At 73.1% G+C, this 57,398-nt stretch carries 48 protein-coding genes; 16 read left to right on the forward strand and 32 right to left on the reverse strand.

Going from position 1 to position 57,398, the window contains the following annotated elements:
• Positions 1 to 269: 269 nt before the first annotated feature.
• A complete protein-coding gene (locus IH00_RS0100540; protein WP_031068295.1) occupies positions 270 to 1,277 on the reverse strand; it encodes a stage II sporulation protein M in 1,008 nt (335 codons plus the stop codon).
• A 118-nt stretch (positions 1,278 to 1,395) separates the two neighbouring features.
• On the opposite strand from IH00_RS0100540, the gene IH00_RS0100545 reads away from it, so the two are divergent.
• The gene (locus IH00_RS0100545) at positions 1,396 to 2,469 is read left to right on the forward strand and encodes an RDD family protein (RefSeq protein WP_107064374.1); all 1,074 of its coding nucleotides are present in this window, start codon (positions 1,396 to 1,398) and stop codon (positions 2,467 to 2,469) included.
• Between the two features lie 84 nt (positions 2,470 to 2,553).
• Here the strand turns inward: IH00_RS0100545 and IH00_RS0100550 are convergent, their stop codons facing one another.
• From IH00_RS0100550 to IH00_RS0100585, 8 genes are all read right to left on the reverse strand, one after another.
• Entirely contained in the window at positions 2,554 to 3,168 is a 615-nt protein-coding gene (locus IH00_RS0100550) for a hypothetical protein (protein WP_031068299.1), read from the reverse strand.
• Positions 3,169 to 3,369: 201 nt separating this feature from the next.
• On the reverse strand, positions 3,370 to 4,827 hold the full coding sequence (ahcY, locus tag IH00_RS0100555; RefSeq protein ID WP_031068303.1) for an adenosylhomocysteinase: 1,458 nt from the start codon (positions 4,825 to 4,827) through the stop codon (positions 3,370 to 3,372).
• A gap of 577 nt (positions 4,828 to 5,404) precedes the next feature.
• The gene (locus IH00_RS0100560; RefSeq protein WP_031068305.1) at positions 5,405 to 6,376 is read right to left on the reverse strand and encodes a cation diffusion facilitator family transporter; all 972 of its coding nucleotides are present in this window, start codon (positions 6,374 to 6,376) and stop codon (positions 5,405 to 5,407) included.
• Between the two features lie 86 nt (positions 6,377 to 6,462).
• Entirely contained in the window at positions 6,463 to 7,632 is a 1,170-nt protein-coding gene (gene manA, locus IH00_RS0100565) for a mannose-6-phosphate isomerase, class I (RefSeq protein WP_031068308.1), read from the reverse strand.
• A gap of 109 nt (positions 7,633 to 7,741) precedes the next feature.
• On the reverse strand, positions 7,742 to 8,875 hold the full coding sequence (locus IH00_RS0100570) for an SIS domain-containing protein (protein WP_031068311.1): 1,134 nt from the start codon (positions 8,873 to 8,875) through the stop codon (positions 7,742 to 7,744).
• A 113-nt stretch (positions 8,876 to 8,988) separates the two neighbouring features.
• The gene (locus IH00_RS0100575; RefSeq protein ID WP_031068313.1) at positions 8,989 to 9,171 is read right to left on the reverse strand and encodes a Trm112 family protein; all 183 of its coding nucleotides are present in this window, start codon (positions 9,169 to 9,171) and stop codon (positions 8,989 to 8,991) included.
• 1,395 nt (positions 9,172 to 10,566) lie between these two features.
• Complete coding sequence (locus tag IH00_RS0100580) at positions 10,567 to 11,940, reverse strand: phosphomannomutase/phosphoglucomutase (protein WP_234334717.1); 1,374 nt, start codon at positions 11,938 to 11,940, stop codon at positions 10,567 to 10,569.
• 186 nt (positions 11,941 to 12,126) lie between these two features.
• On the reverse strand, positions 12,127 to 12,561 hold the full coding sequence (locus IH00_RS0100585) for a DUF3499 domain-containing protein (protein ID WP_078887484.1): 435 nt from the start codon (positions 12,559 to 12,561) through the stop codon (positions 12,127 to 12,129).
• 243 nt (positions 12,562 to 12,804) lie between these two features.
• Between IH00_RS0100585 and IH00_RS0100590 the strand changes: the two genes are divergently transcribed.
• Entirely contained in the window at positions 12,805 to 13,212 is a 408-nt protein-coding gene (locus IH00_RS0100590; protein WP_031068319.1) for a metallopeptidase family protein, read from the forward strand.
• A gap of 5 nt (positions 13,213 to 13,217) precedes the next feature.
• On the opposite strand, the gene IH00_RS0100595 is transcribed toward IH00_RS0100590, so the two are convergent.
• The 3 genes from IH00_RS0100595 to IH00_RS0100605 form a co-directional block, all read right to left on the reverse strand.
• Entirely contained in the window at positions 13,218 to 14,771 is a 1,554-nt protein-coding gene (locus IH00_RS0100595) for a DUF5719 family protein (protein WP_031068320.1), read from the reverse strand.
• On the reverse strand, positions 14,768 to 18,502 hold the full coding sequence (locus IH00_RS0100600; protein ID WP_031068322.1) for a glycosyltransferase family 2 protein: 3,735 nt from the start codon (positions 18,500 to 18,502) through the stop codon (positions 14,768 to 14,770). The genes IH00_RS0100595 and IH00_RS0100600 overlap by 4 nt, the downstream gene beginning before the upstream one ends.
• A gap of 311 nt (positions 18,503 to 18,813) precedes the next feature.
• Positions 18,814 to 19,077 (reverse strand): WhiB family transcriptional regulator, encoded by a 264-nt coding sequence (locus IH00_RS0100605; RefSeq protein WP_023588371.1) that lies wholly within the window; start codon positions 19,075 to 19,077, stop codon positions 18,814 to 18,816.
• Positions 19,078 to 19,802: 725 nt separating this feature from the next.
• Here IH00_RS0100605 and IH00_RS0100610 point away from each other — a divergent pair.
• The 3 genes from IH00_RS0100610 (at position 19,803) to IH00_RS0100620 (ending at position 22,665) form a co-directional block, all read left to right on the forward strand.
• Positions 19,803 to 20,330, forward strand: coding sequence for a cysteine dioxygenase (locus IH00_RS0100610; protein WP_031068325.1), 528 nt, complete (start codon positions 19,803 to 19,805; stop codon positions 20,328 to 20,330).
• A gap of 65 nt (positions 20,331 to 20,395) precedes the next feature.
• Positions 20,396 to 21,352: a 2-phospho-L-lactate transferase gene (gene cofD / locus IH00_RS0100615; protein WP_031068327.1), complete on the forward strand. Its 957-nt coding sequence runs from the start codon at positions 20,396 to 20,398 to the stop codon at positions 21,350 to 21,352.
• Positions 21,349 to 22,665 carry a coenzyme F420-0:L-glutamate ligase gene (locus IH00_RS0100620; RefSeq protein WP_031068328.1) on the forward strand — a complete coding sequence of 439 codons (1,317 nt, stop codon included), beginning with the start codon at positions 21,349 to 21,351 and terminating at the stop codon, positions 22,663 to 22,665. Before cofD ends, IH00_RS0100620 begins: the two co-directional genes overlap by 4 nt.
• A gap of 161 nt (positions 22,666 to 22,826) precedes the next feature.
• Here IH00_RS0100620 and IH00_RS0100625 read toward each other — a convergent pair whose 3' ends face one another.
• The 3 genes from IH00_RS0100625 to IH00_RS0100635 form a co-directional block, all read right to left on the reverse strand.
• A complete protein-coding gene (locus IH00_RS0100625) occupies positions 22,827 to 23,822 on the reverse strand; it encodes a DNA-3-methyladenine glycosylase family protein (protein ID WP_031068330.1) in 996 nt (331 codons plus the stop codon).
• A gap of 73 nt (positions 23,823 to 23,895) precedes the next feature.
• Entirely contained in the window at positions 23,896 to 24,978 is a 1,083-nt protein-coding gene (locus IH00_RS0100630; protein WP_031068332.1) for a mannose-1-phosphate guanylyltransferase, read from the reverse strand.
• Between the two features lie 110 nt (positions 24,979 to 25,088).
• Complete coding sequence (locus tag IH00_RS0100635) at positions 25,089 to 26,423, reverse strand: peptidoglycan recognition protein family protein (RefSeq protein WP_031068334.1); 1,335 nt, start codon at positions 26,421 to 26,423, stop codon at positions 25,089 to 25,091.
• 137 nt (positions 26,424 to 26,560) lie between these two features.
• Between IH00_RS0100635 and IH00_RS0100640 the strand changes: the two genes are divergently transcribed.
• From IH00_RS0100640 to IH00_RS0100655, 4 genes are all read left to right on the forward strand, one after another.
• Complete coding sequence (locus IH00_RS0100640; RefSeq protein WP_031068336.1) at positions 26,561 to 27,313, forward strand: TIGR03089 family protein; 753 nt, start codon at positions 26,561 to 26,563, stop codon at positions 27,311 to 27,313.
• 153 nt (positions 27,314 to 27,466) lie between these two features.
• Positions 27,467 to 29,032: an LCP family protein gene (locus tag IH00_RS0100645; RefSeq protein ID WP_052411099.1), complete on the forward strand. Its 1,566-nt coding sequence runs from the start codon at positions 27,467 to 27,469 to the stop codon at positions 29,030 to 29,032.
• Positions 29,033 to 29,228: 196 nt separating this feature from the next.
• The gene (locus tag IH00_RS0100650; RefSeq protein WP_031068340.1) at positions 29,229 to 30,935 is read left to right on the forward strand and encodes an LCP family protein; all 1,707 of its coding nucleotides are present in this window, start codon (positions 29,229 to 29,231) and stop codon (positions 30,933 to 30,935) included.
• 30 nt (positions 30,936 to 30,965) lie between these two features.
• Entirely contained in the window at positions 30,966 to 32,756 is a 1,791-nt protein-coding gene (locus tag IH00_RS0100655) for an LCP family protein (protein ID WP_078887478.1), read from the forward strand.
• Between the two features lie 60 nt (positions 32,757 to 32,816).
• Here IH00_RS0100655 and IH00_RS0100660 read toward each other — a convergent pair whose 3' ends face one another.
• Positions 32,817 to 33,830 (reverse strand): glycosyltransferase family 2 protein, encoded by a 1,014-nt coding sequence (locus IH00_RS0100660; RefSeq protein ID WP_031068344.1) that lies wholly within the window; start codon positions 33,828 to 33,830, stop codon positions 32,817 to 32,819.
• Positions 33,831 to 34,176: 346 nt separating this feature from the next.
• On the opposite strand from IH00_RS0100660, the gene IH00_RS0100665 reads away from it, so the two are divergent.
• A complete protein-coding gene (locus tag IH00_RS0100665; RefSeq protein WP_031068346.1) occupies positions 34,177 to 35,541 on the forward strand; it encodes an LCP family protein in 1,365 nt (454 codons plus the stop codon).
• An 8-nt stretch (positions 35,542 to 35,549) separates the two neighbouring features.
• Here IH00_RS0100665 and IH00_RS44945 read toward each other — a convergent pair whose 3' ends face one another.
• Together IH00_RS44945 and IH00_RS0100675 are read right to left on the reverse strand one after the other, a co-directional pair.
• Positions 35,550 to 35,672, reverse strand: coding sequence for a hypothetical protein (locus tag IH00_RS44945; protein WP_267882531.1), 123 nt, complete (start codon positions 35,670 to 35,672; stop codon positions 35,550 to 35,552).
• A gap of 28 nt (positions 35,673 to 35,700) precedes the next feature.
• Positions 35,701 to 36,258, reverse strand: coding sequence for an acyl-CoA thioesterase (locus tag IH00_RS0100675; protein WP_031068347.1), 558 nt, complete (start codon positions 36,256 to 36,258; stop codon positions 35,701 to 35,703).
• Positions 36,259 to 36,376: 118 nt separating this feature from the next.
• Here IH00_RS0100675 and IH00_RS0100680 point away from each other — a divergent pair, with 118 nt between their 5' ends.
• Entirely contained in the window at positions 36,377 to 37,606 is a 1,230-nt protein-coding gene (locus tag IH00_RS0100680) for an LCP family protein (RefSeq protein WP_199819667.1), read from the forward strand.
• Between the two features lie 19 nt (positions 37,607 to 37,625).
• Here the strand turns inward: IH00_RS0100680 and IH00_RS0100685 are convergent, their stop codons facing one another.
• Entirely contained in the window at positions 37,626 to 38,648 is a 1,023-nt protein-coding gene (locus IH00_RS0100685; protein WP_063835282.1) for an SMP-30/gluconolactonase/LRE family protein, read from the reverse strand.
• A gap of 441 nt (positions 38,649 to 39,089) precedes the next feature.
• Entirely contained in the window at positions 39,090 to 40,247 is a 1,158-nt protein-coding gene (locus tag IH00_RS0100690; RefSeq protein WP_031068350.1) for an acyl-CoA dehydrogenase, read from the reverse strand.
• A 169-nt stretch (positions 40,248 to 40,416) separates the two neighbouring features.
• Between IH00_RS0100690 and IH00_RS0100695 the strand changes: the two genes are divergently transcribed.
• Positions 40,417 to 41,760, forward strand: a complete 1,344-nt coding sequence (locus IH00_RS0100695) for a UDP-glucose dehydrogenase family protein (protein WP_031068351.1) — start codon at positions 40,417 to 40,419, stop codon at positions 41,758 to 41,760.
• Between the two features lie 301 nt (positions 41,761 to 42,061).
• On the opposite strand, the gene IH00_RS0100700 is transcribed toward IH00_RS0100695, so the two are convergent.
• A complete protein-coding gene (locus IH00_RS0100700) occupies positions 42,062 to 42,580 on the reverse strand; it encodes a CGNR zinc finger domain-containing protein (protein ID WP_031068352.1) in 519 nt (172 codons plus the stop codon).
• A gap of 92 nt (positions 42,581 to 42,672) precedes the next feature.
• Between IH00_RS0100700 and IH00_RS0100705 the strand changes: the two genes are divergently transcribed.
• Together IH00_RS0100705 and IH00_RS0100710 are read left to right on the forward strand one after the other, a co-directional pair.
• Positions 42,673 to 43,032 carry a VOC family protein gene (locus IH00_RS0100705; RefSeq protein ID WP_031068353.1) on the forward strand — a complete coding sequence of 120 codons (360 nt, stop codon included), beginning with the start codon at positions 42,673 to 42,675 and terminating at the stop codon, positions 43,030 to 43,032.
• A 24-nt stretch (positions 43,033 to 43,056) separates the two neighbouring features.
• The gene (locus IH00_RS0100710) at positions 43,057 to 43,431 is read left to right on the forward strand and encodes a VOC family protein (RefSeq protein WP_031068354.1); all 375 of its coding nucleotides are present in this window, start codon (positions 43,057 to 43,059) and stop codon (positions 43,429 to 43,431) included.
• Position 43,432: 1 nt separating this feature from the next.
• Here the strand turns inward: IH00_RS0100710 and IH00_RS0100715 are convergent, their stop codons facing one another.
• The 4 genes from IH00_RS0100715 to IH00_RS0100730 form a co-directional block, all read right to left on the reverse strand.
• Positions 43,433 to 44,521, reverse strand: a complete 1,089-nt coding sequence (locus IH00_RS0100715) for a dipeptidase (protein WP_031068356.1) — start codon at positions 44,519 to 44,521, stop codon at positions 43,433 to 43,435.
• Positions 44,522 to 44,840: 319 nt separating this feature from the next.
• Positions 44,841 to 46,031 carry a dipeptidase gene (locus tag IH00_RS0100720; RefSeq protein WP_031068359.1) on the reverse strand — a complete coding sequence of 397 codons (1,191 nt, stop codon included), beginning with the start codon at positions 46,029 to 46,031 and terminating at the stop codon, positions 44,841 to 44,843.
• Positions 46,028 to 46,501, reverse strand: a complete 474-nt coding sequence (gene purE, locus IH00_RS0100725) for a 5-(carboxyamino)imidazole ribonucleotide mutase (protein ID WP_031068362.1) — start codon at positions 46,499 to 46,501, stop codon at positions 46,028 to 46,030. The genes IH00_RS0100720 and purE overlap by 4 nt, the downstream gene beginning before the upstream one ends.
• A gap of 28 nt (positions 46,502 to 46,529) precedes the next feature.
• On the reverse strand, positions 46,530 to 47,669 hold the full coding sequence (locus tag IH00_RS0100730) for a 5-(carboxyamino)imidazole ribonucleotide synthase (protein ID WP_078887479.1): 1,140 nt from the start codon (positions 47,667 to 47,669) through the stop codon (positions 46,530 to 46,532).
• Between the two features lie 160 nt (positions 47,670 to 47,829).
• Between IH00_RS0100730 and IH00_RS0100735 the strand changes: the two genes are divergently transcribed.
• Positions 47,830 to 48,375 (forward strand): GtrA family protein, encoded by a 546-nt coding sequence (locus tag IH00_RS0100735; protein ID WP_031068365.1) that lies wholly within the window; start codon positions 47,830 to 47,832, stop codon positions 48,373 to 48,375.
• 9 nt (positions 48,376 to 48,384) lie between these two features.
• Here IH00_RS0100735 and IH00_RS0100740 read toward each other — a convergent pair whose 3' ends face one another.
• On the reverse strand, positions 48,385 to 49,662 hold the full coding sequence (locus IH00_RS0100740) for an ATP-binding protein (RefSeq protein ID WP_031068367.1): 1,278 nt from the start codon (positions 49,660 to 49,662) through the stop codon (positions 48,385 to 48,387).
• Between the two features lie 9 nt (positions 49,663 to 49,671).
• A complete protein-coding gene (locus IH00_RS0100745; RefSeq protein WP_031068368.1) occupies positions 49,672 to 50,349 on the reverse strand; it encodes a response regulator transcription factor in 678 nt (225 codons plus the stop codon).
• A 499-nt stretch (positions 50,350 to 50,848) separates the two neighbouring features.
• On the opposite strand from IH00_RS0100745, the gene IH00_RS0100750 reads away from it, so the two are divergent.
• Positions 50,849 to 52,348: a peptide MFS transporter gene (locus IH00_RS0100750; RefSeq protein ID WP_031068370.1), complete on the forward strand. Its 1,500-nt coding sequence runs from the start codon at positions 50,849 to 50,851 to the stop codon at positions 52,346 to 52,348.
• Positions 52,349 to 52,444: 96 nt separating this feature from the next.
• On the opposite strand, the gene IH00_RS0100755 is transcribed toward IH00_RS0100750, so the two are convergent.
• The 5 genes from IH00_RS0100755 to IH00_RS45360 all read right to left on the reverse strand — a co-directional run bounded on the left by IH00_RS0100755 (position 52,445) and on the right by IH00_RS45360 (position 57,240).
• Complete coding sequence (locus tag IH00_RS0100755; protein WP_031068371.1) at positions 52,445 to 53,818, reverse strand: hypothetical protein; 1,374 nt, start codon at positions 53,816 to 53,818, stop codon at positions 52,445 to 52,447.
• Between the two features lie 14 nt (positions 53,819 to 53,832).
• Positions 53,833 to 54,846, reverse strand: a complete 1,014-nt coding sequence (locus IH00_RS0100760) for a hypothetical protein (protein WP_052411104.1) — start codon at positions 54,844 to 54,846, stop codon at positions 53,833 to 53,835.
• Between the two features lie 92 nt (positions 54,847 to 54,938).
• Complete coding sequence (locus IH00_RS0100765) at positions 54,939 to 55,727, reverse strand: COG1470 family protein (RefSeq protein WP_052411100.1); 789 nt, start codon at positions 55,725 to 55,727, stop codon at positions 54,939 to 54,941.
• Positions 55,728 to 55,731: 4 nt separating this feature from the next.
• Positions 55,732 to 56,442: a hypothetical protein gene (locus tag IH00_RS0100770; protein ID WP_031068376.1), complete on the reverse strand. Its 711-nt coding sequence runs from the start codon at positions 56,440 to 56,442 to the stop codon at positions 55,732 to 55,734.
• A gap of 174 nt (positions 56,443 to 56,616) precedes the next feature.
• Positions 56,617 to 57,240: an ATP-binding protein gene (locus IH00_RS45360; protein ID WP_420710845.1), complete on the reverse strand. Its 624-nt coding sequence runs from the start codon at positions 57,238 to 57,240 to the stop codon at positions 56,617 to 56,619.
• Positions 57,241 to 57,398: the final 158 nt, after the last annotated feature.

Consider the following 57,398-nt stretch of genomic DNA (forward strand, 5'->3'; position numbering starts at 1 on the left):
TTCCGGTGGCCGTTGGAGGGCCTTTGCCTTTCGGCTGGTCCGACTTTATCAGAATCATTCGGCCGACCTAATCGGCGTAGTGATTCGGATTTGAATCGGAGTGGCTCCGCGGAAATCATCTTTCCGGCCGGAGCGAGAGAGACTCTATCGGCTGCGCTGGATCTTGTCCATCTCCAGGCAACCGTTTAAATCTACCTCCACCTGGGCCCCGTGTCAACGGGTCCTCCGGGCGAAGAGGACACTAGCAGGTGAGCGGGGTCGTGCGCACATCAGGCGGCCGTGGGGAGCTCGGCGCTGCGTTCGGATGCGTCGACGTCTCCTGTGTCGCCGGCCCGGGCGGCACGTCCGCCGAGGACGTACACGTACGCGAGGAAGGCGAGCTCGGCGGCGACGCCGATGGTGATGCGGGCCCACGTCGGGAGGCCGGACGGGGTCACGAAGCCCTCGATCACACCGGACACCAAGAGAACCAGTGCCAGGCCGATCGCCATACCGATCGCGGCGCGGCCCTGTTGGGCCATGGCCGTGCGGCGGGTCTGCGGGCCCGGGTCGATCAGGGTCCAGCCCAGGCGCAGGCCCGTGCCGGCGGCGACGAAGACCGCGGTGAGTTCCAGCAGGCCGTGCGGGAGGACGAGCCCGAGGAAGGTGTCCAGGCGGCCCGCGGAGGACATCAGGCCGAGCCCCATGCCGAGGTTGAGCATGTTGAGCAGCAGGATCCAGATGACGGGAACGCAGAGGAAGGCTCCCAGGACCAGGCACATGGCGGCGGCCTGGGCATTGTTCGTCCAGACCTGGGCGGCGAAGGAAGCAGCGGGGTGGCTCGAGTAGTACGTCTCGTACTGGCCGCCGGGTCGGGTCAGCTCGCGCAGTTCGTCGGGGGCGGCGAGGGCGGACTGGACCTCGGGGTGGGTGCCGATCCACCAACCGATGATCGCGGCGAGGAGTGTGGAGAGCACGGCCGTCGGGATCCACCAGTGACGCGAGCGGTAGACCGCCGCGGGGAAGCCGGCTGTCAGGAAGTGGACGGCGTCGCGCCAGGAGGCGCGGCGGGTGCCGGTGACGGTGGCGCGGGCGCGGGCCACGAGCTGGGTGAGCCGGGCGGTGAGCAGCGGGTCGGGCGCACTGGACTGGATCAGGGACAGATGCGTGGCGGTGCGCTGGTACAGGGCGACGAGTTCGTCGGCCTCGGCGCCGGTGAGGTGCCTGCCGCGCCGCAAGAGGTTCTCCAGGCGGTCCCACTCGGCTCGGTGGGCGGTGACGAAGACGTCGAGGTCCATGATCGACTGCTGCTCCAGGCACTGGGTGCGTACGGGTCGTACTACTGCGGCGCGCTGATGGTCAGCTTGGCAGACTGAGGTTCGAAGGGGTCGGGGAAGGCCGGAGAAGGGTGGCGCTGTGAGTGGAGTCGTGACAGGGGACGCCGTCGTGCTCGGGCTGCATCCTGCCCGGCTGCCGAGCCGGGCGCTCGCCCTGCTCGTCGATCTGGCGGTGGTGTGGGCGGCGTATCTCCTCATATCCGTCGGCCTGGCCATCGCGACGGCGTCGCTGGACGAGGCCGCCGGGATGGCGGTGTCGATCGCGACCTTCCTGCTGGTGCTGGTGGGTGCGCCGATCGCCGTGGAGACGCTGACCCACGGGCGCTCGCTGGGGAAGCTGGCTTGTGGGCTGAGGGTCGTCCGGGACGACGGGGGACCGATCCGCTTCCGGCATGCGCTGGTACGTGGGGCGATGGGGGTGGTGGAGATCCTGATGTGTTTCGGGGTCATCGCGTGCATCGCCTCACTGGTGTCGGCGCGGGGCCGGCGGATCGGCGACGTCTTCGCGGGGACGCTGGTCGTACGGGAAAGGGTCCCGGCGGCCCGGACGACGCCCGTGCCTCCGCCGCCGCCGTGGCTGGTGGGGCGGTTCGCCGGGCTCGACCTGTCCGCGGTGCCGGACGAGCTGTGGCTGGCGGTACGGCAGTACTTGACGCGGATGCGGCAGCTCGACCCGCAGGTGGGGCGCGAGCTTGCGGAGCGGCTCGCGGATGAGCTGGTCGCAAGGACCGGGACGCCTCCCCCGCCCGGGGTACCGGCGGCGGAGTACCTGGCCGGGGTGGTGCACGAGCGGCAGGCACGGGAAGCGCGGCGGGCGTTCGCCGCGGGGGCGGTGGGTGGAGCCGGATCCGTGACGGGCGGGGCGGGTGTCATCGCCCCGGTGGGCCCGGCGGGTCCGGCGGGCCCGGCGGACCTGGTGGGTGCAGCCGGTGTCGGCGGGGCCGGTGGTGCTGCTGGGGCTGCGGCGACTGCCGGGGCTGCTGGGGGTGGGGCTGCTGGATTCAGCGAGGCCAGCAGTGCTGGTGATGGTGATACGGGCGACGGAGCTGGTGCAGCGGGGCCGGGCGCGGCAGGCGGCGGTTCGGGGGCGGCCGAGCTTGGCGGCGGGACGGCTGAGGCGCCACGGGCGACGGGGTTCGCGCCGCCTGCGTGAATGCGGTCCCTCGTGGCCGCGGGTGCCCGGGCCTCGGGCCCCCTGGCGATCGCTGAGCAGGGCAGGTCTCGTGGCCTCGGCGGTTCAGGGGAAGACCGACGGCGGCGTGTCGAGGTCTTCGAGCTCGATGCCGGGGGCCGCGAGGACCACGTCCCCCGCGATGTGGACCGTGTGCCGTTCCCCTGTGTCGAGTGCGCTGACCTGGTATTCGTCCACGGTCAGGGGGCCGTTGTCAGTGGCGTGCGCTTCACTTCTCAGCAAGGCCCACGACTGGTCGACGGTGAGGGGTGCGAGGACCGGGTCCGTGAAGGCGACGAGGCGGACGCGGGTCGCGGGGGACGAGGGGGTGAGGCGCAGGAGCCGGGAGATCGCGATGAGGAACGCCGGGGAGGTGCCGGTGAAGGCATGGGCGCGGACATTGCCTTCAGTGGCATGCGTGCCGGTGGGGTCGGTGCGGACCCAGGTGACGCCGTCGAGGGCGGCGCCCCGGACCTGCCAGCTCGCGGCGTGCAGTTCGAGGCGGATGGGGCGGCCGAGGTCGTCGATGGCGAGGTCGACGGAGCCGGCGTGATCGCCGGAGGGGGTGGTGAGCTGCGAGACGTAGCGCCAGCCGGAGGGGCCCGGTGCGCAGTGGAAGTGTTCGTCGCCGAGGGGGGTGCGATCGTGCGGATCATGAAGCGAATAACGGCCGCGGGGCATGGGTCCTCGGGTCCTCGTCGTCGGCGGTGAAGAAGCCGCGCACGGGGCAGGCCCCCGCCACGGGGGTGCGGGGGCCTGCCTCGAGCGTGCTGCCGGGCGTTCCTGCCGGCTGCCGCCCGTCACCGCGGATCGGTGCCGCGGACCGCGTCAGTGCACGGTCGCGGTCCGCGGGAGCGGTGGGCAGCAACCGGTGGCGGCGGCTCAGTAGCGGTAGTGGTCCGGCTTGAACGGGCCGTCGACCTCGACGCCGATGTAGGCGGCCTGCTCGGGGCGGAGCTTGGTGAGCTTCACGCCGAGCGCGTCCAGGTGAAGCCGGGCGACCTTCTCGTCGAGGTGCTTGGGCAGCACGTAGACGTCGGTCGGGTACTCCTCGGGCTTCGTGTACAGCTCGATCTGGGCCAGGGTCTGGTCCGCGAAGCTGTTGGACATCACGAAGGACGGGTGGCCGGTGGCGTTGCCCAGGTTCAGCAGGCGCCCCTCGGACAGCACGATGATCTTCTTGCCGTCCGGGAAGGTCCAGGTGTGGACCTGCGGCTTGACCTCGTCCTTGACGATGCCCGGGACCTTCGCGAGGCCGGCCATGTCGATCTCGTTGTCGAAGTGGCCGATGTTGCCGACGATCGCCTGGTGCTTCATCTTGGCCATGTCCGAGGCCATGATGATGTCCTTGTTGCCGGTCGTGGTGATGAAGATGTCGGCCTGGTCGATCACGTCGTCGAGCGTCGTGACCTGGTAGCCGTCCATCGCCGCCTGCAGCGCGCAGATCGGGTCGATCTCGGTGACGATCACGCGGGCGCCCTGGCCGCGCAGAGACTCCGCGCAGCCCTTGCCCACGTCGCCGTAGCCGCAGACGACCGCGACCTTGCCGCCGATGAGGACGTCGGTGGCGCGGTTGATGCCGTCGACCAGCGAGTGGCGGCAGCCGTACTTGTTGTCGAACTTCGACTTGGTCACCGCGTCGTTGACGTTGATGGCCGGGAACAGCAGCGTGCCGTCGCGGTGCATCTCGTAGAGGCGGTGGACACCGGTCGTGGTCTCTTCGGTCACGCCGCGGATCTCGGAGGCGAGACGGGTCCACTTCTGCGGGGCCTCGGCGAGGGTGCGGTTCAGGAGACGCAGGATGCAGGCGTACTCCTCGCTGTCCGCCGTGGACGGGTCCGGGGCCTCGCCGGCCTTCTCGAACTCGACGCCCTTGTGGACGAGCAGGGTGGCGTCACCGCCGTCGTCCAGGATCATGTTCGGGCCGCCGGTCGGCGCGTCCGGCCAGGTCAGCGCCTGCTCCGTGCACCACCAGTACTCCTCCAGCGTCTCGCCCTTCCAGGCGAAGACCGGGACACCCTGCGGGTTGTCCGGGGTGCCGTCGGGGCCGACCGCGATCGCGGCGGCGGCGTGGTCCTGGGTGGAGAAGATGTTGCAGGACGCCCAGCGCACCTGCGCACCGAGGGCGACCAGGGTCTCGATCAGCACGGCCGTCTGGACGGTCATGTGCAGCGAGCCGGTGATGCGGGCGCCCGCCAGCGGCTGGGCCTCGGCGTACTCCTTGCGGATCGCCATCAGGCCCGGCATCTCGTGCTCGGCGAGGGTGATCTCCTTGCGGCCGAACTCGGCCAGGGAGAGATCGGCGACCTTGAAGTCCTGTCGGTTGGCGACAGTCGTCATTTCGAGCTGCTCCTCGTGTTGGGTCGAGGGTGGGTACGGCTTGCTCCACGGGTGTCGGGCACAAGAATGCCCGGGCACTCGCAGTGCAGTCGTCGGAGGCCCTCTCTCCCTCGGCCGGTCCTTCGTGGACCGCCCGACCGCCATCAGCAGCGACGTCTGGCTGTGTCACGAATCTACACCGATCGGTCCGGCGTCCTACAGTCCGGCCGGGTGTGGGATTCGGCCGAATCCGGCGGGCGCGGGGCCGGAACGCGGATCTGCGCAGGCCGGGGCGGGGTCCACCCCGGCTGGGCGTTCCGCGGTTCCGGCAGGTTCCGGGGGTTCGACGGCCCGGGGGTTCGACGGCCCGGGGGTTCGGCGGTCCGGTCGTCCGGCGGTCCGGTCGTCCGGCGGTCCGGTATGCCCCGTCGTCCGGGCGGGCGGTAGCCGGATGGGCCGCGGTCCGGTCGTCCGGCAGCCAGGTGGCCCGGTCGGGCAGATGGCCCGGTCGTACGGTGGGCGGCCGGGAGCCGGGCCGGGCATGGCGAAGGCCCCCGACCGCGGGATGCGGACCAGGGGCCTTCGGCCGTGGCGTTCGTCAGTGGACGTCGCCCGGGCCGCCCGGGGTCTTGCCCGTGGCGCTGCCCGCGGATGCGGCGGCCTCGTTGTAGATGTCAGGCTCCAGGTAGATCACGCGCGCGATCGGGACGGCGGCGCGGATCCGCTCCTCGGCGGCGTCGATGGCCGCGGCGACCTCGGCGGCCGTTTCGTCGTGCCGGACGGCGATCTTCGCGGCGACCAGCAGCTCCTCGGGGCCGAGGTGGAGCGTGCGCATGTGGATGATGCGGGTGACCGTGGTGCCGTCGACGAGCGACGCCTCGATCTTCTTCACCTCGTCGACGCCGGCCGCCTCACCGAGGAGCAGCGACTTCGTCTCGGCGGCCAGGACGATCGCGATCACGATGAGCAGGATGCCGATGCAGAGGGTGCCGATGCCGTCCCACACGCCGTTGCCGGTGACGAGCGCCAGGCTGACGCCGACGAGGGCGAGGATGAGGCCGATCAGCGCGCCGAGGTCCTCCAGGAGGACGACCGGCAGCTCGGGGGCCTTGGCCCGGCGGACGAACTCCTTCCAGGAGAGACCGCCGCGTACCTCGTTGGACTCCTTGATGGCGGTGCGGAAGGAGAACGTCTCGGCGATGATCGCGAAGACGAGGACGCCGACCGGCCAGTACCAGGCCTCGATCTCGTGCGGGTCCTTGATCTTCTCGTAGCCCTCGTAGATGGCGAACATGCCACCGACCGAGAAGAGGACGATCGAGACGAGGAAGGCGTAGATGTAGCGCTCGCGGCCGTAGCCGAAGGGGTGCTGGGGGGTGGCCTCCCGCTGGGCCTTCTTGCCGCCGAGCAGCAGCAGGCCCTGGTTGCCGGAGTCGGCGAGCGAGTGCACGCTCTCCGCCAGCATCGACGACGAACCACTGAAGAGGAACGCCACGAATTTGCTCGCCGCGATCGCGAGGTTGGCGGCGAGGGCCGCCACGATCGCCTTGGTTCCGCCTGACGCGCTCATGCGTGCGGGTGTCCCTTCGCTGGTACCTAGGGGGGTGGTGGTTCGTACGGCCGCACATTGTTGCAGCAGGCGGGATGCGTGGTGCGTCAGGCCATCGCTGTGGCACGGAAGAGGGTGCCCGTACCGGACAGTTCGACCTTTTCGCCTGCTGGGACGAAGACGGACTGCCCGGGGGTGAGGGTGAGCTCCCCGGCTCGCGGGGCACCGGCGGTGGCGAGCAGGATCTGGGGGGCTCGGGTGGTGAGGTCGGCGGGCGCGGCGCCTTCGGCCCGTACGTAACGGGAGAGGCGGAACTCGTCGACCGGTGTCTCGTAGACCTCTTCGCCGTACGGGGCCGATGCCTCGGGGCGCAGCACGGTGGGGTCCTCGGCCTCGAAGCGGACGATGCGCAGTAGTTCGGGGACGTCGACGTGCTTGGGGGTCAGGCCGCACCGCAGGACGTTGTCGGAGCTGGCCATGATCTCGACGCCGAAGCCGCTGAGGTAGGCGTGCGGGACGCCGGCGCCGAGGTAGATGCCTTCGCCCGGCTGGAGCGTGACGTGGTTGAGGAGCATGGCGGCCAGGACGCCCGGGTCGCCCGGGTAGTGGTGGGCGAGGACGGCGTACGGGGCGTGGGCGCCGCCGAGGCGCTCGCAGGCGGCGGCGGCTTCGGCGACGGTGGCCGCGATGTCGGCGCGGTCGGCGGACAGCACGGCCGAGAGGACCTCGCGCAGCGCGGCGTCCTCGGGGTGGGCGCGCAGGAGGTCGACGTACGGCTTGAGGGAGTCGACGTCGAGGGCGGCGAGGAGGTCCGCGGTGCGGTCGGGGGCGCGGAAGCCGCACAGGCCCTCGAAGGGGGTGAGCGCGCAGAGGAGTTCGGGCTTGTGGTTGGCGTCCTTGTAGTTGCGGTGGGGCGCGTCCAGGGGGATGCCCGCCCGCTCCTCGGCGGCGTACCCCTCCTGCGCCTGGGCGAGGTCCGGGTGGACCTGGAGGGAGAGCGGGGCCGCGGCGGCGAGCAGCTTGAGGAGGAAGGGGAAGCGGGGACCGAACCGGGCGACGGCCGCGGGGCCGAGTTCCCCCTCGGGGTCAGCGTCGATGAGGGCGGAGAGGGGTTGGCCGGTGGTTCCGCCGCGGGTGACGCGGGAGGGGGCGCCTGGGTGGGCGCCCATCCACATCTCGGCCTGGGGCTCGCCCGTGGGGGCGGTGCCGAGCAGTTCCGGGATGGCCGTCGTGGAGCCCCAGGCGTAGGGGCGGACGGTGTTGGAGAGGCGGTCCATGGTCGTCACATTTCTCGTCCGTCGCGGATCTTATGGCGGGCGTCCGGCGGACGTCTGCGGGCGTCCGGCAGGCAGCCGGCGGACGTCTGCGGGCGTCCGGCGGGGTCGGTCAGGTGTGGGCGCCCGACGCCAGCGCCAGGTAGCCGGTCGCGAAGTCCGTCACGGCGAGCAGTTCGGCGAGGGTTTCCAGCTCGGTGCCCTCCTCCGGTTCGAGCTCGCTGATGGCGGTGCCGTGGCTGAGCGCGAGTTCGCGGGCCGCCGGGGCGGCGGTGAGGCCGCCCGCGGGCCGGTCGCGCAGGAGCACCACCCGCGCGCGCAGGGCCTGGGCCTCGTCGACACGGTCACGGAAGAAGTCGTCCGGGTCGGCGCCGGCGGCGAAGTCGCCCGCGAGCAGCACCGTGTGGGTGGGGAGGGCCTCGGGGAGCTCCGCCACGATGGCGGGGCGCCCGGCGAGCTCCGCCAGGACGGCGGCGAACCGGCGGCCGACCGGGGCGGCGGTCGTGCCCTCCGTCCAGATCAGGGGCATGGTGTCGGCGAGCTCGGCGGCGAGGGTCTTGGCCGGGTTGCTGTACGTGGCGACAGCCGGGCCGCAGCGTTCGGCGATGCGGTCGAGGCGGTCGGCGACCTTCTGGACCACCTCGGCGGGAGCGGTGATCAGGCCGACGCGGTCGAGGAGGGCGAGGAGGGGTGTGAACAGTGCCCACAGAGCCGGGCTCGCCGCCTGCGTCTCCTCCTGGTCCAGTTCGTGGGGCGCGGTGGCCATCGGGACGACCAGGCCGTGACGTCCGTCGACGGCTTCGGAGAGCGGCGAGGGCCGGGGGGCGACGGCGACGACGGTCACGCCGCGACGGTACGCCTGCTCGGCGAGGAGGGCCAGGCCGGGCTCCGTGCCGTCGGTGGTGAGGATGAGCAGCAGGTCCACGGAGCCGACCCAGCCCGGGAGCGCCCAGCGCAGGGCGCCGGCGGCCGGGGCAACGCCGCTGGAGTGCAGATGGGCGACGGGCGCGGAGGCACCCGCGAGGGCGGAGACCAGGTCGGCGACGCCGATGGCCGCGGTGCCGGGGCCCGCGACGAGGACGGCGCGGGGGCGGCCCTCCGCCTGGAGCTCGGTCACCCCTGCCTCGACGGCGTGACGTGCGGCGGTGCGTACGCGCGCACCGGCTTCTGCGGCCCCGCGGAGGAGGCCGCGGCTGTCGGCTCGGGCCAGGGCGTCCGGGTCGTCGAGCAGCGACTCGTCGAGCATGGGGTGGGGCCTCCGATCGCCGTACGAGGGTGGGGCGGGACGGTGCGGTGCTGGTGCTGCTGGGTGCCGGGCCGCAGGTGCACGGTGGCGCGACGGCGCCGGCGGGCCGGGCGTCAGGCCGGGCGGCGCGCCTCGTCGACCAGCAGCACCGGGATGCCGTCCCGTACCGGGTACGCCAGGCCGCAGTCGGTCCCGGTGCAGACCAGCTCGGGTGTCTCGGCTGCCGTGCGGTCGCTGAGCGGCGCGTGGCAGGCGGGGCAGGCGAGGATCTCGAGGAGGCCGGCTTCGAGCGGCATGGGGCGGGGTCCCTTCGCACGGGGTGGGTAGCGGGTGATTTGCACTTGTGCGGATAACGCCACGTCAGCCTACCGCTGGGCACCGGGGGGCGCGGCTCGGTGCGGGGTCTCGATGAAGGGTGCGTCTCCCCCGGCCTGCCCTGCCCGAAACCGGGAGCAGGCCCCGCTGTCCCATCCGACGGGTGCAGGAGGGCGACTTCGCGCCGGGAGGGCGGCTGGGCGGGCGCGGGCGGCCGAGGTGCGCGTGCGGCTGGCGCGGAGCATCGAACGCCGGGCCGGCGCGGGTACGTGACGGGCGCGGGGCGGGTGACCGGCGCAGCGTGGCCGGGGCTGGTGCGCGGCGTGTGACCGGCGATCCGTGGCCGGGGCGGGTGCACCGTGGCCGGGGCTGGCGCGGGCGCGTGGGGCCCTGCCGCGCGGCAGGGTTTGGCCCCGTGCGTCGGGCCGGCGCGGGCGCCTGACCGGACCACGGTGGCCTGGGCACCGGGCGCAGGCCCCGTGGGGCCCTGCCGCGCGGCAGGGTTTGGCCCCGTGCGTCGGGCCGGCGCGGGCGCGTGACCGGACCACGGTGGCCTGGGCACCGGGCGCGGGGCCCAGTTGGGCATGGCCCCAGGCCAGGGCATGGCCCCAGGCCAGGGCCTGGCGCCGTGGCGTCGGGCGGACGTCGACCCCGTCGGGCGCGGGCTCCGGGCCACTGCCAAGAGCCCATGGGCGGCGGCCCGCCGCGGGCACGCGACCGGCGAACCGGGCCTCGCCGTGCATGGCCCGTCGGGGATGGCCCTCTCGGGCATGGCCCGGGGCCAGGGCGGCCTGGTCCCGGGGCGGCGGCCGGCGGCACTACGCCCCTCCCCGGCACCGGGCTTGCGTACGACACGAGCGGCGGCTGCCGGACAGAGGCGGCGGTTCGGCCCTCGCGGCCGGCGCCGGCCGGGGCCCGCTCCCGGGGTCCGGGGTCGGCGTACGGCACGAGCGGCGGTCTTCCGCCAAAAGCAGCGACCTCACGCCTCGGGCGCAGCCGCCGGGAAAGGCGGCTCCCCGCTGACGGCGGTTCGGCCCGCGCCGCCGACCTCGGGCCGGGGCCCCGCCGCCGAGCCAGCCCTAGGCCGCCCCCACTCCGGGACCCGGCACCCCGACCGGCGGACAGCACACGCAGCGGCCCCCACCAGGCGCAGCCGCCGGAGGCCGCGGCTCACCACCTACAGCAGCGGTCCCGCCCGCGCCACCGGCCCGGACAAGGGCCCTCGCTCCGGAACCCCGCCCCCGGGCCGGCGTACAGCACGAGCGGCGAGCTCACGCCGCCGACGCAGTCGCCGGAAGCCGCGGCTCGCCGCCCACAGCAGCCGGGCCCGCGCCGCCCGCGTCACGCGCGCCGCTTCCCGTCGGCCACCAGCCGCCTCAGGAGGACCGGATGAGTGCCAGGACCTCGTCGCGGAGCTTCGTCATCATCGGCTCGTCCCTCGCCTCGACGTTCAGGCGGAGCAGCGGCTCCGTGTTGGAGGGACGGAGGTTGAACCACCAGTCGGAGGACGTCACCGTCAGGCCGTCGAGCTCGTCGAGGGTGACGCCGGGCCGGGCGGCGAAGGCCTCGCGCACCGCGGCGGTGCGGCCGGCCTGGTCCGGGACGGTGGAGTTGATCTCGCCGGAGCCGGTGTAGCGGTCGTACGAGGCGACCAGCGCCGACAGCGGGGCGTCCTGCCCGCCCAGGGCCGCGAGGACGTGGAGGGCGGCCAGCATGCCGGTGTCGGCGTTCCAGAAGTCCCGGAAGTAGTAGTGGGCCGAGTGCTCGCCGCCGAAGATCGCGCCGGTCCGGGCCATCTCCGCCTTGATGAAGGAGTGGCCGACCCGCGTGCGCACCGGGGTGCCGCCGTTCTCCCGGACGACCTCGGGGACGGACCAGGAGGTGATCAGGTTGTGGATGACCGTGCCGCCCGGGTGCTTGGCGAGCTCCCGCGCGGCGACGAGAGCGGTGATCGCCGACGGGGGCACGGGCTCGCCCCGCTCGTCCACCACGAAGCAGCGGTCGGCGTCGCCGTCGAAGGCGAGACCGAGGTCGGCCCCCTCCGAGACGACGCGGGCCTGCAGGTCCACGAGGTTGGCCGGGTCCAGCGGGTTGGCCTCGTGGTTGGGGAAGGTGCCGTCCAGCTCGAAGTACATCGGGACGAGCGTGAGGGGCAGTCCCTCGAAGACCGTGGGGACGGTGTGGCCGCCCATGCCGTTGCCCGCGTCGACGACGACCTTCAGCGGGCGGATCGCGGTCAGGTCGACCAGGGACTTCAGGTGTGCGGCATAGTCGGTGAGCGTCTCGCGCTCCTTGACCTCGCCGGGGATCGCCGCCGGGGCCGGGGCGCCCGCCGCGCGCCATGACTCGGCCAGCGAGCGGATCTCCGCCAGGCCCGTGTCCTGCCCGACGGGCGCCGCGCCTGCCCGGCACAGCTTGATGCCGTTGTACTGGGCCGGGTTGTGCGACGCCGTGAACATCGCTCCCGGCAGGTCGAGCAGACCCGAGGCGAAGTACAGCTGGTCCGTCGAGCACAGCCCGATCAGCGTGACGTCCGCGCCCTGGGCCGCCGCTCCGCGTGCGAAGGCGGCCGTCAGGGCCGGGGAGGAGGGCCGCATGTCGTGGCCCACCACGATCGCGTCAGCGCCGGTCACCCGGACGAACGCCGCACCGAACAGCTCGGACAGCTTCTCGTCCCACTGATCCGGCACCACCCCGCGGATGTCGTACGCCTTCACGATCTGTGACAGATCAGACAGATCAGCAGTCACTGGCCGAACCCTCCTGCATGCCTTTGTGGAGTAGACAAAGTACCTGGAGGGCCCGGGGCAGGGACCACGAGTCGGGCCTCGGTGCGCGGCTCCGGCCCGGAGGCCGGCGTCGCATGGAGAACCTCGGAGATCAAGACCTCCGGAGATCAGGAACTCAGGAGATCAAGAGCTCAGGAACTCGGGAGATCAGGCGTCGGGGGAGCGCAGCACCCGCAGGTGGCCGCGGCGGCCGACCTCGACGGGGTCGCCGGCCCGGCCACCGCCCTTGCCGCCGGCCTGCGCCGCCCGCTCCCGCTCCTGCGGGCGGGCCGCTTCCCGTACGGCGTTGGCGAGCGCCTCCAGGTCGTCACCGCTCGGGCGGGCGGGGCCGGAGCCGTCGGACAGCCGGACGACCTCCCAGCCGCGCGGCGCCGTCAGGCGCTCGCTGTGCTCGGCGCACAGGTCGTAGCAGTGGGGCTCGGCGTAGGTGGCGAGCGGGCCGAGGACCGCAGTCGAGTCGGCATAGACGTACGTCAGTGTCGCGACGGCAGGGCGGCCGCACGCGGTGCGCGAACAGCGACGTACAGGGCTCACGATGTTGGACGGTACCGCACTCTTGAGCGGGCCGCGACGACTCTCCACCACGTCACTCGCCCGTGTCGCGGTGTGACGTCCGGCACAGCGCCCTTCGGGGCAACTCGCCTGACCTGCGCGGGAGGAGAGCCGCGGCAGCCGGTCGCGGCGGGCGGACCCGACACCAGCCGGAATGAATGTGGTCATTCCAGACGAGAGAAGCGATCGACCAGCTGTGCCGAATCGAGCGCAAGCTTGGCCGGAATGTTCAATAAGCGACATGGGCGAGGGGAGAGCTACCCTGCGTGAGTGATGGACAGTTCCGTACCTCCCCGCCGCCGCGATCGGCACGGCCGCGGCATGCGCGGGCCCGTCGCCCCGCCCCAGGTACCGCTCTCCGCCACCCGCGCGGACACCTTCCGGGATCTGGTGCAGGACTCCGTCGAACGGCTGGAGCGCCGATGGCCCCAGCTCGCCGAGGTCGACTTCCACGTCCTGGAGGTGCCGGTGTCCCCCGACGAGTCCGTGCCTCTGGGCACGTCGGTGCCGGCCGGGCGTGACCGGCCGGCCCGGATCGTGGTCTACCGGCGTCCGGTGGAGCTGCGCGCCAAGAGCCGCGACGAACGGGCCCTGCTCGTGCACGAGGTCGTCGTGGAGCAGGTGGCCGACCTGCTGGGGCTCGCGCCGGAGTCCGTGGACCCCCGGTACGGGCAGGACTGAGCGGCTCAGTCGTCCAGGACCGACAGGTCCTGCCTGGCCGCCGGCACCTCCACCGTGCCGCGGTCGTCCGCCACGGTCTGCACCGTGAACATCGGGACGCCGTCGTCCGGGACCGCCAGCGTGCGCGCCGCGTGCACCGGGCCGCCCGAGACCGTCTCGACCGTCAGCGCGTACGCGCCCTTCAGGCCCGCCGGCACCGGCGGCGTGACCGCCAGGGTCGTACCGGCCTTGACCGTGTACGTCTTGCTGCTCGGCGTGCCCGCCCGGGTGCCCGCGGAGGCCGTGACCCTGACCTCCGCGGTCGCGGTGGGCGCGGTCAGCGACAGTGTCGTGCCCTTGTCACGGTTGTCCGCGACGGTCCCCCGCGCGCCGACCGGGCCGGTCGCCGGGATGAAGGCGACCTCCTGCCGGTCGCCCTTGCCGCGGACGACACGCAGCGCCGCGACCACCGGCGTGGCCCGCCGGGCCTGGGCGGGCGACAGGACCAGCGAGCCGGCCTCGCCGCGCGTGACGTCCTTGAGGTCGACGGACGCGGTCATGCCGGACTTGACGTGCAGTTCGCGCGCGGCGGCCGGGACGAAGGTGCCCGTCGGGCCGGCGAGCTGGATCCTGAGGTCGGCGTCGTCCTCGCCCGGCGCGAACGCCACCAGCCGTACGGACGTGGCGTCCGCCGGGATGCCGGGCAGCACCAGCGTGCCGGAGGGGTCGGCGGAGGCGGGCAGCCAGTCGCTGCCGAGCGTGTCGTCCGCGGAGCGCACCACCGCGCCGACCCTGCCGCTGCGGGTGGTGACGTGGACGGTGACGTCGTCGGCGGCCGGGTCCGTCGTCAGGGTGGACAGCAGGACCGGCACGCTGGACCGGGCGGGGACGGTGATGCCTTCGGTGAGCTGGGTCTTGAGGGCGCCCTTCGGCCCGTGCAGCTCGATGTCGGCGACGACGGCCGTGTCGTCGGGGTTCGTCAGGTGGACGTAGTCCTGGCGCTGCTTGGCGGTGGAGGCGCCGGGGAACCAGAAGTCGGTGTCCGGGGCGGTGCAGCTGACGCCGAGCAGGCCGCGCGCGCCGCCCGCCGGGACCGTGGTGGTCTGCTGGGTGGTCCAGCCGGGGGCGAGGCGGCCGGAGGCGGTCCCCACGAGGGCCGGGGCGTCGCCGCCGTCGGCCTCGGCGGAGACCGGCTTGCCGGGCTGGGCCAGGGTGACCACCGGCTTGTCGGCCGCGGCCGGCTTCTTCGCCTTCGCCGTGTCCGCCTTCCTGGCGTCCTTCCCGGTGTCCGCCGTCGTCTCATCGGCCGCCTTCGCGGCGGACGGCTTCAGCTCGGCCGCGCCCTTGTCGCCGCCGGACCCGGTCGCGGCGGGGGTGAAGGACGTGTACAGCGTCTCCGCCACCTCGGAGGTGCTGGGCGCGGGGCACAGCAGGCTGGAACGCTCCACCGGCAGCCGGACCGGGGCCTTCGCCGCGGTCGCCGGGCCGCCGGCCCCCTCCGGCTGGGTCAGCGCGGCGATGCCGGTGACGGCGGCGAGGGCGGTGACGGCCGCGAGGAGGGAGAGGGTCGTCCGGTTCACTGGTTGCTGCTCCCGTCGGGACGCTGCTCGGTCTCGTAGCCGTAGGGGTCGTACGGGCCCTGCCCGTACTGCCCCTGGCCCTGCTCGTACTGCCCCTGGCCGGTGGCCTGGGCCTGGGCCGTGCCCTGCTCGTACTGCGGCTGCCCCTGCGGGTACTGCTGCTGGTACTGCTCGTACGCGTCGTACTGCTGGTGCTGCTGCTGGTACGGGTACTGCTCGTACTGCTGCGGGTACTGCGGCTGATAGGGGTCGTACTGCTGCTGGTACGGGTCGTACTGCTGCTGCCCGTAGGACTGTTCGTAGGTCTGTTGCGCCTGCTGCTGTGCCTGCGCCGCGTACGGATCGGCATCCGGTACGGGAGCGGGGGCGGCAGCGGAGCCGGTGCCGGAGCCCGGGCCGTCGGCCTCCGGCCGGCCGGACCGGGCGGCTTCCGCGTCGGCCGCCTCCGCGGCTTCCGCGGCCTCCGCGGCCGCCCGCAACCGGCGGGCACGTCGTCCGTCCCCCGTGATGTCCTGCGCCGGGATCGCGACGGCCTCCTCCGGGAGGTCGTCGTCGACGTCGCGGCGCCGCCCCGGCAGGGCCAGGACGAGGAGCACCACGGCGAGGAAGCACTGGGTCCAGACCCACGCCGTGTGGGTGAGGGGGGCCTCGTAGGTCAGGTCGAGGCGCCCGCCCTCGGCGGGCAGTTCGAAGCCCTGCGCCCAGCCGTCGACGGTGGTCTTCTTCAGCGCCCGCCCGTCGAGGGAGGCCTGCCAGCCGTCGTCCGCGCGGTCCGCGATCCGCAGGATGCGTCCGCCGCCCCCGGCCGGGATCTCGGTGTGCGCCTCGACAGGGCCGGAGGCGACAGGGAGCCGCTCCCCCTTGCCGTCGCCGCCCGGGACGATGGTGGCCCGCGCGACCTGGCGGTCGACCCGCCACAGCGCGCTGCCGTCGATCTGGCTGAGCCGGCTCAGGCCGGGCGTGGCGTCCAGGACGCGGCTCATCCGGCGCGGCGCGCCGTCCCGCACCAGCACGTACCGGATGGCGAAGCCGCTGAGCTGGTCCGACTGGTCGGCGCCGGAGCCCGCGACGAGGTGGGCGACGACCTTGTCGAGGCGGGCGTCGCCGCCGCCGGCCGCGGAGAGCTCGGCGTCGCCGAGGCGCCCGCCGGACCCGCGGACCAGGGTGTACGAGACCTCGCCCGGCGAGGTGCCGCCGAGGACCAGGGTGCGCGGCTGGTCGCGGGTGTCGCTCTCCTCCGCGACGAACGCCGGGACCTGCACGGGGTCGCGCCGCTCCAGCGGTCCGGCGGCGCCGCCGAGCATCCAGCCGGCCGCGGAGACGAGCGGGCCGGCCGCGGCGGCGAGGGCGATCAGCACGGCCACGGGCTGGCGCCAGCCGAAGCTCTGCGCGGCGACGCGCGTGCGGCCGCCTTCCGCGCCGAGCATGCCCGCCGCGAGCAGGGCGATGCCGTACACGAGGGTGGCGGGGCCGGCCCAGCCCGACGCGTTGCCGACCACGGCGAACACCAGACCGGTCAGCGCGGTGACCCACGCGGTGAGGACGGCGAACCGGCGCTCGCCGCGCAGCAGGGCCGCCAGCGCGGCCAGGACCAGGCCGAAGAGGACGAGTCCGCCGACGGTCTTCGGGCCGCCCGGGTCGGCGCCGAGCAGGTCGAGCGCGCTCGCCGACCCCGTACCGATGTCCATGCCCGCCTCGTCGAGGAAGGCGGACGGGTCGGTCAGCAGCGACAGCGACCAGGGGGCGAGGACGAGCAGCGGGGTGCCGACGGCGGCGAGGAAGCGCAGCCCGTACGCGGTGATGTCGTCGCGCCGCAGGACCAGGACGGCGATGCCGAGGACCACGGCGAGTGGCCACACGACCGGCGTGAACGCCATGGTGAAGGTGATCAGGAGCGTGTACGCCCAGGTGGCACGCCAGCTGCCGCGGGCCGCGCCCCTCCCGCCGCCGCGCAGCCCGTGGGCGGCGACGGCGGCGCGGGCGAGCAGCGGCAGGACGACGGCGAGGACGGCGGTGCCGAGCCGCCCGGTGGCCAGAGCGCCGGTCGCGGCCGGGAGGAAGGCGTACGCGATGGCGCCCCAGGCACGCAGCAGCCGGGACTCGACGAGCGCGCGCGAGGCGAAGTACGCGGTCACGCCGGCCAGCGGTACGGAGCAGACGAGCAGCACGGTGAGCGCGAGGCCGGTCGAGCCGAGGAACAGCGCGGACAGGACGGCGAGGACCGCCAGGTACGGGGGCGCGCTCTGGGTGCCGCCGGTGGAGAGCGGGTGCCAGGCGTCGGCGTACCGGCTCCACAGCTCGCCGACCCCGTCGGGGGCGGGCAGCAGCGCGCCGCCGGCGAGGGAGCCGGCGCCGAACAGGCCGCGGCAGGCGACCACGGAGACGACGAGCAGCAGGGCGAAGAGGACCGGGCCCGGTTTGTGGGCGATCTTCTTCAGGCGGGCGAACTGCTCGATCTCCAGGAAGTCGGCGTCGTCCCCGCCCGGTCCGGATTCGACGGCACCGTGCCGGGAGCCGCCCGAATCGGCGTCCGAGCCGCCGACGTTGGACATCACCTGCTCGACGGTGGCGCGGACGGTGGCGCCCGGCGGCGGGAACAGCGGGCGCAGTTCGGCCGGTTCGACGGCCCGGCGGCTGCGTCTGCGGCGGGCGGCGATGATCCGCTCGGGCCGCAGCAGCGTGCCGAAGAGGCCCATGACTTCGTCGACGGCCTGGCCGGGTGCCTTGCCGACGAGGTAGGCGAGGGTACGCAGCAGGGTGCCGACGACCAGGCGGAGCAGGACCCAGGGGAAGGCGGCGCCGCGCGCGTTGGCCAGCAGGGTGTAGACGGCGCCGGCCTTGTCGACACGGTGCGGGCTGGCCACCGAGCGCCCCACGCAGTCGACGCTGCGCCGCTCGCGCGCGGACGCCTCGGCGTGGCGCAGGACGGCGTCGGGGGCGACGAGGACGCGGTGGCCGGCGGCGTGGGCGCGCCAGCACAGGTCGACGTCGTCGCGCATCAGGGGCAGACGCCGGTCGAAGCCGCCGAGCTGCTCGAAGACGTCGCGGCGGACGAGCATGCCGGCGCTGGAGACGGACAGGACGGAGCGGATCTGGTCGTGCTGGCCCTGGTCCTGTTCGCGGCGGTCCAGGCCGGTCCAGCGGCGGCCGCTGTTGGCGATGGAGACGCCGACCTCGAGCAGCTGCTTGCGGTCGTACCAGCCGCGCAGCTTGGGGCCGACGATCGCGGCGTACTCGTCGCTGTCCGCGACACGGAGCAGCTCGGCGAGGGCGTCGGGCTCGGGGGCGGAGTCGTCGTGGAGCAGCCACAGCCACTGGACGGGCTCGCCGTGCGGCAGCTCCGGCATGTCGTACGCCTCGTCGCGCCAGGTGCGGCTGACGGGGTCCCAGCCGCTGGGCCGCTTCAGGTACGGCAGGTCGTCGGGGCCGAGGACGGCCGCCGTGCGGGCGGCCTCCTCGACGGCGGCGCCGAAGCCGGTGCGGCGGGCGAGGTGGAGCACCCGCTCGTCGCCGATCGCCTCGGTGACCAGCCGTGCGGAGTCGTCGGCGCTGCCGGTGTCGGCGGCGATGACGTTCTGTACGGGGCGTTCCTGGCCGAGCAGTCCGGCGAGGACGTCCGGCAGCCAGCGGGCACCGTCGTGGGAGACGAGCACGGCCGTGACGACGTGTCGCGGGAACTCGGGCTGGTGCGCGGGCGATGCGGGGGAAAACGCGGCGGTGGTGGCGGACATCGAGGTACGGGCCCTCCGGCCGGGGGGTCGCCCGCTGGGGGCGTGGGAGCGTCTCGGACGGAGCCCCACACTAATGGCTGGCACGACAGCGGTCCGCCGCCTGTGGACAGAGCACGGGCGGCGGACCGTCGGTCACGCCTCAGCTGTACGCCTCTTGTTTTGCGCCTGTTTGCGCCTTTGCCTAGGTGTGTGCCGTTTCGTCGCGGTGGCGCCGGCACGGCGGGCGGCCGGGTGCGCGACGGCGGGCGGCCGGGTGCGCGTCCGGCGGGCGGCCGGGCCCGCGACGGCGGGCGGAGGGGGTCGAGCGGCGCTCAGACAGCGGCTTTCTTCAGCCGTCGGCGCTCACGCTCGGACAGCCCGCCCCAGATTCCGAATCTTTCGTCATTGGCGAGCGCGTATTCGAGGCATTCCGAACGGACTTCGCAGGCGAGGCACACCTTCTTCGCCTCGCGCGTGGAACCGCCCTTCTCGGGGAAGAAGGACTCGGGATCGGTCTGGGCGCACAACGCGCGCTCCTGCCAGCCGAGTTCCTCGTCCGCGTCCTCGACCAGCAGTTCCTGGAACAACTCGGTCATGTGCGCCCCTCGTCTGTCATTGCGTCCCCGTACGTGTCGCCCCGCTTTCCCGTTTTCAGGCGAACGACACGGGTGAAATTACAAGTGCGGTGCTCCGGGCCAGTCAAGCCGAGATCTGCTATTGGGCCCGGTATTCACTCTGCGGAACCAAGGCTATGCGGAAAGTGTTCAAATCAGCAAAAATGAGACACATGCCGCTCCCGCGCCCGCACCCTTCCTTTCAGCACGCCTGCGCACCTCTCGAAGGGGAGACGTCCGCGGCTTCGATCTTGTTGCGATCGAGGTGGTGAAGCGACCCGGATCACAGTCAGGTCACGAGACCGCGACGACGTTTGCGCGGGCGGTTGCAGCGCCATGTGTCCGGCTTCGCGGCCGCACAAACCTTTCTCCGGACGGAGTAACCGGATGAGGTGAAACATTGCCGCCAAATCGGGCATTGGGTTGACAGCGGTATATCGGGCCGGTCACCTTTGACTCATGCCAGCGACCACAGCGCCCTCCGCGACCCACGCCCGTGGGTTCCGCAGCGCTGTCCTGCCCGCCCTGACGTGCTGTCGCTGTCGCTGTAGCTGTCCCAGCTGTTGATGCCGTAGCGCTCCAGCCTTTTCCCGCAGCACCTCCCGCGGCGTCCTCCGCCGCGTGACCCCAGCCTCGTGCGCTCACCGCTCCCGCGCATCCGCACCGCACCCGCACCGCTTCTTCATTCCGAGGGACCACCCCACTCCATGAACAGCGACAGCGACCTCCAGATCGCCGGCGACATCCTCGCCGTACAGCACCTCCTCCAGCCCGCCAAGGCGCACCCCTCGACCGTCGCCGAATTCGCCGGGCTCGCCCGCTCCATCGCCGCCGACCGCGCGCGATGGGCACCGCTCGTCCAGTACGACGCCACCAGCCGCTGGTACCACCGGCTGCGCACCGGCCCCGGCTACGAGGTGTGGCTGCTGTCCTGGGTCCCCGGACAGGGCACCGGCCTCCACGACCACGGCGGGTCCTCCGGCGTACTGACCGTCCTCGAAGGCCGGCTGACGGAGCGTACGGACCGGGGCGCGCGGAAGCTGTCGCCGGGCGCGCAGCGCGTCTTCGCTCCCGGGTACGCGCACGAGGTCGTCAACGACTCGCTCGAACCGGCCGTCAGCCTGCACGTCTACTACCCGGGCCTGACCGACATGCCGATGCACGACGGGCTCCGGCACGCGGAGTGCGGGCCGGGACCGACCGCCCCGGCCGCCGGGGACGCCGTACCCGCCTGACGGCGGCGGGCCGTCCCGCCCGACCCCCCGTCCGCGACCGGTCCGCGGCTGACAGACTGTGCGCCATGCGCATTGTGGTTCTGGCCGGCGGCATCGGCGGTGCCCGTTTTCTGCGCGGCCTCAAGCAGGCCGCGCCCGACGCGGACATCACGGTCATCGGCAACACCGGTGACGACATCCATCTGTTCGGGCTGAAGGTCTGCCCCGACCTCGACACGGTGATGTACACCCTCGGCGGTGGCATCGACGAGGAGCGGGGCTGGGGGCGGGCGGACGAGACCTTCCAGGTCAAGAGCGAACTCGCCGCGTACGGGGTCGGCCCCGAGTGGTTCGGGCTCGGCGACCGCGACTTCGCCACGCACATCGTCCGTACGCAGATGCTGAGCGCCGGCTACCCGCTGAGCGCCGTCACCGAGGCACTGTGCGCGCGGTGGAAGCCGGGCGTGCGGCTGCTGCCGATGTCCGACGACCGCGTCGAGACGCACGTCGCCGTCGAGCTCGACGGCGAGCGCAGGGCCGTGCACTTCCAGGAGTACTGGGTCCGCCTGCGTGCCTCCGTGGACGCGCAGGCGATCGTGCCCGTCGGCGCCGAACAGGCCAAGCCGGCGCCCGGCGTGCTGGAGGCCATCGGCGAGGCGGACGTCGTGCTCTTCCCGCCGTCCAACCCGGTCGTCAGCATCGGCACGATCCTCGCCGTGCCCGGCATCCGTGAGGCCGTCGCCGACGCGGGCGTCCCGGTCGTGGGGCTCTCCCCCATCGTCGGCGGCGCGCCCGTACGGGGCATGGCCGACAAGGTGCTCGCCGCTATCGGCGTCGAGGCCACCGCCGCGGCGGTCGCGCGGCACTACGGCTCCGGGCTGCTGGACGGCTGGCTCGTCGACACGGTCGACGCCGCCGCGGTCGCGGAGGTCGAGGAGGCGGGGATCCGCTGCCGCGCGGTACCGCTGATGATGACCGATGCCGAGGCGACGGCGCGGATGGCGCGTGAGGCGCTGGCGCTCGCCGAGGAGGTGCGTGCGTGACGTCCCCGTCCTACCGGGTGTGGGCGGTGCCCGGGCTGCCGGAGATCGGGCCGGGCGACGACCTCGCCGGGCTGATCGCCACGGCGGTGTCCGGCTCGCCCGGGCCGGGCCTGGCCGACGGGGACGTGCTGATCGTCACCTCGAAGATCGTCAGCAAGGCGGAGGGGCGCGTCGCCGCCGCCGAGGACCGTGACGCGGCGATCGACGCCGAGACGGTACGGGTGGTGGCGCGGCGCGGAACGCTGCGGATCGTCGAGAACCGGCAGGGGCTGGTGATGGCCGCCGCGGGCGTCGACGCGTCCAACACGCCCGCCGGGACCGTGCTGTTGCTGCCCGAGGACCCCGACGCGTCCGCACGGCGCATCCGCAAGGGGCTGCGCGAGGCGCTGGGCGTCGACGTGGGTGTCGTCGTCACCGACACGTTCGGGCGGCCCTGGCGCAGCGGACTGACCGATGTGGCCATCGGCGCGGCGGGCGTGCGGGTGCTCGACGACCTCCGCGGCGCCACCGACGCGCACGGCAACACGCTCGGCGTGACCGTCGTCGCCACGGCCGACGAGCTCGCCGCGGCGGGCGACCTGGTCAAGGGCAAGGCGACGGGACTGCCGGTCGCGGTGGTGCGCGGGCTGCCGCACCTGGTGGCGGACGACGACACCGAGGGCGCCCGGGCGCTGGTGCGCGGCGCGGAGAACGACATGTTCCGGCTCGGTACGTCGGAGGCGGTGCGCGAGGCGGTCACTCTGCGGCGCACGGTACGGGAGTTCACGGACGAGCCGGTGGACCCGGGTGCGGTGCGGCGGGCGGTCGCCGCGGCGCTGACGGCGCCCGCGCCGCACCACACGACGCCCTGGCGTTTCGTGCTGCTGGAGTCGGAGTCGTCGCGGCTGCGGCTGCTGGACGCGATGCGTGACGCCTGGCGGGCCGACCTGCGGGCCGACGGCCTCGACGAGGAGGCCGTCGCGCGGCGCGTCCGCCGCGGGGACGTGCTGCGCCGGGCCCCGTACCTGGTGGTGCCGTGCCTCGTGACGGACGGCGCCCACACCTACGGCGACGCGCGGCGCGACACGGCGGAGCGCGAGATGTTCGTGGTCGCGGCGGGCGCGGGCGTGCAGAACTTCCTCGTGGCGCTGTCGGGCGAGCAGCTCGGCTCGGCGTGGGTGTCGTCGACGATGTTCTGCCGCGACGTGGTCCGCGAGGTGCTGGACCTGCCGGCCGGGTGGGACCCGATGGGCGCGGTGGCGGTGGGCCGCCCGGCCGGGGTGCCGCGGCCCCGCGGGGAACGCGACGTGGCGGCGTTCGTACAGGTCCGCTGACACCTCCCGGCGCGGAAACCGAAGGCGCGATGGAGGTGGGCCCCCGGCCGGGGTACGGCGGGCCTCGGCGCGCTCCGGCGTCAGGGGGCGTCTCGTCGAACGGCCGGAGCGGCGGCGCGGCAGCGGGCATCGCGAGCCCGGCAGGACCCGAGGGCCATCGCCTAGAGCGAGGTGATGTCCCTCGGGGTCATGCGGGGCGCGCGGCGTGGCGGGGTGCGGCCGCTGAGGAGGATCAGGCGGGCTGCGCGGTGGCGCTGGCCTGCGTAGGGGGCCAGGAGCTCCAGCATCTCCGCGTCGTCGGCGTCGCGGCGGCCGGCCAGCGCGTGGCCCACGATGCCGGGCAGGTGGTAGTCGCCGACGGTCACCGCGTCCGGCGCGCCGTTGGTGCGCTGGACCGTCTCGGCGGAGGTCCAGGGACCGATGCCGGGGATGAGTTCCAGGCGCTGCCGGGCCGCGACCGGGTCCATCGTCGCGGCCTCCTCCATGCGGCGGGCCACCCGGACGGCGCGCAGGACGGTCGCCGAGCGCTTGGAGTCGACGTTCGCACGGTGCCACTCCCAGGACGGGATGAGCGCCCAGGCGCGGGGGTCCGGCATGACGTACAGGCGGTCGTCCGGGCCGGGTGCGGGCTCGCCGAACCGGCGGACCAGCACGCGCCAGGAGCCGTACGCCTCGACCGTGGTGACCTTCTGCTCCAGGATCGACGGGATCAGCGACTCCAGGACCAGCCCGGTGCGGGCGAGCCGCAGGCCCGGTCGGCGGCGGAGCGCCTCGGCGACGAGGGGGTGGTGGGCGGTGAAGGCGGACGGGTCGTCGTCGGCGCCGAGGAGCGCCGGGAGGCGGTCGAGGAGCCACTCGGCGCCGGGGCCCCACGCCTCCGCCTCGACGGAGCCGCCGCGCGCCGCGACCCGCAGCGTCCCGGGGCCCGCGGGCGTACGGCTGGCCCGCCAGACGGAGCCGTCCGGGGTGATGCGGAACGTCGGGTCGGCCGGCCCGCGTTTGAGGGGGCCGAGGACGAGGCCCAGGTCCAGCGGCCAGGGCGACGTCCACGTCCGCACGCGGGGGCCCGCGGCGGGCCGGGACGCCTGCGCGGGCAGGGCGACGTGGCCGCCGCGCACGGTGGTGCGGGTCGGGCGGGGGGCGTAACGGCCGGCCACGGGTCGCTCTGTTCCTCGGGATGCCTCGGGTGCCTCGGGGGCGGGGCCCTTCGAGCCTAGACCCCCGGCCGCCCTACTGGTCCGACGAGAAGCGGATCGTCCGGTCCGGGATGTGTGCCGCGCACCACACCCGTACGCCGTCGCGCAGCTCGTTGTCGGCGCCCACGTGCGCGCCGTCGCCGATGACCGCGCCGTGCAGGACCGTCCGCGCGCCGACCCGGGCGCCCTCGCCGATGAGCGAGTCGGTGACCACCGCGCCCGCCTCCACGACCGCGCCGTCGAGCAGGACGCTGCCCTGGATCCGGGCGCCCTCGCCGACCGTCGCGCCGGCGCCGACGACGGTGCCGCCGGTCAGCTTGGCGTCCACGGCGACGGTCGCGGTCGGCAGCACCAGCCGGTCGCCGCAGCGGCCCGGCACCGCCGGGGAGGGGGCGCGGCCCAGCACCAGGTCGGCGGAGCCGCGGACGAACGCCTGCGGGGTGCCGAGGTCCAGCCAGTAGGTGCTGTCCACCATGCCCTGGAGGTGGGCGCCGGCCGCGAGGAGGTCGGGGAAGGTCTCGCGCTCGACGGAGACCGGACGTCCGGCCGGGATGGTGTCGATGACGGAGCGCCGGAAGACGTACGCGCCCGCGTTGATCTGGTCGGTGACGATCTCCTCGGGCGTCTGCGGCTTTTCCAGGAACGCCGTGACGCGTCCGGTGGCGTCGGTGGGCACGAGCCCGAAGGCCCGCGGGTCCTCCACCCGGGTGAGGTGCAGCGAGATGTCGGCGCCGGAGGAGCGGTGGGTGTCCACGAGCGCCCGGATGTCGAGGCCGGTGAGGATGTCCCCGTTGAAGATGAGCACCGGCTCCTCGGGGCCCGAGTGCAGGCGCGAGGCGACGTTCCGGATGGCTCCGCCGGTGCCGAGCGGCTCCTCCTCGGTGACGTACTCGATGTGCAGGCCGAGGGACGAGCCGTCCCCGAAGTACGGCTCGAACACCTCGGCGAGGTACGAGGTCGCCAGCACGATGTGCTCGACGCCGGCGGCCCGCGCACGGGCGAGCTGGTGCGTGAGGAACGGCACACCGGCCGCCGGGACCATCGGCTTGGGCGTGTGGACGGTCATCGGCCGCAGCCGGGTCCCCTTGCCACCGACCAGGAGGATCGCTTCTGTCACCAGTCGTCTCTGCTTCCTGCTGGGTCCGGTCGATGGATGGTTGATCGGTTATATGACCGATACGACCGGACAGTGTATGCAGACCGTTCGGGACCGCCGTTACCGGTCGGTCACCGGCCCTGGTAGGTGGCCGCGGACGTCCTGGCGGTACCGAGCTTGTCGTACAGCCGGGCCCCCGGGCACTCGGTCGAGAACCCGTCCCTGTGCCCGGAGATGACGTTGAGGCTGACCTTCGTGCCCTTCGCGTACAGGTTGCCGCCTCCGGACGTCAGCGTCGCCTTGCCTCGTGGATCCTTCCCGTACAGGCCGAGCTTCCATGCCGTGAGGCGGGCGACGCCGGTGACCGCGGCCGCGGGCGGCGTGGTGGAACTGTACGTGCCGAGCACGGCGATGCCCATGCTGTTGCTGTTGAAGCCGAGCGTGTGCGCGCCCATCACGGGCTTGGCCACGCCTCCTGCCCGGCCTTCGTAGATGTTTCCGCACTTGTCGACCGCGAAGTTGTAGCCGATGTCCCGCCAGCCGCTGCTCACGACGTGGTAGCGGTAGATACTGCGCAGAACGGAGGGCGCCTGCTGGCAGGTGTAGTTGTTGCCGGTGGCGCTGTGGTGGACGAACGCCGCCTGGACGGACTTGGTGTAGATGAAGTCCCGCTCGCGCAGTTTCTCGTCGGCGCCCCAGCCCTTGCGCGTGACGATGCGGGGCCGCGGACCGATGTACGGCTTGGCCGCGCCGGCCTCGGTCTCGATGGCCGCCTCGGTCTCCTCCTTGGAGAGCTCCGGGATCTCCAGGGCGCCGAGGGCGGCGAGGTCGGCGTTGACCGCGGAGCTGGCCGCCTCCTCGGGGGTGAGGACGGTGCCGGCGGTGTCCGTACCGGTGTCCGAGGTCGTGCCGGTGTCCGGGACCTCCGGGCCCGGTGCCGGGGCCGGACCGGCCGGCGGGTCGTCGCCCGGGTCGACGAGTTCGATGCGCAGTCCCCGCGGCAGCGGAGCGACGGCGGCACCCGCCCGGGGCGCCTCGGAGCGCACCCGCACCTCGACGGCGTCCGAATCACCCACCCACAGCGGGGCCGTCGAGCCGCGCACCGTGCGCGACTCGCGCTCGGGCGTGCCCGGGTCGGCGGCGTGCGCGTGGTTGTGCGTCTCCACCGACTGCCAGCCGGACCAGATGCCGGTGCCGGTGGCGCGGGTGCGGACCTGGACGGTGCCGTGCAGTTCGTCGTCGGGGTCGTCCCAGACGACACCGACCAGCGAGAAGGGCCTGACGTCCCGCTTCAGCAGCCCCTGCACCGCCTCACCGGTGGACCGTTCGGAGGGGAGGGGCACCAGGGGCAGGGACTGGGTGGAGCCGGGCACGGATGCCTCGCCGGCCAAGGCGCCGGTGGAGGTCGGCAGGACGAAGGCGGCGGCGCAGACGACGCCGATCGAGGAAGCAAGAAAGGCACGCATGGGGTGATCCTGGGCAATCCTCGCGGGGTTCGCCCGCCGGGCGTCCGGCCGGAAACTGACGGTCCATCGGTCCGGACGGTGGACGGCGTCACCGGGACGGCCCCCTGCGGGCGGGGCGCGCGCGTACCCTTGCGCGGGTGAACGCCAGCGACCGTACCCCCGCCGACCTGCTGCGATCCGCGCTCGCCGCGGACCCGGCACGCCCCTTGGTCACGTACTACGACGACGCCACCGGTGAGCGCGTCGAATTGTCCGTCGCCACCTTCGCCAATTGGGTGGCCAAGACATCGAACCTGCTGCAGGACGGGCTCTCCGTGGAGCCCGGTGAGCGCGTCGCGCTGCTGCTGCCCGCGCACTGGCAGACCGCGGTCTGGCTGCTCGCCTGCTCGTCGGTGGGCGTGGTCGCCGACCTGGGCGGCGACCCCGCGGTGGCCGACCACGTGGTGGCGGGACCCGACCGGCTCGACGAGGGGCGGGCCTGCCGCGGCGACCGGCTCGCGCTCTCCCTGGCCCCGCTGGGCCGCCGCTTCCCGGCGCCGCCGGAGGGCTATGACGACTACGCCGTCGAGGTCCCGACCCAGGGCGACGTCTTCCGTCCGTACGCGCCCGTCGACGCGGACGCGCCCGCGCTGACCGTCGCCGGGGCGGAGCTGACCGGCAGCGACATCGTGGAGCGCGCGCAGGCGGACGCGCGGCGGATCGGGCTGCGGGAGGGGTCGCGGATACTGTCCGGGCTCGGGTACGACACGTGGGAGGGCCTGTCGGCGGGGTTGTACGCACCGCTCGCGGCGGGCGCGTCGGTCGTGCTGTGCCGGAACCTCGGCCGGCTGCCGGCGGAGGCCCTGGAGAAGCGGGTCGAGAGCGAGCGCATCACCGACCGCGCGGTGTGAGCGGCCGGGCGCCGCGTACGGCACGCCGCTAAGTCCACCCGTCCGGCGCAGGGCGTGCCGGGTCCCCGGGGTCCCGGGCGCGACTCCGATGGATGATCGTCCCAGAGCCCCCGCGACCGACCCGGCCCGACGGCCCGAAGGACGGACTACGACGTGACGGACAGCGCTGGTACGCCCGCCGAGCCGCCCTCCGGGGCCGGGTCCGAGCCACGGCGTGCCGCCGCCCCGTCGAAGAAGCGCAGGAAGAAGCGGCCGCCCGCCGCGCGGCAGGGCGGCGGCGCGGGGGGCGGCGGCACCTCGACTTCCGGCGGGAAGGCGACGCCTCCGCGGGGCGCCTGGGCCGGGGGCGCCGGACCCGGCAGAACCGCCGGACCGGATGACGGGGCCGCCGGACCGGATGACCGGACCGCCGGACCGGACAGGGCTGCCGGACCGGATGACCGGGCCGCCGGACCGGACGGCCACGACGGCCCGGCCCTCGCGCACGGCCCCGCGGGCGGTCCCCCGCCACCAGGTGGCGTGCCACCGGCCGGGGCGCCGGGGGACCCGTATCCCCCGGGCGGCCGCGCACGGCGGTGGCTGCGCTGGGGGGCGCTCGGGGCCTCGGTCCTGGTGCTCGTGGCCGCGGGAGGCGGGTGGTGGCTGTACCGGAAGCTCGACAGCAACATCACCACCGACACGACCGCCGCCGACGAGCTGGCGCGGTACGAGAAGGAGCGGCCGTCCTCGCTGGTGCGCGGGGCACGGAACATCCTGCTCATCGGGTCGGACACCCGCGCCGGGGACAACGCCAAGTACGGCCGCGACAAGGGCGAACAGCGTTCCGACACCACGATCCTGCTGCACATCGCCGCCAACGGGCGCAGTGTCACCGCCGTTTCGCTGCCGCGGGACCTGATGGTGGAGGTCCCGAGCTGCCGGGGGCGGAACGGGGTCCGCACCCGGCCGCAGTTCACCCAGTTCAACGCGGCGTACCAGCTCGGTGGCACCGCCTGCACCATCCGGACCGTCGAGAAGATGACCCGGATCCGCATCGACCACCACATGGTGATCGACTTCCGGGGCTTCAAGGACATGGTGGACGCCGTCGGCGGAGTCCGCGTCTGCGTCGCCGAGCCGATCGACGACCCGGACGCGCAGGTGAGGCTCAAACGCGGCGCCCAGACGCTCCGGGGTGAGCAGGCCCTCGGCTACGTACGGGCGCGCAAGTCGCTCGGCAACGGCAGTGACACCGAACGCATGGACCGCCAGCAGCAGTTCCTCGGCGCGCTGGTCAACAAGGTCCAGAGCAACGGTGTCCTGCTCAACCCGGCCCGGCTCTACCCGGTCCTGGACGCCGCCACGAAGTCGATCACCACCGACCCGGGTCTCGACTCGCTCAAGGACCTGTACGACCTGGCACGCGCCCTGCGGAGCGTACCGACCGAAAAAGTGCAGTTCCTCACGGTGCCCCGGCAGCCGTACACCGGGGACCCCAACCGGGACATGCTCGTCCAGCCGAAGGCCGACAGCCTCTTCAAACGGTTGCGCGCCGACGCGCCGGTCGTGGTCGTCTCCGGCGACAAACGGCCCGGTCGCGGGAAGTCGGACGAGGACGAGTCGTCGAGCCCGTCCGCGACCCCGACCTTCGCGGGCACCAACGCGGCCGCCGGCACCTGCGGGCAAAGAGAAGGCAAGAGGCAGGGCAAAACTGCTGGTGGGTCGAACGGCGGTCTATGACGATTGGGCGGATTGCCCGGTTGTAAGGGGCGTGGAATTTGTCACGGGCGTCGCCCGGCGCTGAACTGAGCGGATAGTGTGACGCGATCCGGTCGGTCCGGCCGCGAGGTCGTGCACCGCCGGATTTTCGAACCGAGCGTCTCCTTTCCGGGGGGAGGGGCGCCTCGAGTGGCACCGACGGAGGACTCAAGCAACCGTGGATGCGCAGAGCCGTGGGCGGGTGGACGACATCGACCCCGCAGACCAGTGGGTACTCAACCCGGACACCGGCAACTACGAACTGCGACTGGACGAATCCGCACAGCAAGCCAAGGTGACTCCGCCGCGCAGTGCCTCCTCCTCCGCCACTTCCCGCAGGTCACGCACGACGGCCGCCCCCGGTCGCTCCGTCCCCGGCCAGCGCGGGCGGCGCGGTGCGGAAGCGGCGGACGTCGGCGGTGGCCGCCGCAAGCGCAAGCAGAAGAAGTCCCGGAAGAAGAAGGCGCTGTTGTGGACGGCGGGCGTCATGGGCGTCGTCGTGGTCGGCGCCTCGGTGGGCGCGTACCTCATCTACGACCGTCTCAACGGCAACCTCAACACGGTGGACGTCGGTGACGCGGCCAACGGCGGGTCCCTCAAGGACGGGCCCATCAACATCCTGCTCATCGGCTCCGACGTCCGCACCGGCGAGGGCAACGAGAGCTACGGCGACCGGCAGAACACCACCGGGCACGCCGACACGACGTTCCTCTTCCACGTCTCCGAGGACCGTACGAACGCGACGGCGATAAGCATCCCCCGCGACTTGATGATCGACATCCCGGACTGCCCCACGAAGCAGCCGGACGGCTCGACCAAGGTGATCCCCGGCTCGCCGTACAAGAAGTTCAACGAGAGCTTCGGCGTGAACGGCCGTGACCCGGGCTGCACCATGCGGACCGTCAAGCAGATCACCGGCATCCCGATCGACCACTTCATGATGGCCGACTTCAACGCGGTGAAGACGCTCACCACCGCGATCGGCGGTGTGAAGGTCTGTCTGAAGGAGCCCATCAAGGACCCGGACTACTCCCAGCTGGACCTGCCGGCCGGTGAGCACGTCCTCCAGGGCGAGCAGGCGCTGGCGTTCCTGCGCAACCGGCACGGGCTGGGCAACGAGAGCGACCTCGACCGGATCAAGATGCAGCAGCAGTTCGTCGCGTCGATGATCCGGACGATGAAGGAGGACACCCTCGGCAGCCCGACGAAGATGCTGGACCTCGCGGACGCGGCGACCAAGGCGCTCACCGTGGACAAGGGCATCGGCGACATCCCGGCGCTGACGGCCCTCGCCAAGGAACTCGGCGGGATCAACCTCAAGAACATCTCCTTCATGACGGTCCCGGTGGTCGACAACCCGAGGGAGACGGTCAAGGCGACCGTGGTCCTCGACGAGACCAAGGCCCCCGACGTCTTCCGCATGGTGCAGAACGACGTCTCCTTCACCGAGGTGAAGAAGAAGGAGAAGGAGGCCAAGAGCAAGCAGGCCGCACTCCTCAAGGGCCCCCGGGCGAAGGCGTCCGACGTACGCGTCGACGTCTACAACGGCAGCGGCCAGACCGGCGCCGCGCAGAAGACCCTCGACTGGCTGCAGAACGAACAGGGCGTGCTCAAGTCGTCGAACAAGAGCAACGCACCGGAGAAGATCGCCAAGACGACACTGGAGTTCGCGCCGAACCAGGCCGACCAGGCCCGCAAGCTCGCGGACTTGATGGGTCTGCCCGCGACGGCGCTGAAGCAGGGGACCACGGACGCCGAGGGGCTCCAGGCGATGGTGCTGACGCTCGGCGGGGACTTCAAGGGGGCCGGAGTTCCGCTCACCGGTCCGGTGAAGGCGCCGGACGTGGAGAAGGTAGAGGCGGACAAGCAGGTATGCGCGCAGTGACGCGTACCTGAGCGACGGGGGGAACCTGGGGTGGGACAGAGGAGCGTGCGCGGGGAGGGGACGCAGGACCGCGCACCGCAAGCCCGTGATCTGGGCTGGGACGACAGCCTCTACGGGGAGGACGGTGCCGAGGGGGACGGCCCCGCGGAAGGCGGCAGCGGCCGCAAGAGCCGGACCGCGGCCGCCGGCACCGTGCCGGCGCAGGGGACGCGGCGGGCCGGGGAGACCCCGGAGCCGGGGGCGGCAGCCGGTTCCGACGGCGGCAGCGGTCGCCGGCGCGGCGATGCCGGAGGCCCCGACGGCCCCGCGGGCGCACAGGCCGCACGGCACGGCAGGAAGGACAGACGGCGCGTCCTGCGCTGGGTCGCCTCCGTGCTGTCGCTGCTGATACTGGGGACGGCCGGCGCCGGTTACCTGTACTACCAGCACCTCAACGACAACATAAAGAAGGACGAGCTCAACCTCGGCAAGAACAGGATGCCGGAGCACAAGGCCAACGCCGCCGGCCAGACCCCGCTGAACATCCTCCTCATCGGCTCCGACGCCCGGGACTCCAAGGAGAACCAGGCGCTGGGCGGTGCCAAGGAGACCTTCAACGGCGTGGCCCTGGCGGACGTGCAGATGCTCATCCACCTCTCCGCCGACCGCAGCAACGTCTCCGTGGTGAGCATGCCGCGCGACACCATGCTGAAGATCCCGGAGTGCAAGGACCCGGGGACCGGCAAGGTGTACGCGGAACGCCGGTTCGCCCAGACCAACGAGTCGCTGGGCCGGGGCGGCCCGGGCTGCACGGTCGCCACCTGGTACGAGCTGACCGGCATCACCATCGACCACTTCATGATGATCGACTTCGCCGGTGTGGTGTCGATGGCCGACGCCGTCGGCGGCGTACCCGTCTGCGTGGACAAGAACATCCACTCCCGCACCAGGACCGGCGAGGGTTCGGGTCTCAAGCTCCCGAAGGGCACGCACCCGGTCAAGGGTGAGCAGGCCCTCCAGTGGCTGCGCACGCGGTACGGCTTCGGCGACGGCAGCGACCTGTACCGGGCCCGCGCCCAGCACATGTACATGAACTCGATGGTCCGGGAGCTGCGCGCCAACACGAAGCTCACCGACCCCAACAAGCTGCGCAAGCTCGCGGAGGCCGCGACCGATGCGCTGACCGTGGACGAGGGGCTCGGCACCATCTCGAAGCTGTACGACCTGGCCGAGGAGCTCAAGAGCGTCCCGACCGCGCGCATCACCATGACGACGATGCCCAACGTCTACTCCACCCGGCGCCTGGGCAAGGTCGAGCCCAAGCCGGGCGAGGCCGAGCAGCTCTTCGAGATGATCCGCGAGGACGTCCCGCTGGACGGCAAGGCGTCCAAGCGGAAGCCGGCCGCCGCGTCCAAGGACCCGGTGGCGCCCGCCGCCGAGACGGAGGTGATGGTGCAGAACGGCACCTACACCGCCCAGTCGGGGTCGGTGGGGGGACGCGCGACGGCGATCGCCGGGGTGCTGTCGGGCAAGGGCTGGACCAGGACGGTGGCCGACTCGGCGTCCAACGCGCAGGCGAAGACGGTCGTGCAGTACCCGGGGACGGAGCTGGAGGGGGACGCGCAGGCGGTCGCCAAGGCGCTCGGCATCCCGGTCTCGTCGGTGAAGAAGTCCGCCGCCGTCACGCGCATCACCGTCGTCGTGGGCGCCGACTGGCGGGAGGGCGACGCCTATCCGAAGGCGGCGGCCAGGAAGGACGGCAAGACGCCGGAGTCGGCGAACGCGCTCCGCGCGGACGACACCAAGGCGTGCATGCCGGTGGACCCGAACTTCACCTGGTAGGCGGGCGCGGACAGCAGGGCCCCGGGGCGTGGTCGCCCCGGGGCCCTTCCCGTACCGCCGTCAGGCCGTGGTGGAGAGCACCGCGGGCCGGCGGCTCGCGATGACCTTCTTCGCCAGGGAGCGGGGGCTGGTGAGGAAGCCGTACCCCCACGACATGTGCATCGTCGCCAGGGCCACGGGGATCCGGACGCGGGCCTTCCACGGCAGGCCGCGGCCCGCCGGGACGGAGCCCGCGACGATGGCCGCGAGGTAGCCGCCGGGGACGACGAAGCCGAGCGGCGTGAGCGTCGCGCCGACCACGATGCCCGCCGCGATGGCGCAGACGGCGGTCGGCGGGGCGAGGTAGCGGAGGTTGATGGAGCCCTGGTGGTAGCGGGCGACGACGTGGCGCCAGCGGCCGTAGTCCTTGTACTGCTTCGCCAGCGCGCGGACCGAGGGCCGCGGCCGGTACTGGACCTTCAGCTCGGGCGAGAACCAGATGAGGCCGCCCGCCTCGCGGATGCGGAAGTTCAGCTCCCAGTCCTGGGCGCGGATGAACTCCTCGTTGTACCCGCCCTGCTGCTCGAGGGCCTCACGCCGGAAGACACCCAGGTAGACGGTCTCCGCGGGGCCGGCCTCGCCGCCGGTGTGGAAGGCGGCGTTGCCGACGCCGATCCTCGACGTCATGGCGGCGGCGACCGCGTGCTCCCAGTCGTTCTCGCCCTCGGCGTGCATGATGCCGCCGACGTTCTGCGCGCCGGTCTCCTCCAGGAGCCGGACGGCGGTCGCGATGTAGTTCGGCGAGAGCATGCCGTGCCCGTCGACGCGCACCACGATCGGGTGACGGGACGCCTTGATGGCGGCGTTGAGGGCCGCGGGCGTACGGCCCGTGGGGTTGGGCACGGTGTGGACGCGCGGGTCCTCCCCCACGAGCTCGGCGGCGATCTCGTCCGTACGGTCCGTGGACGGGCCGAGGGCAATCACCACCTCCATCTCGCCGTCGTACTCCTGCTCGAGAATGTGACGGACCGAGGCGCGCAGGTGCCGCTCCTCGTTGAGGACCGGCATGATCACGGAGACGGGAGGCAGGGGCATGGTTCCTCGGGGGTACGGGATCGTCCCCCCGAGGACGGCGGCCCCGGGGGCCGGGGGTCGCCCCCCGGAGGACAGCGGTATCGCCCGCCACGTTACCGCGAACGGGGGACACCGGTGCGCGCCGCCCGGGCGATGCGGGCGGCCGCTGATCGTATGGGCCTACTGTGCTCATGATCCCCTTGCGCCCACGGAGGTGTCCTTCGTGCCCACGCCGCCCCGCCGCCCCGTCCGCCCCAGGCCGCCCGCGCCCGGGCGCCCGAGACGGCCGGGCCCCCAGCAGGGCCACCGGGAGCCCGAACCGGGCCGGCGGCCGGCGGCGCGCGGTGGTGTGCGGCCGCGGTGGGGGATGCGTGCGGTGACGACGCTGTCCGTGCTGGTGCTGTGCGCGGGCGGCATCGGGCACGCGGTGGTGACCAGCCTGGACACCGGGATCGGCCGGGTGGACCCCTTCCGCGACATGAAGAACCGGCCCGAGGCCGGTCACGGCACCAACATCCTGCTCGTCGGCACCGACGGCCGGGACCGGATCACCCCCGCGGAGAAGCAGCGGTACCGGCTCGGCGGCGCGGGCTGCCGCTGCACCGACACGATCATGCTGGTGCACATCTCCGCCGACCGGAAGCGGGCCAGCATGGTGTCGCTCCCCCGCGACTCGTACGCGGAGATCCCCGAGCACACCGATCCGGCCGGCAAGCACCACTCCAAGCACCCGGTGAAGCTGAACGCGGCGTACGCGGAGGGCGGCCCCCAGCTGACGGTGCGGACCGTGGAACACATGACCGGCGTCAAGGTCGACCACTACCTGGAGGTGGACTTCACCAGCTTCATGCGGACCGTGGACGCGGTCGGCGGGGTCAGGATCTGCACCGCCAAGCCGATCAAGGACGCCTACACCGGTCTCGCCCTGACCGCCGGGACGCACGAGATGAACGGCGGGCAGGCGCTGCAGTACGTCCGCTCCCGCCATGTCGACGGGGCGGCCGACCTGGGCCGGATGCAGCGCCAGCAGCGCTTCATGGCCGCGCTCATCGACCGGGCGACCAGCGAGGGCGTGCTGCTGAACCCGGTCAGGTTCCAGGAGGTCCTCAGCTCGGTGCTCAGCTCCGTACGGGCCGACGAGGGGTTCCGCACGCAGGAGATGCTGGCGCTGGCGAAGGCCATGCGGGGCTTCAAGGCGGCGTCGTCCGAGTTCACCTCCGTGCCCGTCACCAATGCGAGCTTCCCGGTGAAGGGGCTCGGCTCGACGGTGAGGTGGGACCCGGTGAAGTCGAAGAAGCTGTTCCGGGCGCTGCGCGAGGACAAGCCGCTGGCCCCGTACGTGCCGCGCAGCACCTCGCGCAAGAAGCTCGTGGAGGTCTCGCCCCAGCAGATCCGGGTGCAGGTCTACAACGGCACCCGGGTGCGCGGCCTGGGCGCCCGGGTCGACGCGGCGCTGCGGGCCACCGGCTTCCGCACGTCCGGGACGCCGCAGAACTGGGCGCGGCGCGACGTGACCCGCACCATCATCTGGTTCGACCCGCGCTGGGACCGTTCGGCGCGGTCCCTGGCCACCGCGCTGCCGGGCGCGGAACTGCGGCCCGTCCCGCGCCAGGGCGCGACGCTGAAGGTGACTTCGGGCGAGAACTTCACGGGCGTGGTGCCGGTGCGGGCCGAGGACGCGCACCAGGGCAAGTTCGGCGTGGTCACCGGCGACCAGGTGGCCTGCACGTAGCGGCGGGGTCAGGTGCCGGCGACGCCCGGCACGGCGAAGTCGTAGCCGCCGTAGGCGCCGGTCGCGCGGACGTTGGTCGGCCGGTGGCCGCGCCATCTCCTGGCCGGCGTGACGTACGCCACGTCGGGCACGCGGTGACATCGCGCGGATACGGCCTGCTCAGTCCTCCATGCCCTCCGCGGCGCGCTTCTCGCGCAGCTCCTTGATCGCGCGGCGGCGGGCCAGGCGGTGCGTGCGGCGGATCTGGGCCTCCTGGTAGCGGCGCTGGTCCCGCTCGGTCTCCGGTATGACCGGCGGTACGGGGCGAGGCTTGCCGTCCGCGTCGACCGCCGCGAAGACGAGGTACGCCGAGCCGACCTGGGTGGCGGGGGTGGACTCGTTCCAGCGCTCGGCCAGGACGCGGACGCCGACCTCCATGGAGGACCGTCCGGTCCAGTTGACCTGTGCCTTCACATGGACGAGGTCACCCACCCTGACCGGCTCCAGGAACACCATCTCGTCCATGGACGCGGTGACCGCGGGGCCGCCGGAGTGGCGGCCCGCGACGGCTCCGGCCGCGTCGTCCACCAACTTCATGATCACGCCGCCGTGCACGGTGCCGAGGAGGTTCGTGTCGCTGCCGGTCATGATGTGGCTGAGGGTCGTCCGGGACGCCGACGTGGGCTTTCCCTCCAGCCGGGACGGCTGGAGACCCACCGGTGAGGCCTGATCTGTCATGCCCTCCACCCTATGCCCCACCTCGTTACGGCTTCATTGCATCAGCTTCGCTACAGCCCTGACCCGATATCCCACCCACCCTGTGAGGCGCGCGGGGGCGGGCTGCACACTGGTCCGCATGAATGACTGGCCTGAAGGATGGTCCGACGACCGCAATGCCCGTTACGGCCGCGGCAGCGCCGATGCCCAGCCCGAGGGCGTACGGTCGATGCCGCACGTACGGCGTCCGGTCCCCCGGCAGCAGACGCAGGGGTACGACGACGCCGCGGCGTACGACAGCGGCTACAACACAGGCCAGGTCTACGGCGCACCGCAGCGCGGCGGCCCGCGCGTACCGGGCGGCAGCCCGGCCACGGCTCCGGGCCCCGCGCCGGACTGGCGCCGCCGGATCAAGGTCGGCTCGATCGTGCTCCTGGTGGCGGTGCTCGGCACCACCATCGGCACGTACTTCTGGGCCGACGGCAAGATGCGCCGCGAGGTCGACCTCGCCAAGGTGATCGACCGCCCGCAGGAGGGCGACTGCACCACGTACCTGATCGTCGGCTCCGACAGCCGTGAGGGCATGTCGGCCGAGGAGAAGAAGAAGCTGCACACCGGCTCCGCCGAGGGCAAGCGCACCGACTCGATGATGATCCTGGCGGCCTGCTCCAGCGGGAACACCATGATCTCCCTGCCGCGCGACTCGGACGTGGAGATCCCCAAGTTCGTGGGGTCGGAGTCCGGCAAGACGTTCCCGGCGCAGGGCCGCCGGGTGAAGCTGAACGCTGCGTACGCGGAGGACGGGCCGGAGCTGCTGGTCCGCACGGTCGAGCACAACACCGGGCTGCGCATCGACCACTACGCGGAGATCGGCTTCGCCGGCTTCGCGAACATCGTGGACGCTCTCGGCGGTGTCGAGATGAACATCGAGAAGGGCTTCAAGGACAAGAAGTCCGGCGCCGACTTCCAGGCGGGCAAGCAGACCCTCAACGGCGAGCAGGCGCTGGCCTTCGTCCGCACCCGGTACGCCTTCGCGGAGTCGGACCTGGCGCGGACGAAGAACCAGCAGAAGTTCCTGTCGGCGCTGGCGAGCCAGGCGGCCACGCCCGGCACCATCCTGAACCCCTTCAAGCTGTACCCGACGATGGGCGCCGGCCTGGACACGCTCGTCGTGGACAAGGACATGTCGCTGTTCGACCTCGGTGAGATGTTCTTCGCGATGAAGGGCATCAGCGGCGGCGACGGCACGTCCATGAACATCCCGATCAACGGCAGCCGCGGCGGCAACCTGGTCTGGGACAAGGCCAAGGTGCAGCAGCTGGTGAAGCAGATCCAGAACGACGAGAAGGTCACCGTCACCGGCAACTGAATCCGGCCGGACCGGGCGGTCAGAGGCGGCGGACGACGAAGTCGTCGGCGGTGCGGCCGTCCGGTCCGAACACGATCTCCAGCCGTCCGCTGAGCACATGGACGCCGTACGGGGTGTGGGCGGCCGTCGACGGCCCGCGCACCGGCCACGGCCGGCTGACGACCGCCGCCGCGGAGCGCCAGCGGTCGCGCGAGCGCAGTACGTGGACCGCGTCCGTCCCGCGGGGGTTGGCCAGGTCGTTGGTGACCGCGACCAGGGCGCCGTCGGGACGCAGGGCGAGTCCGTCACCGCCGTGCAGCGGCGCGGGCAGGGCGACCTCGGTGAAGCGGCCGGGGTCGCGCAGCGGGACGCGGAACAGGCGCCCGTCGCCGTAGTTGACGGCGAGCAGGTGGCCGTCGGGGTGGACGACCAGGCCGTTGACACCGGTGCCGTGACCGTCGGTCAGCGCGGCGTCCCTGACCAGTACGGAGGCCCGGCCGCGCCGGTCGACCCGGTAGATCGCGTCACCGGTCACGTCCGAGACGTAGGCGGTTCCGTCGGCTCCGACGGCCACGTCGTTGACCGCGAACCGCTCCTGTCCCGGCGAGAGCCGGGTGAGGTCCACCAGGTGCAACGGCCGTCCGGTGCGCAGGTCGTAGACGCCGAGCCCGCCGACGCGGTGCACGGTGCCCGGCTCCGACCTCTCCGCGACACCGAGATCGGCGTACGCGACGAGGATCCGGCCGCGTACGGCGTCCACGTGCAACCCGTACGTCGAGACGACGCGCGGGTCGCTGACGAGTGCGGTGGTGCGCCCGTCGGGCCGTACGACGGAGACGGTGCCGTGCCGCACCGACGACACGAGGAACGCGCGGCGGGTCGGGTCCCACGCGATGCCCTCCGGGTGGAGGGCGGGCGCGTATCCGGTGATCTGCCGGGGTACGGGCGCGGCCGCGGGCGTCGCGGAGGCAGGAGGCGGGCTCGCGCCGGTCGCACCGGTCGCCGTCCCGGCGAGGAGGGCCGCGGCAGCGAGGGCCGCGGCGGCAAGGTGCTTGATCGTCATACCGGCAGTCTGCGGGCGGACCGGGACGTCCGGGAGGGCGTGCCGGTCCTGGTGGTGGCACCACCAGGACGGAACGTCTATGCCCCCCGGTGGCGTACCGGGGGGCATCGACGGGCAGGCGGGCGGTGCCCGAGGAGCGACCGAGGGTCGCAGGGACGGGCACGGCAGAATGCCCCAGTTCCCTGGTAGCTCATGACGCTTCGCTTCGGTGACAGCCGATGTCGGCCCTGGACGTCATCCGGATCCGCATACGACAACAGCCCCCGGCATCACGCCGGGGGCTGCGTTGTCTGTGCAGGTCAGTGGCCGTTTCCAGCCCGACATCCGCCCAGGATTCCCCCAGCATGACGCCCAGGAACGGCCCTGATCAGGCCGCAACGGACGGAAAGCCCAGGATGCCCATGCGGACCCCGAAACCGCCCCTGACCTGCAAGAACCCTGCTAGGGAAGGTTCCTTGCCATCACGATCCGCTGAACTTGGTTCGTGCCCTCATAAATCTGCGTGATCTTGGCGTCGCGCATCATGCGCTCCACCGGGTAGTCACGGGTGTAGCCGTAGCCGCCGAGCAGCTGGACGGCGTCCGTGGTGACCTCCATGGCGATGTCGGAGGCGAAGCACTTCGCCGCCGCGCCCAGGTAGGTGAGGTCCGCGTCGCCGCGCTCCGAGGCCGCGGCGGCCTGGTAGGTCAGTGCGCGGGCGGCGGAGATCTTCATCGCCATGTCGGCGAGCATGAACTGCACGCCCTGGAAGTCGGCGATCGGCTTGCCGAACTGCTTGCGCTCCTGGACGTACCCCTTGGCATAGTCCAGGGCGCCCTGGGCGATGCCGAGGGCCTGGGCCGCGATGGTGATGCGGGTGTGGTCCAGGGTCTTCATCGCCGTGGCGAAGCCGGTGCCCTCCTCGCCGATCATGCGGTCGGCGGGGATGCGGACGTTGTCGAGGTAGACCTCGCGGGTCGGGGAGCCCTTGATGCCGAGCTTCTTCTCCGGGGCGCCGAAGGAGACTCCCTCGTCGCCCTTCTCGACGACGAACGCCGAGATGCCCTTGGAGCGCTTGGCCGGGTCGGTGACGGCCATGACCGTGTAGAACTCGGACACGCCGGCGTTGGTGATCCAGCGCTTCACGCCGTTGAGGACCCAGAAGTCGCCGTCGCGGACGGCCTTGGTCTTCATGCCGGCGGCGTCGGAGCCCGCGTCGGGCTCGGAGAGGCAGTACGAGAACATCGCGTCGCCCTTGGCGAGCGGCCCCAGGTACTTCTTCTTCAGCTCCTCGGAGCCGGAGAGGATCACGGGCAGCGAGCCGAGCTTGTTCACGGCCGGGATCAGGGAGGACGAGGCGCACACACGGGCGACCTCCTCGATGACGATCACGGTCGCGAGCGCGTCGGCACCGGCGCCGCCGTACGTCTCGGGTACGTGCACGGCGTGCAGGTCCGAGGAGACGAGGGCGTCCAGGGCCTCCTGGGGGAAGCGGGCCTCCTCGTCCACCGCGGCGGCGAACGGCGCGATCTTGGCCTCGGCGAGCGAGCGGACGGTGTCCCGGAGCATGTCGTGCTCCTCGGACGGGCGGTACAGGTCGAAATCAGGCGTTCCCGCCACGATCACTCACTCCCCTGGACGTGTGCTAACTACCGTTAAGTAACCCAAATTTTAGTGCCCGCCGTCCGGATGGAATAGGTGACCTTGCTGACAGCGAAAACGGTCCCCGGCCGGGGGCCCGACTATGCTCGTGGCCGCAGTCCTGCCCCGTACCGACCAGGAGCACCGCATGGACCTCAAGATCACCGTGATCGGCACCGGATACCTCGGCGCCACCCATGCGGCGGCCATGGCGGAGCTGGGGTTCGAGGTGCTGGGCCTCGACGTCGTCCCCGAGAAGATCGAGATGCTCTCCGGGGGCCGGGTCCCGATGTACGAGCCGGGGCTGGAGGAGCTGCTGCGCAAGCACGTCGCCGGGTTCGAGGGCTCCACCGGGCGGCTGCGCTTCACGACCTCCTGGGAGGAGGTCGGCGAGTTCGGCGACGTCCACTTCGTCTGCGTGAACACCCCGCAGAAGCACGGTGAGTACGCCTGCGACATGCGGTACGTCGACGCCGCCTTCAGCTCCCTCGCCCCGCACCTGAAGCGCCCCGCGCTGGTCGTCGGCAAGTCGACCGTGCCGGTCGGCAGCGCGGAGCGTCTCGCCCGGCTGCTCGCCGAGCGGGCCCCGGTGGGCGCGGACGCGGAGCTGGCGTGGAACCCCGAGTTCCTGCGCGAGGGCTTCGCGGTGCAGGACACGCTGCACCCGGACCGGATCGTGGTGGGTGTGGAGAGCGCGGCCGCGGAGAAGCTGCTGCGTGAGGTGTACGCCACCCCGATGGCGGAAGGGTCGCCTTTCGTGGTGACGGACTTCCCGACGGCGGAGCTGGTGAAGACGGCCGCGAACTCCTTCCTGGCCACCAAGATCTCCTTCATCAACGCCATGGCCGAGGTGTGCGAGGCGGCGGGCGGTGACGTCGCCAAGCTGGCGGAGGCCATCGGGTACGACGACCGGATCGGCGCGAAGTTCCTGCGGGCCGGCATCGGCTTCGGCGGCGGCTGCCTGCCGAAGGACATCCGCGCCTTCATGGCGCGGGCGGGCGAGCTGGGCGCCGACCAGGCGCTGACGTTCCTGCGCGAGATCGACTCCATCAACATGCGCCGCCGCGGCCAGATGGTCGGCATGGCGCGCGAGGCGCTGGGCGACGGGACGTTCCTGGGCAAGCGGGTGGCGGTGCTCGGTGCCGCGTTCAAGCCGGACTCCGACGACGTACGGGACTCGCCGGCGCTGAACGTCGCCGGCCAGATCCACCTGCAGGGCGGCCAGGTGACGGTGTACGACCCCAAGGGCATGGACAACGCGCGGCGGCTGTTCCCGACGCTGGCGTACGCGAACAGCGCGCTGGAGGCGGTCCGCGGCGCCGACGTGGTGCTGCACCTGACGGAGTGGAGCGAGTTCCGCGAGCTGGACCCGCGGAGGCTGGGCGAGGTCGTGGCGTCGCGGGTCATCCTGGACGGCCGCAACGCGCTGGATCCGACGCGGTGGCGCGAGGCGGGGTGGACGTACCGCGCGATGGGCCGCCCGCGGGCGTAGCACGCAGGGCTTCGCGGGCGGGGCTTCCACGCGCGGGGCGCGGCGGCCGGGGCTCCACGCGCGGGCCTGGCGGCCGGGGCTTCCACGCGCGGCGGGCGTCACGCGCAGGAAAGCGCGCCGCAGTTCTCACGCGGGGCCATGCACACGGCGGGCGTCACCCGTCCGACGCGGGGCCTCACCCGCAGGGCCCTCACCCGCGGCGTATGACCCTGCGCAGCCCATGGCCCCGCGCGGCTTGCGGCCCCGCGGATCATGGCCCTGTGCGCCGGCCGGGCCGGGTGGGGGTCCTCCGGGCAGGCCCTCAGGAGGGCGGGGTGCCGCGGCGGGCGCGGTAGGTGCGCATCTTGGCACGGGCCCCGCAGACCGACATCGAGCACCAGCGGCTGCGGCCCGCCGGGCTGCGGTCGTAGTACGCCCAGTGACAGTCCGGCGCTTCGCACGCCTTCAGCCGCAGCCACGTGCCGTCCGCCACCGCCGACGCGATGGCCGCCGCGACCCGCGAGGTGAGCGTGTCCGGCCGGGCCGGGCGCAAGGCCGCGGCGCCGTCGCCGGGCGCGACCGTGACCAGCAGCGGGGCGGCGGCCAGCAGCTCGTCGAGGGGTGTCGTGGCACGGTGCGGCGGGTGCCCCGCGTGCGCCAGGCACGCCGCGCGCAGCGCCTCCCGCAGTTCGCGGGCCGCCGCCGCCTCGGTCTCCGCGAGGCCGAAGGCCGCCCGGCCCGCCTCGGAGTCGAGGGAGTCGGCGCCCGTCTCGATGTTCAGCGAGTTCACCAGCGCCTCGATCAGGCCGAGGCCGCCGGGAGCGGGCGCTCTGTCGTTCATGGTTGCGACGTTACCCGTCATGCGGGACCATGCGGTAACGGTTACCGGTTGACCCGAGATACCGGTAACTCCGACACTCTTGGAGGCACGTCATGGCTCTCGCCAAACTCGGCACCGTCGTCCTCGACTGTCCCGACCCGCACGCCCTCGCCGCCTTCTACGCCGGGATCCTCGGCGGCACGCCGCAGGGCGACGACACCTGGGTCGACCTCGGCGGGCATGCCGGCACCCCGCTCGCCTTCCAGGCGGCGCCCGGCTTCGTACCGCCGCGCTGGCCCTCCCCGGACGGCTCCCAGCAGTTCCACCTGGATCTGGCCGTCGAGGACCTCGACGCGGCCGAGGAGCAGGTCCTCGCCCTCGGCGCCAAGGCACTGGACGCCGACGACCGCACCCGGTCGTGGCGGGTTTACGCGGACCCGGCGGGGCACCCGTTCTGCCTCTGTGCCTGCTGAGGCACGTACCGAGGAGGAGGACCGATGGGATTCGCCACGCTGTCCGTGACCGCGATCGACTGCCCCGAACCGCTCGAGCTCGCGGAGTTCTACGCCGCGGTCCTGGGCGGCGAGGTGCGGAGCGACCCGGACGACGACGGGGAGTGGGTGGACCTGTACCTGCCCGGCGGGCAGCGCCTCGCGTTCCAGCGGGCCCCGGGGCTCCGGGCCCCCGAGTGGCCGCGGGCCGACCGGAACTCCCAGCAGTTCCACCTGGACCTCGACGTCCAGGACCTCGACGCGGCCGAGGAGCAGGTCCTCGCGCTCGGCGCCAAGGCACTGGACGCCGACGACCGCACCCGGTCGTGGCGGGTTTACGCGGACCCGGCGGGGCACCCGTTCTGCCTGTGCCGGGCGTAGCTCACGCCCCCCGGGCCACCGCTTCGGCCTCCCGTACGACACGGGCCGCGTTGCCCCAGGTCAGCGCGGCGATGTCGGTCTCGGGCCAGTCGCGGTGGAGCAGCTCGGCGATGAGGTTCGGGTAGCAGGACGCGTCTTCCAGGCCCACCGTGTGGGGCGCGTGCGCCGCCGTCCCGAACGAGCCCGCGACCCCCACGCACTCCGGACCGGCGACCCTGCGGACGTGGTCCAGGTGGTCGGCGACGTCCTGGAGGGCGGCGGGGAGGCCGGTCAGGCGGGCGACCTGGTCCGGCGCGAAGGTCACCATGCACACGCCGCCGTTGGCGCGCAGCCGGCGCAGGACGTCGTCGGTGACGTTCACCGGGTGCGGGGTGAGGGCGGCCGCGGCCGAGTGGGAGAGGATCACCGGCGCCTTGGTGACGTCCAGGACCCGGCGCATGGTGTCGGCGGAGGCACCGGAGAGGTCGACGAGGACCCCGAGGTGGTTCATCTCGCGGATGACGTCCTGCCCGAACGGCGTCAGGCCGTCGGGGCCGGCGGTCCAGGAGGTGCCGGCGACGCCGGCGCTGCGTACGCCGAGGGCGTGATACGCGCGCAGCGTGCCGAGCGAGTCGCCGAGGGCCGCGCCGGAGACCGGGCCGAGCAGCGAGGCGATGCGTCCGCAGTCGCGGGCGGCGGCCATCTCGGCGGCGGTGAGGGCGAGGCGGAGGGCTTCCGGGCACGACTCGATGAGCGTCCGTACGCCGTCGATCAGGTCGAGCGTGCCGCCGATGAGCTGGTCGGCGCCGTGCCGCGGCGCGACGTGGAGGGACCAGAACTGGGCTCCGACGCCGCCGGCCCTGATCCGGGGTATGTCGGTGTCGAGTGCGGCCTCGCCGTGCTGGAGCGCGTGGTGGTGCGTGCGGTCCAGCTCCTGGGCGAGGGTGTTGTGACCGTCGACGACGAGCTGCGCGGCGAGCAGGACGCGGGCGCGGCCGAGGTCGGTCTCGGAGGGGGTGGGGGCTTCGGCGGGGTCGGCGCCGCGCACCGTGTCGTCGGGTTCACCGCATGTGGTCGGTGCGACGTAGGGGAGGTCCTGCAGGTCTGCCATGACGGGGGCTCCGGCTCCGTGAACGGCGTTGCGAGCCATAGCGCCACGGTGGCACGGGAGGGGGCCGGGGTCGCGGCGGTGTACTGCGTCCGGGTGATTCTCCCCTGCCCCGGCGCCATGCGTCCGGACGGGTGCCGGCCCCGGTGCATGCGTCCGTTCTCACGGGTGCCCGCCTCCGGCGCCATGCGTCCGTCCGGACGGGTACCCGCCCCTGGTGCGGTGCCTGCCGGCGGGTGCCGGCGCCGGCACCGCCGTGCCTCCGCGCGGGAGCCGGCCCGCAGCCGAGCGTCCTCCGGACGGACAGGGCCCCCGGCGGGCCCTATCCGTCCAGCGACTCCAGCGTGGCGTTGGAGGGTGCCCGGCCCGCGAGGCCGCGGGCGACCGACTCCGCGTCGCGCAGCACGCGCAGCGGGTTGGACCAGGTCAGCATGGCGATGTCGGTACGGGACCACTTGCGGGACAGGAGCTCCGCGACCAGGTTCGGGTACGCCGAGACGTCCGACAGGTCCGACGGCGTGAAGGCTGTGCCGTCGAAGTCGCCGCCGATGCCGATGTGGGCGATGCCCGCCACCTCCCGCATGTGGTCCAGGTGGTCGGCGACCGTGGCGGCGGTGGCGACCGGGCGGGGGTCGGCGTCCTCGAACGCCTCGTGGACGCGCATCGCCTCCGGCGTCGTGTCCAGCGGGTGGAAGCCGTGCGCCCGCATGTTGTCGTCGGCGCGCCGCGTCCACTCCACCGCTGCGGGGAGGACGAACTTCGGCACGAACGTGGCCATGGCCACGCCACCGTTGGCGGGGAGCAGCGCGAGCACGTCGTCGGGGATGTTGCGCGGGTGGTCGCACACCGCGCGCGCCGAGGAATGGGAGAAGAGCACCGGCGCCTCGCCGGCCGCCAGGGCGTCGCGCATCGTCGTGTCGGCGACGTGCGAGAGGTCCACCAGCATGCCGAGGCGGTTCATCTCGCGGACGACCTCCCGGCCGAACGCCGACAGCCCGCCCACCCCCGGCTCGTCCGTCGCCGAGTCGGCCCACGCCACGTTGTCGTTGTGGGTGAGCGTCATGTAGCGGACCCCCAGGGCGTACAGGGCCCGCAGGGTGGCGAGGGAGTTGTTGATGGAGTGGCCGCCCTCGGCGCCCTTCAGGGAGGCGATGCGGCCGGCGGCCCGCGCGGCCTCCATGTCGTCGGCCGTCAGCGCGGGCGCGAGGTCGGCCGGGTAGCGGGCCAGGAGCTGGTCGACGCAGTCGATCTGCTCCAGCGTGGCGCTGACGGCATCGTCCCCGGCCAGGTCGCTGCGCACGTACACCGACCAGAACTGCGCCCCGACGCCGCCGGCCCGCAGCCGCGGGATGTCGGTGTGGAGCCGGCCGGCCTGGTCCGCCGCGATGTCGAGGCGGTCCAGGTCGTAGCGGGCCTGCTGGCGCAGGGCCCACGGCAGGTCGTTGTGGCCGTCCACCACGGGGAAGTCCGCGAGGAGGTCGCGCGCCTCCGCGAGGAGGTCCCCGGCCGTCACTTGCCGACCTTCGAGCGCAGGCGCCTGCCCTTCTCCGTCGCCTGGTCGTTGAGCTCCTGCTGGAACTCGGTCATGCGGGACAGCAGCTCGGGGTCGGAGCTCGCCAGGATGCGGGCGGCCAGCAGGCCCGCGTTGCGTGCGCCGCCGACCGACACCGTGGCCACCGGGACGCCCGCCGGCATCTGCACGATGGACAGCAGGGAGTCCATGCCGTCGAGGTACTTCAGCGGGACGGGGACGCCGATCACCGGCAGCGGGGTGACGGAGGCGAGCATGCCCGGCAGGTGGGCCGCGCCGCCGGCGCCCGCGATGATCGCCTTCAGCCCGCGGTCCGCCGCGCGCTCGCCGTACGCGATCATCTCGCGCGGCATCCGGTGCGCGGAGACGACGTCGACCTCGTACGGGATCTCGAACTCGTCGAGGGCCGCGGCGGCGGCCTCCATGACGGGCCAGTCCGAGTCGGAGCCCATGACGATGCCGACGACGGGTCCGGGTGCGTTACTCAACGATCGTTCCTCGCAGGTAGTCGGCGGCGTGGCGGGCGCGCTCCAGCACCTCGTCCAGGTCGTCGCCGTAGGTGTTGACGTGCCCCACCTTGCGGCCGGGCTTCACGTCCTTGCCGTACATATGGATCTTCAGCTGCGGGTCGCGGGCCATGCAATGCAGGTACGCCTGGTACATGTCCGGGAAGTCGCCGCCCAGCACGTTGCACATGACGGTCCACGTCGCACGCGGGCGCGGGTCGCCGAGCGGCAGGTCGAGCACGGCGCGGACGTGGTTGGCGAACTGCGAGGTGACCGCGCCGTCCTGGCTCCAGTGGCCGGAGTTGTGCGGGCGCATGGCGAGCTCGTTGACGAGGATGCGGCCGTCGGCCGTCTCGAAGAGCTCGACGGCCAGGTGTCCGACGACGCCCAACTCCTGGGCGATGCGCAGCGCGAGCTCCTGCGCCTGCCCGGCCAGCTCCGCCGGCAGGCCGGGCGCCGGGGCGATCACGGTGTCGCAGACGCCGTCGACCTGCCGCGACTCGACCACGGGGTACGCCACGGCCTGGCCGTGCGGCGAGCGGACGATGTTCGCCGCCAGCTCGCGGACGAAGTCGACCTTCTCCTCCGCGAGAACCGGCACGCCCGCCCGGAAGGGGTCGTGGGCGTCGGCCTCGGAGCGGACCACCCACACGCCCTTGCCGTCGTACCCGCCGCGCACCGTCTTGAGGACCACGGGGAAGCCCCCGGCCTCGGCCGCGAAGGCCGACACGTCGGCCGGGTCGGCCACGATGCGGTGGCGCGGGCACGGCGCGCCGATCGCGTCGAGCTTCGCGCGCATCACGCCCTTGTCCTGGGCGTGCACCAATGCGTCGGGCCCCGGGCGGACGGGAATGCCGTCCGCCTCCAGGGCCCGTAGGTGCTCGGTCGGTACGTGCTCGTGATCGAAGGTGATCACGTCGCAACCGCGCGCGAACTCACGCAGCGTGTCCAGGTCGCGGTAGTCGCCGATGACGACGTCGCTCACGACCTGCGCCGCGGAGTCCTGGGGGGAATCGCTGAGGAGCTTGAATCTGATGCCGAGGGGGATGCCCGCCTCGTGGGTCATACGGGCCAGCTGTCCGCCGCCCACCATGCCTACTACCGGGAACGTCACCCTCTTAGGGTATCCGGCCCCGCGCGTCGCCCCACGCGCCCGGGGTCGGGGCGGAAGGGAGCCTTCCGCGGGAGCGGGCGGCGTGCCCGCGCGGGCCGTGCGGCGGGTGGTTAGCATGGCTTGGTTGACCCATTCGACCGGACGGGGCTGAAAGATCACCATGAGTGAACGGGGCGCACTTCGGGTGCGACTGGAGCAGCTCCTCCGCGAGATCGCGAAATTCGGTCTCGTCGGCGGTCTCGGCCTGCTCGTCAACATGGCGGTCTTCAACCTCGTGCGCCACACCACCGAGATCCCGGTGGTACGGGCCAGCCTGGTGGCCACGGTCGTCGCCATCGTCTTCAACTACGTGGGCTTCCGCTACTTCACGTACCGGGACCGCGACAAGAGCGGCCGGACGCGCGAGCTGACGCTGTTCCTGCTGTTCAGCCTGGTCGGGCTGATCATCGAGAACGGTCTGCTGTACGTCGCGACCTACGGCTTCGGCTGGGACAGCCCGCTGCAGAGCAACTTCTTCAAGTTCTTCGGGATCGGCGTCGCGACCCTGTTCCGCTTCTGGTCGTACCGCACGTGGGTGTTCCGTGCGCTGCCGGAGCGCGAGAGCGCCACGCCGCCGTCCGGGCAGCCGGCCGCCGAATCGTTCCTGGAGCAGCGCCGGCACCGGGACGCGCGCACCGGCGATCCGGTCGGCCCGCGCGGGCGCTAGGCGCGCGGCTCAGCGGACGGTCGGCGGGGGGTCCGCGTCCTTGGTGTTGCGGCTGCGCACCTCGCGGCTGAGGAACAGCGCGAACACCGGCGGCTGCTGCTGGAGCAGCTCCAGGCGCCCGCCGTCCGCCTCCGCCAGGTCGCGGGCCACGGCGAGGCCGATGCCCGTCGAGTTGCGGCCGCTGATGGTCCGCTCGAAGATGCGCGCGCCGAGGTCCGCCGGGACGCCCGGCCCCTCGTCGGTCACCTCCACGACGGCCTGGTTGCCGGTGACGCGGGTGCGCAGGGCGACCGTGCCGCCGCCGTGCATGAGCGAGTTCTCGATCAGCGCGGCCAGCACCTGGGCGACCGCGCCGGGGGTGCCCACCGCCCGCATGCCGACCTTGCCGGAGCGGACGATCGCCCGCCCCGCGCTGCGGTAGGCCGGCCGCCACTCCTCGATCTGCTGCTTGACGACCTCGTCGAGATCGAAGGCGATCGCCGACCCGGTGCGCGGGTCGCGGCTGTTGGTCAGCAGCCGCTGGACCACGTCCGTCAGCCGCTCCACCTGGGTGAGGGCGATCTGGGCCTCCTCCTTGACCGTCGTCAGGTCGTCGGTCACGGAGATCTCCTCCAGCCGCATGGACAGCGCGGTCAGCGGTGTGCGCAGCTGGTGCGAGGCGTCGGCGGCCAGCCGCCGCTCGGCGGTCAGCATGCGGGCGATCCGCTCGGCGGAGGCGTCGAGCACGTCCGCGACCCGGTCGAGCTCGGGGACCCCGTAGCGCCGGTGGCGCGGCCGCGGATCGCCGGAGCCGAGGCGCTCGGCGGTCTCGGCGAGGTCGGTCAGCGGCGACGCGAGCCGGTTGGCCTGCCGTACGGCGAGGAGGACCGCGGCCACCACGGCCAGCAGCGCCACCGCGGCGATGATCAGCAGGGTCCGGCCGACCTCGGCGGTCACGGCCGAGCGCGGTTCCTCCACGGTGACGGTCTCGCCGCGCCCGCCCTCCGCGGTGCCCCGGATGACGCTCCCCTCGGGGCGCTTGCCGATCTCGATGGGGGCACGGCCGGGGATGCGGATCACCGCGTACCGCTTGGCGCCGCTCTGCTCGGCGAGGATGTCCGGGTTCACCGGCTCCCCGCCGATCAGCCGGCTCTCCACGATGCTGATGAGGCTCACCGCCTCGGAGTCCACGCTCTCCTGGGCGCTGCTGCTGATGGTGCGGGTCTCCACGATGACGAGGGAGACGCCGAAGACGGCGATGACGACGAGCACCACCGCGAGCGTGGAGTTGATCAGTCGGCGGCGCACGGTGTTCCGCTAGCTCTTCTCGAAGCGGAAGCCCACACCGCGGACGGTGGCGATGTAGCGGGGGTTGGCGGCGTCGTCGCCGAGCTTCTTGCGCAGCCAGGAGATGTGCATGTCGAGGGTCTTGGTGGAGGACCACCAGGTGGTGTCCCACACCTCGCGCATGAGCTGGTCGCGGGTGACGACCCGGCCGGCGTCCCGGACCAGGACCCGCAGCAGGTCGAACTCCTTGGCGGTGAGCTGGAGCTCCTCGTCGCCCATCCAGGCGCGGTGGGACTCGACGTCGATACGGACGCCGTGGGTGGCGGGCGCCGGGGCGGGCTCGGTGGAGCCGCGCCGCAGCAGGGCCCGGACCCGGGCGAGGAGCTCGGCGAGGCGGAACGGCTTGGTGACGTAGTCGTCGGCGCCGGCGTCCAGCCCGACAACGGTGTCGACCTCGTCGGCACGCGCGGTGAGCACCAGGATGGGCACCGTGTGTCCCTCGGCGCGCAGTCGCCGGGCGACCTCCAGCCCGTCCATGCCGGGCAGACCGAGGTCCAGCACCACGAGGTCGACGCCGCCCTGCAGCCCGGTGTCGAGTGCGCTGGGTCCGTCCTCGCGCACCTCGACCTCGTACCCCTCCCGCCGCAGGGCGCGGGCCAGCGGTTCCGAGATGGATGCGTCGTCCTCGGCGAGCAGTACACGGGTCATGGGGTGATGGTAGTCCGCGTGCCGTACGGGCCGGGCCGGGATCGACCGTTGATCAAACTATGATCGTGCCCGCCTGGGAGTCACGGACCCCATCCCGCTTAACACCTTCGAATGTGGGCAGATGGTTCCTGCGACACCTGTGATCCATCTCTCAAGTCCTTCCATATGCCACAGTGTCGTGTCGTATGGTGGCGAGACGCCTGATGTACTGCTCCGGGGACCTTTGGCCCGCAAACAGCGCCAAGGGTCTCCTTTCTGCCCTGGACCGGCTCCGCCGGGCCCGGGACAGCGAATGACCTGTGGGCCGGGCCCCGTGGCGTGACGACACGTCCGGGGCATGGATCCCGGTGCGGTCCGATCCTTCGCCTCCGTGCGGGCCACGGGGGCGAACCCCTGTCCGGGCGTCGGGGTGGGTCGTCCCCGGGCCGGTGCCGGCCGCCCCCCACCGGGCGCGACACGCTCACGAAGCGCGGCGCGTCCCGAGCCAACAAGGATCGACATGGCGTCCAGCCTGACGAGGGACCCGGCCAGTACCCCTGGCCTCGAGAAGACGTTCCTCGGCCACCCCCGCGGTCTGGCCAACCTCTTCATGACCGAGATGTGGGAGCGCTACAGCTTCTACGGCATGCGGGCCCTGCTCGTGCTCTACCTGTCGGCCTCCGTGGCCAAGGGCGGTCTCGGCTTCGACACGGCCACCGCCGTCGCCATCTACTCCGTCTACAACGCGATGGTCTACCTGCTCGCCCTGCCGGGCGGCTGGTTCGGTGACCGCGTGTGGGGCGCGCGGAAGACCGTGGCGATCTCCGGCACGATCATCATGATCGGCCACTTCCTGCTGGCCCTGCCGATGGAGTTCTCGTTCTTCATCGGTCTGGCGTTCATCGCCGCCGGCTCCGGTCTGCTGAAGGCCAACATCTCGACGATGGTCGGCCACCTGTACCGGGACAAGAACGACCCCCGCCGTGACGGTGGCTTCACGATCTTCTACATGGGCATCAACCTCGGTGCCTTCGTCGCCCCGCTGACCATCGGCTACGTGGGCCAGGAGATCAACTGGCACTACGGCTTCGCCATGGCCGGCATCGGCATGGCCATCGGCCTCGCCTTCTACTTCCTGGGCTTCCGCAACCTGGCCCCCGAGTCGAACCAGGTCCCGGCCCCGCTGTCGGACGCCGAGCGCGCCGGCATCATCAAGAAGGCGCTGATCTGGCTGGCCGTCGCGGCCGCCGCGTACGGCATCGTCGGCCTGACCGGCGAGCTGAGCATCGACTGGGTGCTGTGGCCGCTGACCATCCTCGGCCTGGTGCTGCCCGCCTGGTACCTGATCCGCATCAAGCGCGACACCGACCTCGACCAGGTCGAGCGGTCCCGGATGTCGGCGTACGTCTGGTTCTTCGTCGCCGCCGCCGTCTTCTGGGGCATCTACGACCAGACCGGCTCGACCCTGAGCCTGTTCGCGGAGCACAACACCGCCGGCTCGCTGTTCGGGTTCTCCTTCCCGGCCAGCTGGTTCCAGTCGCTGAACCCGCTGTACGTGATGGCCCTGGCCCCGGTCTTCGCCTGGCTGTGGGTGGCCCTCGCCCGCCGCGGCAAGGAGCCGAGCACGCTGGTGAAGTTCACGCAGGGCCTGGTGCTGATCGGTGCCTCGTTCTTCGTGATGATGCTGGCCCAGGCCGCCTCCGCGGGCGACGTCAAGGTCACCCCGCTGTGGCTGTGCTCGGTCTACCTCATCCAGACCGTCGGTGAGCTCACCCTCTCGCCGGTCGGCCTGTCGCTGACGACGAAGCTGGCCCCGGCCAAGTACGCCTCGCAGATGATGGGCGTCTGGTTCCTGGCCGTCACCGCCGGCGACTCGGTCATCGCCCTGCTCCAGCTGATGGGCGCGCCGACCGACACCACGTGGTGGTTCGCCAGCCAGGGCGCACTCGCGGTCCTCGCCGGTGTGGCGATCTTCATGTACCGCAAGAAGGTGCAGCCCCTCATGGGCGGCGTGCACTGACCCGTCCCCCCGCGGGACATCCCCTCACGGGGAGGGCCGCCGTACCGGATCCGTCCGGTACGGCGGCCTTCGCCGTTCCGCCGCGCACGGCCGCCGTCAGCGGCGCAGCAGCCGCCACGGCGTGAAGGTGAACACCGCGCCGCCCAGCAGGATGACCGTGCCCGCGGCCAGGGCGAGGGCACGCAGCGCGCCCCGGTCCTCCGCGCCGGTCTCGGCGAGCCCGCCGCCGGACGTGGAGCTCCCGCCGGTGGCCGGGCCCGCGGAGCCCGTGCCGCCGGAGCTCGTGCCGCCCGAGGCGCCGCCCGGCTGGGCGGTGGTGTCCAGTTCCAGGGAGACCTGGACGTTCGGGGGCGGGGTGCAGGTCGTCGTCGTACCGAGCGCCTCGACCGTGAGGACCCCCGGGCTCAGGGTGGCCCGGCCCGTGGCGCCCGGCCTGTAGGTGCCGGTCAGGTCCGGTATCCCGATCGGGCTGCCGGCCCTGATGGGCTCCTTGTTGGCGGGACCCTCGACGTGGACGGTGCCCTTGTCCGCGCCGCCGAGCGCCACCTCCATGGACGGCTTCACGGAGCCGGCGGGGATGTCGGCGGGGCTGTCCATGACCGACCGGGAGAAGGTCACGGTGAGGGCGTAGCCCCCGCCGCTCCTCCGGGCGTCGATCCGCACGGGGGAGGTGGCCTGCTTGTCCCCGATGGGCGTCTTGCAGGCGTACGGGACGCTGACCTCCTTGCCCGGGTACGCGGCCGGGCCGCCGTCCCCGCCGCCGGTCGTACCGCCGGAGCCCGAACCGCCGGAGGTCGCGCCGCCCGTCGCCGTACCGCCGGAGGACGTGCCACCCGAGGACGTGCCGCCCGTCGCCGTACCGCCGGAGGACGTGCCACCCGAGGACGTGCCGCCGGACGCCGTACCGCCCGAGGACGTGCCGCCCGTCGGCGGGGGGTCGCCGGCCTCCGTGACCTTGATCGTGTGGGCGGGGCGGACCGTTACCTCCGGCGCGCACGTCGTGTCCGTGGACAGCGGCTTCGAGACGTTGATGGTGTACGGGCCCGGGGTCAGCGTGATCTCCCCCGGCCGGGTCAGCTTCAGCCTGCCCGTCATGTCGGGCAGCACCATCGGGCTGTTCCGCGGGATCGGCGGGTTCTGCCGCGGCCCCGCCATCGCCAGGTCCGCGGTCCACGCGCCCGTCACCCGGACCGTTCCCGCCGGCTTGACGGTGTCCTTCTCCAGGTCGAGGACGCCGGGGTTCCGGGACGCCGCCTCGACGGTTCTCCACACCACCTCGACCTCGTCGCCGACCTTCGCCTGCGCCGGCGCGGTGATCAGCACCTTGGTGGTGCCCCGCACCGGGGGCAGCCCCGAGATGGGCGGCGGGACGCACTCCGTGGCGTACGACACCTCGGCCGCCTGCGCGGGACCCGCGGCCAGCAGGATCCCCGCACCGCCGAGCATCAGCGCGGCCCCGGCCGCGCTCATCCTCCGTTGCGTGCTCACGAATGTCCCTTCGTCGTGGGTCGGTTCTGCGTCGGTGCGGAGTCCGGTGCGAACCACGGGAGGTCCACCGGAGTCACCGGACCGGTGACCGTTCCGGATTCCCCGGCGGTTGCGCGTACGGGTGCGGCGGCGGCCGGCCGGTGGCGCGGGCGGACCCGGTCCACGACGGCCATCCCGATCCGGTACAGCCCCGCCGGTACGACCAGGGCCAGCAGGACCCGGAAGAGCACCACGCCCCACGGCCGGTCGACGCCCCAGGGCTGTTCGGCCAGCACCCGGCCGCCGTGGCGCACGGAGACCTGGTAGTCGCCGTGGGCGCCCGCGGCCAGCTCCACCGGCAGCTCGACGCGCGCCTTGCGGCCGGGCGCGATGGTGCCGCGCCACTGCCGCTCCTGCCACTGCGGGGCGAACACGCCGTGGGCGGTGCCCACCTCGAAGACCGGGTTCTCGACGGGCGCGGAACCGAGGTTGCCGACCGTCAGGACGAGGGTGCGCCGCGCCGGGGCGCCGAACCGGACGAGCAGGCCGCTCGCCCCTTCGAGCCGGGGACCCGCCAGCACGGCGAGCCTGCCGTCGCCGGACGGCTCGGGCAGCGGCGCCACCGGGTGGCCGGTGATCCGCAACGGGACGTCCACGCCGGCCTGCCCGCCGGTGACCGCGGCGGCATGGACCACGCAGGGACACGGCGCGGGCGGGGCGGGAACCGGGAGCTTTCTGCTGAACGCGCCGCGCGCGTCGGTGGTGACGGCGCGGCCGTCGGCGTTGGCGCAGGCGTTGGTGCCGCTCAGCAGGCCGCGGCCGGGGGCGGCCTCGCCGCAGACGAGCAGCATCAGCAGGGCGCCGGGCCGCCAGCCCGAGCCGCCGACCGTGAGCTCACCGCCCTTCGGGGCCTCCGGGCGCGACAGCTCCACGGCCGGCCCGCCCTCCGCCGCGGCCGCCCCGCGCGGCGCGGGCGTCAGGACGAAGGCGAGGGAGAGGGCCACGGCCAGGGCCGTCATGGCCGCGGTCATCGCCGCGGCGCCCGCGCGGGACACCGTCCGGACCGCCGCCGCGCGACGGCGCCGGAGCCCGCCCGGTGGGCCGGTGCGGGTTCCGCTCCGCTTCACCCGTCGGCTCCCCTCGCCCCGCGCCCCCGGCGCCGTACGAGCCACCGGGCCACCACTGCCGCGAGGAGCGCGCCCGTACCGGCCGCCGCCCCGCCGGCGCCGAACGTGCGGGTCGCGGCCGCCTCCGCCCGGGCGCCGCCGCCCGCGGTGGCGCTGAGGCGGATCGTCACCCGGTCCAGCGGCGGGCGGTCCCCGTCCGGCCACGGCTCGCTGAGCTCGGCCCGCTGTCCGGGGCGCAGCCTCAGCGGCAGCGGGCGCTCCGCCCGGCGCAGGGTCTCCCCGAACAGCCCCTCGGCGCGGACCGCGAGGCGCGGCGCGAGGACGGTGTTGCCGCGGTTGACCAGGGCGTACCGGACGGCCCCGCCCGTGACGCGGACGTCCTCGACGGTGAGCGCGGCGAGCCGCGGCCCGCCGACCCGTACCCGTACGGGCACGGTCACGGCCTCCCCGGCCAGCAGGGCGCCCGCGTGGTCGCCGGGCGGCGCGTCCGCGGGGACGGTCACCGAGAACGGCACCTCGGCCCGGGTCCGGGGCGGCACGGTGACCGGGTTCGCGGCGAAGGTCACCCAGGGGGCGGTGGCCCGCAGGGGCAGTGTCAGCGGGCGGTGGCCGGGATTGGTCAGCGACAGGGTGTCCTCCAGCACGGTGCCCGGCGGTCCCTCGAGGTAGAAGTAGGGCGGCCTGATCCCACCAGGAGCAGTCCCGGCTCCGGCAGCGGGCGTCGCGGGGACCGCTGTCGCGGCGAGGGCCAGGACGGCGAGGGCGGCCGCGGCGCGGGGGCGCATGCCCCTATGCCCGGCGGTGGCCCGTGCGGCGGGTCAGCCACAGCGCACCGGCCACTCCGGCGAGCAGCACCGTGCCGCCGAGCGTGCCGAGCGCAGCGGCCGAGTCGAGCGGGCCGGTCCGGGGCAGCTCGCCGCTCCCCGGTGGTGCCGACTGCGATCCGGAACCGGAGCCCGCCGCGGACCCGGAGCCCGAGCCCGAGCCGGAGCCCGCCGCGGTGACGTCCAGCTCCAGTGACGGCCCCGGGTCGTTCCGCGGGGTGCAGGTCGTGGTGGTGCCGAGCGCCTTGATGGTCAGCACCCCGGCGGTGAAGGTGACCTTGCCGCTCTTCGACGGCGTGTACGTGCCCGACAGGTCGCTGATCCTGATGGGCGTGTTGGCGGGGATCTTCTCGGGGTTCGCCGGTCCGGAGACGGTGACGGTCCCGCGGTCCGCGCCGCCGACCCGGATGACCGCGCTCGGGTTCATGGCCCCCTTGCCCAGCTCCACGGGGCTGGACGAGACGCCCTTGCGGAACGTCATGGTGAGCCGGTAGCCGCTGCCGTTCCTGACGCCCGTGATGTCGATCGGGGAGACGGCGCCCTTGTCGCCGATCGGTGTCCGGCACGCGTAGTCGACGTCGACGACGGTGGCGTGGGCGGCCGGTGCGGCCGTCAGCACGGCCGCACCCGCGACCGCCGCCGCCAGCACGAGAGTTGTCCGCTTGTGGTTCGGCACCTCGAGATCACCTCTTGCCTGACGGCCCATCAGATCGGCGCTCAAGGTACGCCGGTGACCATGGAGAGGGAAGACACGTGCACGAACACACGGCGGGGCATGGGCCCATGACAAAGAGCACGGCCGATCGCCGTGCTCCCGGATACTCCGAAGACCCGCGCGGGACGCGGGTCGCTACTCGGGCGCCGCCAGCTCCGCCCAGACCGTCTTGCCCGGCGCGTCGGCGTTGCGCACGACGCCCCAGTCCAGGCACAGGCGCTGCACGATGAACATGCCGTGTCCGCCCGGCCGTCCGGCGCGGTGCGGCGTGCGCGGCGCGGGCTGGCCCGGGCCGCGGTCCTCGACCTCCAGCCGCAGCACCTTCGCGTCCAGCGAGACGCGCAGTTCCTCGGGGCCCTCGGCGTGCAGGCAGGCGTTGGTGACCAGCTCCGAGACGACGAGCAGGACGTCCTCCGCGGCGGCGCGCCGGTCGGCGGTGGCGGCGGGCAGCCAGCCCCAGTCATAGAGCGCCTGGCGGGTGAAGTCACGGGCGAGCGGCACGATGCCGCTGGCGTCGCCCAGCTCCAGCCGGCGGCTCCGGCGCCCGCCGGAGGCGTCGGCAGCGGAGGCGTTCGCACCCGGTTCGCCCGTACCGGAAGCGCCGGCACGGGAAGCGTCCGCGCCGGAGGCACCGGTCGCGCCGCCGTCGGCGGCCGGTGGCGCGGCGTGCGCGGCGCCGGCCGGCGTGCCCGCCGGAGGGTCCGCGGGCGCACCGGGTTCTGCGGCGGGGACTCCGGACGCGACGGCCGGAGCCGTCACGGCCGCACCCGCGTCGACCCCGACGGGGCCGGTGGCCACGCCCGCACCCGTCCCGGGCACCGCGTCGGAGGGCCTGCCGGCACCGGCGGGCGCACCCGCGCCCGGGGCGGTACCGCCGCCGGCCCCCGCAGCGGGCCCGGACGGCGCGCCGGGCGCCA

It is taken from the genome of Streptomyces sp. NRRL S-118, from assembly GCF_000716335.1.
GTDB lineage: Bacteria > Actinomycetota > Actinomycetes > Streptomycetales > Streptomycetaceae > Streptomyces.

Coding starts and splice junctions, on each gene's coding strand:
- cofD (WP_031068327.1), top strand. CDS start 20,396: ATGCGCATTGTGGTTCTGGCCGGCGGCATCGGCGGTGCCCGTTTTCTG.
- IH00_RS0100760 (WP_052411104.1), bottom strand. CDS start 54,846: ATGACCGCGGCCATGACGGCCCTGGCCGTGGCCCTCTCCCTCGCCTTC.
- purE (WP_031068362.1), bottom strand. CDS start 46,501: ATGGGCTCCGACTCGGACTGGCCCGTCATGGAGGCCGCCGCCGCGGCC.
- IH00_RS0100600 (WP_031068322.1), bottom strand. CDS start 18,502: ATGTCCGCCACCACCGCCGCGTTTTCCCCCGCATCGCCCGCGCACCAG.
- IH00_RS0100685 (WP_063835282.1), bottom strand. CDS start 38,648: ATGACGATCAAGCACCTTGCCGCCGCGGCCCTCGCTGCCGCGGCCCTC.
- manA (WP_031068308.1), bottom strand. CDS start 7,632: ATGGACCGCCTCTCCAACACCGTCCGCCCCTACGCCTGGGGCTCCACG.
- IH00_RS0100700 (WP_031068352.1), bottom strand. CDS start 42,580: ATGAACGACAGAGCGCCCGCTCCCGGCGGCCTCGGCCTGATCGAGGCG.
- IH00_RS0100755 (WP_031068371.1), bottom strand. CDS start 53,818: ATGAGCGCGGCCGGGGCCGCGCTGATGCTCGGCGGTGCGGGGATCCTG.
- IH00_RS0100715 (WP_031068356.1), bottom strand. CDS start 44,521: ATGGCAGACCTGCAGGACCTCCCCTACGTCGCACCGACCACATGCGGT.
- IH00_RS0100635 (WP_031068334.1), bottom strand. CDS start 26,423: ATGCGTGCCTTTCTTGCTTCCTCGATCGGCGTCGTCTGCGCCGCCGCC.
- IH00_RS0100570 (WP_031068311.1), bottom strand. CDS start 8,875: ATGCTCGACGAGTCGCTGCTCGACGACCCGGACGCCCTGGCCCGAGCC.
- IH00_RS0100605 (WP_023588371.1), bottom strand. CDS start 19,077: ATGACCGAGTTGTTCCAGGAACTGCTGGTCGAGGACGCGGACGAGGAA.
- IH00_RS0100590 (WP_031068319.1), top strand. CDS start 12,805: ATGGACAGTTCCGTACCTCCCCGCCGCCGCGATCGGCACGGCCGCGGC.
- IH00_RS0100675 (WP_031068347.1), bottom strand. CDS start 36,258: ATGACAGATCAGGCCTCACCGGTGGGTCTCCAGCCGTCCCGGCTGGAG.
- IH00_RS0100765 (WP_052411100.1), bottom strand. CDS start 55,727: ATGCGCCCCCGCGCCGCGGCCGCCCTCGCCGTCCTGGCCCTCGCCGCG.
- IH00_RS0100750 (WP_031068370.1), top strand. CDS start 50,849: ATGGCGTCCAGCCTGACGAGGGACCCGGCCAGTACCCCTGGCCTCGAG.
- IH00_RS0100660 (WP_031068344.1), bottom strand. CDS start 33,830: ATGCCCCTGCCTCCCGTCTCCGTGATCATGCCGGTCCTCAACGAGGAG.
- ahcY (WP_031068303.1), bottom strand. CDS start 4,827: ATGACGACTGTCGCCAACCGACAGGACTTCAAGGTCGCCGATCTCTCC.
- IH00_RS0100735 (WP_031068365.1), top strand. CDS start 47,830: ATGAGTGAACGGGGCGCACTTCGGGTGCGACTGGAGCAGCTCCTCCGC.
- IH00_RS0100680 (WP_199819667.1), top strand. CDS start 36,377: ATGAATGACTGGCCTGAAGGATGGTCCGACGACCGCAATGCCCGTTAC.
- IH00_RS0100710 (WP_031068354.1), top strand. CDS start 43,057: ATGGGATTCGCCACGCTGTCCGTGACCGCGATCGACTGCCCCGAACCG.
- IH00_RS0100560 (WP_031068305.1), bottom strand. CDS start 6,376: ATGAGCGCGTCAGGCGGAACCAAGGCGATCGTGGCGGCCCTCGCCGCC.
- IH00_RS0100575 (WP_031068313.1), bottom strand. CDS start 9,171: ATGCCGCTCGAAGCCGGCCTCCTCGAGATCCTCGCCTGCCCCGCCTGC.
- IH00_RS0100745 (WP_031068368.1), bottom strand. CDS start 50,349: ATGACCCGTGTACTGCTCGCCGAGGACGACGCATCCATCTCGGAACCG.
- IH00_RS0100695 (WP_031068351.1), top strand. CDS start 40,417: ATGGACCTCAAGATCACCGTGATCGGCACCGGATACCTCGGCGCCACC.
- IH00_RS0100610 (WP_031068325.1), top strand. CDS start 19,803: ATGAACAGCGACAGCGACCTCCAGATCGCCGGCGACATCCTCGCCGTA.
- IH00_RS0100705 (WP_031068353.1), top strand. CDS start 42,673: ATGGCTCTCGCCAAACTCGGCACCGTCGTCCTCGACTGTCCCGACCCG.
- IH00_RS0100665 (WP_031068346.1), top strand. CDS start 34,177: ATGCGTGCGGTGACGACGCTGTCCGTGCTGGTGCTGTGCGCGGGCGGC.
- IH00_RS0100550 (WP_031068299.1), bottom strand. CDS start 3,168: ATGCCCCGCGGCCGTTATTCGCTTCATGATCCGCACGATCGCACCCCC.
- IH00_RS0100540 (WP_031068295.1), bottom strand. CDS start 1,277: ATGGACCTCGACGTCTTCGTCACCGCCCACCGAGCCGAGTGGGACCGC.